General features: G+C 38.6%; 52 protein-coding genes (1 of these 52 running past the window's edge). 30 read left to right on the top strand and 22 right to left on the bottom strand.

Features of this window, described 5'->3' with window-relative positions; all coding sequences use genetic code 11:
- The 4 genes from IQ31_RS19465 to IQ31_RS19450 form a co-directional block, all read right to left on the bottom strand.
- On the bottom strand, nt 1-35 hold the start of the coding sequence (locus IQ31_RS19465) for an aspartate carbamoyltransferase catalytic subunit (RefSeq protein WP_075994218.1). The gene continues 904 nt to the left of window position 1, outside the view; 35 of the gene's 939 nt are visible here — the first part of the coding sequence; its start codon is at nt 33-35; the stop codon falls past the left edge of the window.
- Between the two features lie 182 nt (nt 36-217).
- The gene (pyrR, locus tag IQ31_RS19460) at nt 218-781 is read right to left on the bottom strand and encodes a bifunctional pyr operon transcriptional regulator/uracil phosphoribosyltransferase PyrR (protein ID WP_070561239.1); all 564 of its coding nucleotides are present in this window, start codon (nt 779-781) and stop codon (nt 218-220) included.
- Between the two features lie 246 nt (nt 782-1,027).
- Complete coding sequence (locus tag IQ31_RS19455) at nt 1,028-2,428, bottom strand: APC family permease (protein ID WP_232475619.1); 1,401 nt, start codon at nt 2,426-2,428, stop codon at nt 1,028-1,030.
- Between the two features lie 148 nt (nt 2,429-2,576).
- A complete protein-coding gene (locus IQ31_RS19450; RefSeq protein ID WP_145329406.1) occupies nt 2,577-5,591 on the bottom strand; it encodes a glycosyltransferase family 117 protein in 3,015 nt (1,004 codons plus the stop codon).
- Between the two features lie 802 nt (nt 5,592-6,393).
- Between IQ31_RS19450 and IQ31_RS19430 the strand changes: the two genes are divergently transcribed.
- From IQ31_RS19430 to pth, 3 genes are all read left to right on the top strand, one after another.
- Nucleotides 6,394-7,350 carry a ribose-phosphate pyrophosphokinase gene (locus tag IQ31_RS19430; RefSeq protein WP_046672755.1) on the top strand — a complete coding sequence of 319 codons (957 nt, stop codon included), beginning with the start codon at nt 6,394-6,396 and terminating at the stop codon, nt 7,348-7,350.
- Nucleotides 7,351-7,843: 493 nt separating this feature from the next.
- Complete coding sequence (locus tag IQ31_RS19425; RefSeq protein ID WP_075994221.1) at nt 7,844-8,440, top strand: 50S ribosomal protein L25/general stress protein Ctc; 597 nt, start codon at nt 7,844-7,846, stop codon at nt 8,438-8,440.
- A gap of 81 nt (nt 8,441-8,521) precedes the next feature.
- Nucleotides 8,522-9,085 carry an aminoacyl-tRNA hydrolase gene (gene pth, locus IQ31_RS19420; RefSeq protein WP_075994222.1) on the top strand — a complete coding sequence of 188 codons (564 nt, stop codon included), beginning with the start codon at nt 8,522-8,524 and terminating at the stop codon, nt 9,083-9,085.
- 1 nt (nt 9,086) lies between these two features.
- Here the strand turns inward: pth and IQ31_RS19415 are convergent, their stop codons facing one another.
- The 4 genes from IQ31_RS19415 to IQ31_RS19400 all read right to left on the bottom strand — a co-directional run bounded on the left by IQ31_RS19415 (nt 9,087) and on the right by IQ31_RS19400 (nt 11,890).
- Nucleotides 9,087-9,368: a Txe/YoeB family addiction module toxin gene (locus IQ31_RS19415; RefSeq protein WP_145329403.1), complete on the bottom strand. Its 282-nt coding sequence runs from the start codon at nt 9,366-9,368 to the stop codon at nt 9,087-9,089.
- A complete protein-coding gene (locus tag IQ31_RS19410; protein ID WP_088162982.1) occupies nt 9,353-9,556 on the bottom strand; it encodes a hypothetical protein in 204 nt (67 codons plus the stop codon). The genes IQ31_RS19415 and IQ31_RS19410 overlap by 16 nt, the downstream gene beginning before the upstream one ends.
- A 182-nt stretch (nt 9,557-9,738) precedes the next feature.
- On the bottom strand, nt 9,739-11,523 hold the full coding sequence (locus IQ31_RS19405) for a M56 family metallopeptidase (protein ID WP_145329401.1): 1,785 nt from the start codon (nt 11,521-11,523) through the stop codon (nt 9,739-9,741).
- 4 nt (nt 11,524-11,527) lie between these two features.
- Nucleotides 11,528-11,890 carry a BlaI/MecI/CopY family transcriptional regulator gene (locus IQ31_RS19400; protein ID WP_075994224.1) on the bottom strand — a complete coding sequence of 121 codons (363 nt, stop codon included), beginning with the start codon at nt 11,888-11,890 and terminating at the stop codon, nt 11,528-11,530.
- A gap of 338 nt (nt 11,891-12,228) precedes the next feature.
- Between IQ31_RS19400 and IQ31_RS19395 the strand changes: the two genes are divergently transcribed.
- The 14 genes from IQ31_RS19395 to IQ31_RS19330 all read left to right on the top strand — a co-directional run bounded on the left by IQ31_RS19395 (nt 12,229) and on the right by IQ31_RS19330 (nt 27,256).
- Nucleotides 12,229-13,599 carry a hypothetical protein gene (locus IQ31_RS19395; protein ID WP_145329398.1) on the top strand — a complete coding sequence of 457 codons (1,371 nt, stop codon included), beginning with the start codon at nt 12,229-12,231 and terminating at the stop codon, nt 13,597-13,599.
- A 5-nt stretch (nt 13,600-13,604) separates the two neighbouring features.
- Entirely contained in the window at nt 13,605-14,612 is a 1,008-nt protein-coding gene (locus IQ31_RS19390; protein WP_088162985.1) for an SPFH domain-containing protein, read from the top strand.
- 81 nt (nt 14,613-14,693) lie between these two features.
- A complete protein-coding gene (locus IQ31_RS19385) occupies nt 14,694-14,939 on the top strand; it encodes a hypothetical protein (RefSeq protein WP_088162986.1) in 246 nt (81 codons plus the stop codon).
- Between the two features lie 191 nt (nt 14,940-15,130).
- Nucleotides 15,131-16,417, top strand: coding sequence for a citrate synthase (locus IQ31_RS19380; protein WP_075994228.1), 1,287 nt, complete (start codon nt 15,131-15,133; stop codon nt 16,415-16,417).
- Nucleotides 16,418-16,667: 250 nt separating this feature from the next.
- A complete protein-coding gene (gene nuoH, locus IQ31_RS19375; RefSeq protein ID WP_088162987.1) occupies nt 16,668-17,741 on the top strand; it encodes an NADH-quinone oxidoreductase subunit NuoH in 1,074 nt (357 codons plus the stop codon).
- A gap of 3 nt (nt 17,742-17,744) precedes the next feature.
- On the top strand, nt 17,745-18,308 hold the full coding sequence (locus IQ31_RS19370) for a NuoI/complex I 23 kDa subunit family protein (RefSeq protein WP_046672765.1): 564 nt from the start codon (nt 17,745-17,747) through the stop codon (nt 18,306-18,308).
- 3 nt (nt 18,309-18,311) lie between these two features.
- Nucleotides 18,312-18,854, top strand: a complete 543-nt coding sequence (locus tag IQ31_RS19365; RefSeq protein WP_145329395.1) for an NADH-quinone oxidoreductase subunit J family protein — start codon at nt 18,312-18,314, stop codon at nt 18,852-18,854.
- On the top strand, nt 18,851-19,159 hold the full coding sequence (gene nuoK / locus IQ31_RS19360) for an NADH-quinone oxidoreductase subunit NuoK (protein WP_075994232.1): 309 nt from the start codon (nt 18,851-18,853) through the stop codon (nt 19,157-19,159). The genes IQ31_RS19365 and nuoK overlap by 4 nt, the downstream gene beginning before the upstream one ends.
- Nucleotides 19,160-19,162: 3 nt before the next feature.
- Nucleotides 19,163-21,217 carry an NADH-quinone oxidoreductase subunit 5 family protein gene (locus tag IQ31_RS19355; protein WP_145329392.1) on the top strand — a complete coding sequence of 685 codons (2,055 nt, stop codon included), beginning with the start codon at nt 19,163-19,165 and terminating at the stop codon, nt 21,215-21,217.
- Nucleotides 21,218-21,220: 3 nt separating this feature from the next.
- The gene (locus IQ31_RS19350) at nt 21,221-22,822 is read left to right on the top strand and encodes a complex I subunit 4 family protein (protein ID WP_145329389.1); all 1,602 of its coding nucleotides are present in this window, start codon (nt 21,221-21,223) and stop codon (nt 22,820-22,822) included.
- Nucleotides 22,823-22,828: 6 nt separating this feature from the next.
- Nucleotides 22,829-24,307, top strand: coding sequence for an NADH-quinone oxidoreductase subunit N (locus IQ31_RS19345; RefSeq protein WP_145329386.1), 1,479 nt, complete (start codon nt 22,829-22,831; stop codon nt 24,305-24,307).
- 208 nt (nt 24,308-24,515) lie between these two features.
- The gene (locus IQ31_RS19340; protein WP_075994236.1) at nt 24,516-25,121 is read left to right on the top strand and encodes a DUF4254 domain-containing protein; all 606 of its coding nucleotides are present in this window, start codon (nt 24,516-24,518) and stop codon (nt 25,119-25,121) included.
- A gap of 3 nt (nt 25,122-25,124) precedes the next feature.
- Nucleotides 25,125-26,150 carry a glycosyltransferase family 9 protein gene (locus IQ31_RS19335; RefSeq protein WP_145329384.1) on the top strand — a complete coding sequence of 342 codons (1,026 nt, stop codon included), beginning with the start codon at nt 25,125-25,127 and terminating at the stop codon, nt 26,148-26,150.
- A complete protein-coding gene (locus tag IQ31_RS19330; protein WP_145329381.1) occupies nt 26,147-27,256 on the top strand; it encodes a glycosyltransferase family 4 protein in 1,110 nt (369 codons plus the stop codon). The genes IQ31_RS19335 and IQ31_RS19330 overlap by 4 nt, the downstream gene beginning before the upstream one ends.
- Here the strand turns inward: IQ31_RS19330 and IQ31_RS19325 are convergent.
- Complete coding sequence (locus tag IQ31_RS19325) at nt 27,251-28,093, bottom strand: glycosyltransferase family 90 protein (RefSeq protein ID WP_244294540.1); 843 nt, start codon at nt 28,091-28,093, stop codon at nt 27,251-27,253. The genes IQ31_RS19330 and IQ31_RS19325 overlap by 6 nt on opposite strands.
- Before the next feature lie 148 nt (nt 28,094-28,241).
- Complete coding sequence (locus tag IQ31_RS19320) at nt 28,242-28,907, bottom strand: glycosyltransferase family 32 protein (protein ID WP_088162996.1); 666 nt, start codon at nt 28,905-28,907, stop codon at nt 28,242-28,244.
- Between the two features lie 356 nt (nt 28,908-29,263).
- Between IQ31_RS19320 and IQ31_RS19315 the strand changes: the two genes are divergently transcribed.
- From IQ31_RS19315 to IQ31_RS19305, 3 genes are read left to right on the top strand one after another with little or no spacing between them, the layout of a single operon-like run.
- The gene (locus IQ31_RS19315; protein ID WP_208734321.1) at nt 29,264-30,019 is read left to right on the top strand and encodes a glycosyltransferase family 2 protein; all 756 of its coding nucleotides are present in this window, start codon (nt 29,264-29,266) and stop codon (nt 30,017-30,019) included.
- Nucleotides 30,016-31,005, top strand: coding sequence for a WaaS/CpsH family glycosyltransferase (locus tag IQ31_RS19310; protein ID WP_145329372.1), 990 nt, complete (start codon nt 30,016-30,018; stop codon nt 31,003-31,005). Before IQ31_RS19315 ends, IQ31_RS19310 begins: the two co-directional genes overlap by 4 nt.
- A gap of 55 nt (nt 31,006-31,060) precedes the next feature.
- Nucleotides 31,061-31,864 carry a glycosyltransferase family A protein gene (locus tag IQ31_RS19305; RefSeq protein WP_145329369.1) on the top strand — a complete coding sequence of 268 codons (804 nt, stop codon included), beginning with the start codon at nt 31,061-31,063 and terminating at the stop codon, nt 31,862-31,864.
- Here the strand turns inward: IQ31_RS19305 and IQ31_RS19300 are convergent, their stop codons facing one another.
- The 6 genes from IQ31_RS19300 to IQ31_RS19275 form a co-directional block, all read right to left on the bottom strand.
- Nucleotides 31,865-32,863: a WaaS/CpsH family glycosyltransferase gene (locus tag IQ31_RS19300; RefSeq protein WP_145329366.1), complete on the bottom strand. Its 999-nt coding sequence runs from the start codon at nt 32,861-32,863 to the stop codon at nt 31,865-31,867.
- A gap of 216 nt (nt 32,864-33,079) precedes the next feature.
- On the bottom strand, nt 33,080-33,910 hold the full coding sequence (locus IQ31_RS19295; protein WP_145329363.1) for a glycosyltransferase family 2 protein: 831 nt from the start codon (nt 33,908-33,910) through the stop codon (nt 33,080-33,082).
- Nucleotides 33,911-34,296: 386 nt separating this feature from the next.
- A complete protein-coding gene (locus IQ31_RS19290) occupies nt 34,297-35,385 on the bottom strand; it encodes a DegT/DnrJ/EryC1/StrS family aminotransferase (protein ID WP_145329360.1) in 1,089 nt (362 codons plus the stop codon).
- Nucleotides 35,351-35,752, bottom strand: coding sequence for a sugar 3,4-ketoisomerase (locus IQ31_RS19285; protein WP_075994249.1), 402 nt, complete (start codon nt 35,750-35,752; stop codon nt 35,351-35,353). Before IQ31_RS19285 ends, IQ31_RS19290 begins: the two co-directional genes overlap by 35 nt.
- The gene (locus IQ31_RS19280; RefSeq protein WP_244294538.1) at nt 35,731-36,711 is read right to left on the bottom strand and encodes a glycosyl transferase; all 981 of its coding nucleotides are present in this window, start codon (nt 36,709-36,711) and stop codon (nt 35,731-35,733) included. The genes IQ31_RS19285 and IQ31_RS19280 overlap by 22 nt, the downstream gene beginning before the upstream one ends.
- A gap of 35 nt (nt 36,712-36,746) precedes the next feature.
- Nucleotides 36,747-37,550, bottom strand: a complete 804-nt coding sequence (locus tag IQ31_RS19275) for a methyltransferase, TIGR04325 family (RefSeq protein ID WP_145329357.1) — start codon at nt 37,548-37,550, stop codon at nt 36,747-36,749.
- A 133-nt stretch (nt 37,551-37,683) separates the two neighbouring features.
- Here IQ31_RS19275 and IQ31_RS19270 point away from each other — a divergent pair, with 133 nt between their 5' ends.
- Nucleotides 37,684-38,175, top strand: a complete 492-nt coding sequence (locus IQ31_RS19270; RefSeq protein ID WP_075994251.1) for a SixA phosphatase family protein — start codon at nt 37,684-37,686, stop codon at nt 38,173-38,175.
- A 189-nt stretch (nt 38,176-38,364) separates the two neighbouring features.
- On the opposite strand, the gene IQ31_RS19265 is transcribed toward IQ31_RS19270, so the two are convergent.
- The 4 genes from IQ31_RS19265 to IQ31_RS19250 form a co-directional block, all read right to left on the bottom strand.
- Complete coding sequence (locus tag IQ31_RS19265) at nt 38,365-39,201, bottom strand: DUF4249 family protein (RefSeq protein WP_075994252.1); 837 nt, start codon at nt 39,199-39,201, stop codon at nt 38,365-38,367.
- An 85-nt stretch (nt 39,202-39,286) separates the two neighbouring features.
- Nucleotides 39,287-41,854 (bottom strand): TonB-dependent receptor, encoded by a 2,568-nt coding sequence (locus IQ31_RS19260; RefSeq protein WP_145329354.1) that lies wholly within the window; start codon nt 41,852-41,854, stop codon nt 39,287-39,289.
- A gap of 18 nt (nt 41,855-41,872) precedes the next feature.
- Entirely contained in the window at nt 41,873-42,883 is a 1,011-nt protein-coding gene (locus IQ31_RS19255; RefSeq protein WP_145329352.1) for a FecR family protein, read from the bottom strand.
- Between the two features lie 2 nt (nt 42,884-42,885).
- On the bottom strand, nt 42,886-43,500 hold the full coding sequence (locus IQ31_RS19250; protein WP_145329349.1) for an RNA polymerase sigma-70 factor: 615 nt from the start codon (nt 43,498-43,500) through the stop codon (nt 42,886-42,888).
- Nucleotides 43,501-43,700: 200 nt separating this feature from the next.
- Between IQ31_RS19250 and IQ31_RS19245 the strand changes: the two genes are divergently transcribed.
- The 4 genes from IQ31_RS19245 (at nt 43,701) to IQ31_RS19230 (ending at nt 48,081) form a co-directional block, all read left to right on the top strand.
- On the top strand, nt 43,701-45,701 hold the full coding sequence (locus IQ31_RS19245; protein ID WP_145329346.1) for a thioredoxin domain-containing protein: 2,001 nt from the start codon (nt 43,701-43,703) through the stop codon (nt 45,699-45,701).
- Between the two features lie 37 nt (nt 45,702-45,738).
- Nucleotides 45,739-46,236, top strand: a complete 498-nt coding sequence (locus tag IQ31_RS19240; RefSeq protein WP_075994257.1) for an FKBP-type peptidyl-prolyl cis-trans isomerase — start codon at nt 45,739-45,741, stop codon at nt 46,234-46,236.
- Between the two features lie 102 nt (nt 46,237-46,338).
- Nucleotides 46,339-47,028: an SMUG2 DNA glycosylase family protein gene (locus IQ31_RS19235; RefSeq protein ID WP_145329343.1), complete on the top strand. Its 690-nt coding sequence runs from the start codon at nt 46,339-46,341 to the stop codon at nt 47,026-47,028.
- 315 nt (nt 47,029-47,343) lie between these two features.
- Nucleotides 47,344-48,081, top strand: coding sequence for a hypothetical protein (locus IQ31_RS19230; RefSeq protein ID WP_145329341.1), 738 nt, complete (start codon nt 47,344-47,346; stop codon nt 48,079-48,081).
- 191 nt (nt 48,082-48,272) lie between these two features.
- On the opposite strand, the gene mnmC2 is transcribed toward IQ31_RS19230, so the two are convergent.
- Nucleotides 48,273-48,938: a tRNA (5-methylaminomethyl-2-thiouridine)(34)-methyltransferase MnmC2 gene (mnmC2, locus tag IQ31_RS19225; RefSeq protein ID WP_145329338.1), complete on the bottom strand. Its 666-nt coding sequence runs from the start codon at nt 48,936-48,938 to the stop codon at nt 48,273-48,275.
- Nucleotides 48,939-49,511: 573 nt separating this feature from the next.
- On the opposite strand from mnmC2, the gene IQ31_RS19220 reads away from it, so the two are divergent.
- Nucleotides 49,512-50,762, top strand: a complete 1,251-nt coding sequence (locus IQ31_RS19220; RefSeq protein WP_145329335.1) for a dicarboxylate/amino acid:cation symporter — start codon at nt 49,512-49,514, stop codon at nt 50,760-50,762.
- 88 nt (nt 50,763-50,850) lie between these two features.
- Here IQ31_RS19220 and IQ31_RS19215 read toward each other — a convergent pair whose 3' ends face one another.
- Nucleotides 50,851-51,810: a lipid A deacylase LpxR family protein gene (locus tag IQ31_RS19215; RefSeq protein WP_145329333.1), complete on the bottom strand. Its 960-nt coding sequence runs from the start codon at nt 51,808-51,810 to the stop codon at nt 50,851-50,853.
- Between the two features lie 384 nt (nt 51,811-52,194).
- Here IQ31_RS19215 and IQ31_RS19210 point away from each other — a divergent pair, with 384 nt between their 5' ends.
- The 4 genes from IQ31_RS19210 (at nt 52,195) to IQ31_RS19195 (ending at nt 57,585) form a co-directional block, all read left to right on the top strand.
- Complete coding sequence (locus IQ31_RS19210) at nt 52,195-52,602, top strand: cytochrome c maturation protein CcmE domain-containing protein (RefSeq protein WP_046672794.1); 408 nt, start codon at nt 52,195-52,197, stop codon at nt 52,600-52,602.
- A 19-nt stretch (nt 52,603-52,621) separates the two neighbouring features.
- A complete protein-coding gene (locus tag IQ31_RS19205; protein WP_120333660.1) occupies nt 52,622-55,081 on the top strand; it encodes a heme lyase CcmF/NrfE family subunit in 2,460 nt (819 codons plus the stop codon).
- On the top strand, nt 55,081-55,842 hold the full coding sequence (locus IQ31_RS19200) for a Rossmann-like and DUF2520 domain-containing protein (RefSeq protein WP_145329330.1): 762 nt from the start codon (nt 55,081-55,083) through the stop codon (nt 55,840-55,842). Before IQ31_RS19205 ends, IQ31_RS19200 begins: the two co-directional genes overlap by 1 nt.
- Before the next feature lie 186 nt (nt 55,843-56,028).
- Nucleotides 56,029-57,585 carry an FMN-binding glutamate synthase family protein gene (locus IQ31_RS19195; protein ID WP_120333658.1) on the top strand — a complete coding sequence of 519 codons (1,557 nt, stop codon included), beginning with the start codon at nt 56,029-56,031 and terminating at the stop codon, nt 57,583-57,585.
- The last annotated feature ends 86 nt before the right edge of the window (nt 57,586-57,671 follow it).

Raw genomic sequence — 57,671 nt, 5'->3', positions numbered from 1 at the left:
TGGCGGGTACTTAATTGTTCTGCTACAGATGACATTTTATAGTATATTCAAATATTTACTAATCATTTTTTTTCTGAAAGTGTCTGATCTTATTGGCCAGAAAGAACCTTCAGTTTGCTTTCATTGCTGTTGGCGTCTGCGAAGTCATGAAGGTTTTATTGAAAGTGCCTGTTTCCAAAGGTCAACAATAACCTTCAGTATCGTCATGACACCGCTATTAATCGCTAGCTGACGCCTTCTTTTCTGTAATCAAGATAATACTATCCTGATCCTCTGATTCTTTCCAGTTAACAATTACTTTTTGTGAATCAATAGAATCTACCTGTATTCCGATATAATCGGGCTGAATAGGGATCTGTCTAGAAAACCGGCGATCGACCAAAACAAGCAATTCTATTCTTCTTGCACGGCCAAATGCCTGCACAGCATCCATTGCCGCACGAATAGTACGTCCTGTCCATAAGACATCATCTATAAAGATCACCTCTTTACCTTCTACAATAAAATTGATATTTGTGCTATTTGCTAAGATTGGACCAGTATTCCCTTTCGTACGGAAGTCATCGCGATAAAAGGTAATATCCAAATCGCCAACTAAAATCTCTTTTCCGATCATTTGTTCAAGCTCTTTGACGATGCGTCTCGCTAAGAAAGTTCCTCGGGGTTGAATACCTATGACGACAGCATTTGAAAAATCACCGTGATTCTCAATCAATTGACGACATAGTCTTTGAATTGTGATTTGAAATTTTGGTCCGTCTAATAAAATCGACTGTTTCATTATGGGAATGTTTGAGCAAAGCTACACTTTTTTTAACAAAAACGAAGCCATGAAGGGCAATTAATTTCAATATTTGCATCCAACTGGCACAATAACAAAAAGTGATTTAAACAAAGATTATCTTCCTTTCCGGGAAATTTACAAAGCCATTATTCCAGCACATTAACAGATTTTGAAGTTATATACAATACGCATTGCCAACCATTTACAGCAAATTCCATAACATCGAAATGCTATAGGTAGCGACTATTCATCTAGCTCGGCACTTTTATTATTCCGTGCAAAAAAATACACCGGTACACCGATTAATACAAGTATAAAGCCTGGCCAGGTATATTGTGGCTTATAGATAATTAATAATACACAAAATACGGCACCTATCAACAGGTACAAGATTGGTGTAATCGGAAAGAGGAAGGTTTTGTAGGAACGTTCCAAATCCGGTCTCCGGATACGTTGAATAATAACACCCAGTACTGTAATCATATAAAATATGACAATAACAAAAGATATCATATCCAGTAAATTGCCATATTGCCCACTTAGGCAAAGTAAGGAAGCCCAGATTCCCTGAAGCCATAACGATCGTGCGGGCACATCATATTTGTTATTGGGAATCGCCTGCTTCAGAAACAATCCATCTTTTGCCATAGTCTGAAAAACACGCGCTCCGGACAGTGCAAGTCCATTAACACAACCAAAGGTCGAGATCATAACCAAAATCGCCATCGCTATTGTACCATTATGGCCTAATATTTTTTCAGCCGCCGCTATGGCAACACGATCATTTGCCGCAAAAGCAATTTCCTCTCGATTTAATGCCGCCAGGTAAATGTAATTACAACTTATATAGAGCAACATCACCAAGCTTGTTCCGATAACCAATGCCCGAACAACATTACGCTGCGGATTAACAATCTCTCCGGAAACAAACGTTACATTTTCCCAGGCCACACTACTAAATACCGAACCTACCATCGCAGCAGCTAAAGCCCCCATCAGTACGCCCCCAGAGATCTGCGACCAGCCAGCACCTTTCAAATTTTGAAAAGAGTCCCAGCCATAAGCCATATTTTCTGAAAAATGATTTTCCTTAATCAAGAACAGACCACCTAAAATCAGTAAAACCAGCGCAATAATTTTTGCTGAAGTAAAGAAAGATTGAACAGCTTTTCCACTCTTGATCCCTCTTGTATTGATAAAGGTCAGGAGAATAATAACACCCATAGCGACAATCTGTATCCAGGTAATCTTAAACTCTCCACGCTGAAATAGCGGTGCTGCATCATTTAGCTGCGGAATAAGGTAGGCTGTAAACTTACCAAAGGCAACAGCTACAGCTGCTATCGTTCCCGTTTGAATGACTGTAAATAAACTCCAGCCATATAAAAAGCCAATTGGCTTCCCAAATATTTCTGTCAGATAGGTATATTGTCCCCCAGCCTTCGGGTACATAGACGACAATTCGCCATAGCAGATTGCCGCCGCAACAGTTGCTAATGCGGTCAATAACCAAACTATCGCCAACCAATATCCGGATCCCAGCTGCCGCATCATATCACTCGATACAATAAAAATACCGCTTCCGATCATCGACCCCATGACCAGCATCACTGCATCCCACAATTTTAATTGACGTTTCATCATAACTTAAGGTTGGTTTTATATGGCGTTAAGCTAAGAAAAAATAATCAAAAAAAAGCCGCCCTTTCCTACATCGCATCAAAAAGTGTTTTTCCTTTCGAATACCTGTAGTAAAGGGCAGCTCCTTCGGTTAAAATGATGTCTCTAATTGTTACTCAACACCATACTGTTGTTTATACGATTTTTCTAAATCGGTCACTTGCTGTAGCAATTGTTTTTCCGAGGTAGAGGCCAAGATACTCTTATAGGCACCCAAAGCACGTAATGCTGTACCGATATTTGAATATTCCAGCTCAGGTTTTGTTTGTGCAATATCCTGATACCAACGCATATTTTGCGTCATAAACTTCAGGTTACGGTTTACGATTTCATTTGCACGCTTCGTTTCACCAGTTTCATACAACACATTGACAATTGGAATATAGCCTAAAATATCACGCATCAAATAAACACGTTTTGGCATTTTCTCAAAGGTTTCAACAGCGACTTTACGCGCCTCATCCTTATGACCTTCCATCATCAACTGTGTCGCTGTACCGCCCATTACCGTATTTGTAATCATGGTAATCATGCGGTAAGATTCAGGATCCAGGTAAGAAGCATGTGCCATATTACCCCATTGGTATTTCGTAGTAATGTCTTTATAAGCAGACTGTGTATCAACCAATGTACCTTCCGCCCCGGCAGGAGTTGCAATCGGCATTAAACGCAGTGCAAAGCCCTCTTGGACCAGATATTTATCTAAACCAAGGTAGTTATCATTTGGAACTGTTGCCGCAAAATAAATTGGACGTTTCCAATCGTTATTCAACAATACGTTTAAGATTGATAATTCTGCCCTAGAGATATAATTTCTATTGTAGGTCCAGCTCATGGTATCGACAATAGATTCTTGCCAAGCTTTAGGAACGACATTATTTTTCAGAACAGATTCTTTATTCACCGGAAGGCTGAAGTTTTTGGTTGGCAAGAAGTTTTCAAACTTACCACCTCTCAATTCCAATTTGTTCTTCTGGTCGTCAGACAATAAAATCTGCATGATCAAATCCAGATCAACATGTCCTGGAACTTTCATATCCTGATAATAAAGCACTTCGCGAACACCTTTCTTGAACTTTTCATCATCGATATTGATCGGTAAACCATCTGCCTGATTTACTTTTTGTTTCATTTGGCGCATATACCAGTCCGAACTCAACAAACTTAAGTTTACGACCCGAACATCCGGACGATAATTTTCAACTTCTTGCACATACCACAATGGGTAGGTATCGTTATCACCATAGGTAAATAAAATTGCATTTGGTGCACAGGAAGCCAGGTAGTTTTTCGCTAAATCACGTGCGGTCGTTTTTTCCGAACGATCGTGATCATCCCAGTTTTGGAAACCCAGCAATACAGGAGCCCCCAATAAACAAGCTACTGTAGCAGCACCGGCCGCTATTTTACCATCCACTTTTTTGCTTAAATAATCCGCGATAGCGAAAACCCCAAGCCCGATCCAGATGGCGAAGGCATAAAAAGAACCGGCATACGCATAGTCACGTTCACGTGGTTGGAGTGGACTTTGATTTAGATATAATACAATTGCTAATCCTGTAAAGAAAAACAACAGACCCACAATTCCCGCATCACGTTGTCTTTTTCCAAAATGCCAGAATGCACCAATTAAACCAATGATCAAAGGCAGAAAATAATATTTATTGTTTGAAGGATCAGTTTTCAATGAATCTGGAATGGCATTTTGTCCACCCACATGCATCTGGTCTACAGGTTTAGCCCCTGAGATCCAGTTCCCCTCAGTGAAGGAACCCTGTCCTTGTTGGTCATTTTGACGACCAGCAAAGTTCCAAAGAAAATAACGACCGTACATGTGTCCGATCTGATAGCTAAAGAAGAACTTTAAGTTATCCCCAAATGTTGGCGATTGTCCTTCAGAAATCTTTAGGTAATCGCGGTAATAATCTATATGATTTTGGTCTCTTGAGCTATAAACACGCGGAAAAAACATCGTTTTATCGTATTTATAGTCCATGCCGTTCTCCACCTTGGTATACTTGTCTTTATCTTTTCTGTACGTATACGTAGGCTCGGCATCAACCACTTGCGCATCAAATGTAGGTCCATTCAAAAGCGGCTCACTGGCATATTGCTCACGTCCAAGATAACTCACAAAAGAAAATGCATTATCCGGATCACTGTTATTTAACGTAGGATTTGCCTTGGCGCGCACCATAATCATGGCAAAGGAACTATAACCAAAAATGATAAATGCTGCACTGATTAAGATCAGATTTAACATCGGTTTTACCTTTTTGATTGAATACCAGATACCATATACGAAAAGAGCTACCGCTAAAATCATGAATAAGTTAAATCCAGTACCAAAGCCCATGCCCAAACTATTCACAAAGAACAGATCAAAATATGCGGCGGCTTTAACAGTGTATTGAATAATACCCCATAAAATCAGCGCCAAAACAACAACACCGATTAAGAAAGCTTTGATCGCCCCCGATGATGTCACTGTTTTTGAACGTTTAAAATAAATGACCAAAGCAATTGCCGGAATCACTAGAAGGTTTAATAAGTGTACCCCGATAGAAAGTCCCATCACATAAGCGATAAAGATCAACCAGCGGTCCGAACCAGCTTCATCGGCATGATTTTCCCATTTTAGAATACCCCAAAATACGACGGCTGTACATAAAGAAGACATGGCATATACTTCGGACTCCACTGCTGAGAACCAAAAAGTATCCGTAAAAGCATAAGCCAGTGCACCAACAGCGCCCGAACCGAATATTTTGATTAAATCGGTGGATGTATATGATCCATCAACACCTTTTACAACGATTTTCTTTGCTAAAGCTGTAATTGTCCAAAATAAAAACAAAATGGTCAGACCACTACATACTGCCGATCCTACGTTCATCCAGAAAGCAATTCGTGTAACATCTCCACCAGCAAGGTTTGAGAATATATTTTGAATCATTAAGAATAAAGGTGCTCCTGGCTGGTGCACAATTTGAAGTTTAAAGGCTGAAGCGATAAACTCGCCACAGTCCCACCAACTCGTCGATCGTTCGGCAGTCATGACATACGCTACAGTTGCTATTAGCGCACATATCCATCCTAAAAGATTGTTGATTTTAGTATAGTTCATAAAATGATAACTGTAAAAAGTATTATTAATACGGCTCGAAAATAAGGATAAGTTAATAAGAAATGAACTTTATTCTGATTTTTTAACACATATTAATTGAAAAAATTTCATTACGCGATCCAATATTGGCTGAAAGGAAAGCATTCCCAAAAGCACGCATGTACTTTTGTGGGCCAACATCTCGATAAAAAAGCTTAGCGTGCATATCTTTTCAAATCAAAACAAAAATTATTTCTTTGAAAATCAGCCCTAATACACTTTTAAGTTCATTTTTATTTGCAGAAATGAGAATAGTCCGTATATTTGCATCATCAAATGTGAACGACATCATCACGATAGCAATCACTTTTGAATTGTTTGTCCGATAGTATAAGGGTAGTACAACAGTTTTTGGTTCTGTTTGTCTTGGTTCGAATCCAGGTCGGACAACAAACAATAGAAAAGGCTTGCATCTGCAAGCCTTTTCTGCGTTATATGCAAGGCTTATTATTTATAAAAGGGTTTAGATTTTTTTAAATTTACATTTTGATTTTTAAAACAAATCTCTATCTTTGCGTCGTCAAAAAGAGAAAAGCGGAAACGTTGACTTTTTAGAGACATTGTCCGATAGTATAAGGGTAGTACAACAGTTTTTGGTTCTGTTTGTCTTGGTTCGAATCCAGGTCGGACAACTTTTAAAGTTAAGCGTATATGGATTGTGAAAACAATCCATTTTTTTTAATGTTTAACTTTAAAAAACAGTAAGGGAATAAAAATATTGAATAAACGACAATACAATAACCCAACATAAATATACAAAACCATGCCTTTGCAATTCAACACGGTTAAACTATTTGCAGGTTCTGGCACTACAGAACTAGCCGAAAAAATCGCACAATCTTACGGGAAACCACTAGGAGACAAAACATTGTCACGTTTTAGCGACGGTGAGATTCAACCTTTCTACAATGAGTCAGTTCGCGGAAGCGATGTATTCATTATCCAATCTACCAACCAACCTACCGACAATCTTTTTGAATTATTATTGATGACAGATGCAGCGAAGAGAGCTTCAGCGCATTATATCACAGCGGTAGTCCCTTACTTTGGTTTCGCAAGACAAGATCGAAAAGACAAACCAAGAGTTGCTATTGGCGCAAAAATGATCGCCAATCTGTTGACTGCAGCTGGTATCCACCGTATCATGACAATGGACCTGCACGCAGCGCAAATCCAAGGTTTTTTCGATATCCCTGTTGACCATTTGGATGGTTCTATCATTTTTGTTCCTTATATCAAATCGTTAAAACTTCCAAATCTAACGATTGCTTCACCAGATATGGGTGGTTCATACAGAGCACGTACCTTTGCTAAATTTTTCAATGCAGAAGTTATTATCTGTGACAAACGTCGTAAACGTGCAAACGAAATCGAATCAATGTCAATTATCGGCGATGTAACTGGTCAAGATGTGGTTTTGATCGATGATATCTGTGATACGGCTGGTACACTTTCAAAAGCAGCGGCATTGATCATGGAAAATGGTGCAAAATCTGTAAGAGCCGTTTGTACACATGCTGTGTTGTCCGGAAAGGCATATGAAACAATTGAAAACTCGGTCTTGTCAGAGATGATCGTAACCGATACCATTCAATTGGATCCAGAAAAAGCAAAACAATCGACCAAAATCAAAGTATTATCAACGGCTGATTTATTTGCAAAAGCAATCACAAGTGTAAATCAACACTCTTCAATCTCCGATTTATTTGAAGTAGAGTAATCTTTGAGTTTTAGATTCTAGATATTGGACCCTGGTACAGAAAGCATTCAGCTTAACGACCAGGGTCTTTTTTTTGTATTGCGCCACCACCCCACCTTCTCCCTTCCGCTTGGTTCTTATCTTTTAACCACAGGCGAATAGCCCTTTTTATCGCGTATATAGGTTAGCAATTGACTGTTGTCAACTTCCGCAATAACAGGGGATTTACAGGGGGTTAACAGGGGGTTAGCAGGGGTATAACAGGGGTAAAGCCCTGCTAACTCCCTGTTATACCCCTGCTAAAAGAGTCCTACTCCAGTTTTAATATAGGAAATGGTATCAATTTGGTCATACTTTAGGGTAAATAAGTGGCCTTGAATAGGCATAATCATGAACATGGAAAAATCGAAAACTTGGAATAAGTATCTGTTTCCGAACTAATAGCGGTCGTATTTTTTTGATAATATCAGAAATTAGATTATCTTTGCACCTCAAATTTATAAAAAATTAAAAGATGAAATCAATTGCTATTAGCGGTTCTGTAAGACAGAACGTAGGGAAAAGAGATGCAAAAGAATTGCGTTACCAAGGTTTAGTACCAGCAGTACTTTACGGTGGTACAGAGCAAACAGCTCTTTCTGTATCCGCAGCTGATTTGAAACCAGTTCTTTACACTGCAGACGTAATCATTGTTGAATTAAACATTGAAGGTCAAACTAAAAGAGCTATCGTTCAAGACGCACAATTCCACCCATTAACTGACTTAGTTACGCACGTTGACTTTTTAGAATTATTTGATGATAAAGAAGTATCATTGAATATTCCTATCAAATTAACAGGAACTTCTCCAGGTGTTAAAATGGGGGGTAAATTAGTTCAAAAATTACGTAATTTACGCGTAAAAGCATTACCTGCAAACTTACCACAAGAAATTGCTGTACCAATGGAATCTTTAGAAGTTGGTAAATCAGTTCGTGTAGGTCAAATTCAATTGGAAAACGCAAAAGTATTAAACAATGCTGATGATACAATCGTATCAGTAATCATGTCTCGTGCATTGCGTCAAGCTGAACAAGAAGCAGCGAAAGCATCTAAAGGTGGTAAAAAATAATCTGAACAAGATTCTTAAAATACTACAGAAAGCACCGAAATTCGGTGCTTTTTTGTTTATTAAAATTTTTATTTTTGCATCATGAATTATCTTATCGTTGGATTGGGCAACATTGGCAGTGAATATGCCGATACACGGCATAATATAGGTTTTATGGTTGCCGACGAGCTTGTCAAACAGGCTGGCGCCAGTTTCTCCTTGCTCAAGTTAGCCTATTATAGCGAATTTAAGCAAAGAGGCCACAACGTCACAGTAATTAAACCCACGACCTACATGAACTTAAGTGGTAAGGCTGTTAACTACTATATGCAACAATGTAAAGTCCCAATTCAGAATGTATTGGTGATTGTGGATGATCTGGCTATTCCATTTGGTTCGCTACGAATGAAACCCAAAGGAAGCAGCGCCGGTCATAACGGACTTAAATCCATTGAACAGCTTTGTGGCGGACAGGTTTATCCGCGCTTACGTTTCGGTATTGGAGACAATTACCCAAAAGGTAGACAAGTGGATTATGTACTTGGCCCTTTTGACAAAGAGGAACAAGCTGAACTACCGGCTTTAATTGACCATTCCGTTAAAATGATCCAGAGTTTTGTCAATATCGGCATCGAGCTGACGATGACAAATTTGAATACAAAATAAGTTATTTGTCGTTGTAATGCCCCAGTGCTTGGATCACAACGACAGCAATCTCTTCTTCAAAAATTTCATAAATAAGGCGATCTTTCTTATTGATCGCCCTACTCCAAATTTCACCGTCAAAATATTTTAATTGTTCGGGAGAGCCTGACCCCATTCTCGGACTCTCCTCCATTTCCAAGAGAAATAGGTCAATTTTTGTCCTATCAGATTTACGTCCTGATTTTTTAATCATTTGCAAATCTCTAATCGCTTTTTTCGAATATTGGATTAAATACTTTCCCATATATTCTTGCTATCCAATTGGACTAATTCGCCTTTTTTCTTCTCAGCCCTAGCTTCTTTCACGCGGTCATTTAATTTCGACGATCTATCTTCAGACTCAATTTTTATTTTTGTCCCACCGAGTGCCTTTAGTACTGCTTTAATCTTTTCTACTTCAGAAGAATCTATTTGAAATGATAATATTGCCATAACCCTTTCGTTTTTACAAAGTTAATAAAACAACTCCACAAACGGAAAAGCCGAATAAATCGGCTTTTCTTGTGTAACTCTTGTGCTTTTATTGTGTCGACCTTGTGTTAAGCAAGGGCTTAGGTATAGTCATCCTTGTGTCGATCTTGTATGTTTCTTGTGTCAAGCTTTAGTTGAACGGATTAATGTACCTGTTTTTCCTTAACCGCTTCAACTTTTTCTTTATCCAGCTCGGTCTTAATTACTTTTTTCACTTTTCCTGACAAACGGTCCTCGAGATCGGAAGACAATGCTTCAGGATGTTCCTTTGCATAGACTTTGGTGACAATGATAATAACGCCATCCTTTCCCTGATCACCATAGAGTGCAGTAGCACTTTGATCTTTCAAGATCGACAAGGTATGGATTGTATTCGGGTCCAACTCACTTAACTTCTTATCTTCGACAATTTTTCCGTCCACAACAAATAGTGGATCTCCCTTAATCCCACCAATACTACGGGCACCAAACTTGCCCGGTTCACGATCTGTAGGTCGTCCCTTCATATAGACCGCAACTCCTTCTGCCCGGCCCTTGAGTTCGCCTCCGCTCGCATCTTCTTTTTTATACCCTGTCACAACAACTTCCGAAAGCTCTCCTTTCACCTTCATCTTGGGAGCGTTAGCTGCATTGTCCTTTTTATCATAATTAAAAGTAAGCGTCTGATTCGTAACCGTAGGTGAACCGTTTTTCTTCAATGCAACAAGAATAACACCATTCTTACCCTTTTCGCCATATATTGCTGCGGCCTTATCTTTAATCACATCAATCGATTGGATTTCCGTACCTGGTATAGCGGCCATAATAGTGGAGTTTACCTCCTTACCTTCCAAAATATAGAGAGGCTCCTTTTCAAATCTCATATTTGCCCGAAAATGAAGCGTATCCGCCGGAGATTTCGCGATAAGAGTATCTACGCTCATTTGATTGACCGACAAATTTTCCACCAAAGGCTTACTTACCTTACTCACCTTCTTTTCTGGCAAAGAAACATCAACCTGTAAGTCCTTGTTCAACTGAATAAAGGTAGTCTCATTTGCCTTCTCAACTACCCCCTCTATACTTCCCTCCGCTTTACTTACCGTAAATGCCGCTCCCGTCAATAAAAATACGGGTAAAAGAAAGGCGTATTTACTCAGCTCTATTTTCGATGATCGCTTCTTGTTCATCATCATAATTCGACGTTTTAAAAGTTTAAAATTAAATTGATTGCTCAATCCTACTGAAGTGCCCTTTTTGGACACATTCAATAGGCTGTATTGGTACGTCTGCTTGTCAATTCCTTTATCGAGAACCTGTTGATCAGTCAGGAACTCCAAATTTTGGCGAATGGCCCTGCGCATGAGCCAGACGAAAGGATTGTACCAACAACACACCAATATCATTTCAAACAGTAAAATATCCAGACTGTGAAGGCCTTTCACATGAATATCCTCATGCTTAAAAATATCTTTTAGTTCAGCATCAACATGCTGCCCTTTATTGACATAGATTTTATTCAAAAACGAAAATGGAACAATAGGAATAAGCACATTCCGGAATAGATAAGTCCGCCATTGATCGGACCTCGAATTCAGATGAATTCGCAATAAACTCAATAATTGAAATACAAATTTTAATAACAATAAAACAGCACCGGCCATAAATACGATTTCCACCAACCTCCCTAATGTCAGCTGCTGTTGAACCTCCGGCTCCATAATATAAAGCGAAATTTGCTCGCCTACGACCCCCATATTCAATCCGCGCTGTACAAACAAAGACTTTAAATCCAAAAATGGATACAGAAAAGCAAATAGCCCCCCTACTAAAAAGTAGGCTCTATTTAAAAAATAGAACGTCAAGCCTTTCAACAGTCCGATATATCCCAGATAGATAATACCCAACAACAGGTTGACTTGTATAATATAGGTTAGTAGACTTTCCATGCCATTAAGATTTATTATGCTTAATCATATCCATGATCTCCTTTAACTCATCAGCAGTCAGTTTTTCTTCCTGTACAAAAAAGGAAACCATCTCTTTATAGGAATTTTTGAAATAATCGCCCACAAAGGAGTTCATAAACTTGGCCTTATAATCTTCCTCACTCACCATCGGCTCATAGCGCTTGGCATTGGCATAGCGTACTGCTTTCACAAAATCCTTGCGCTCCAGATTCTTTACTGTCGAAGCTAATGTCGTATAAGGCATCTTCTCGCCTTTTACATTATCCAAGATCTCTTTTATAAAACCTCCATTGAGGCTCCAAATAGATTGCATTGCCTGCTCTTCCTGTGCTGTTAATTTTTCCATGTCTTTATCTTCCTGTTTCTAATCTATCACTAATCTACGAATAATTCGTAAATACAAAAAATATTTTTTCTTTCCTTTACGGATCTCTCCCAAAATAAGACCTTCCTCACCCCTCTAAAAAAAGAAGTGGCTCATTTCTTGCGTATTTAAACTCAAATCCGACGAATATAAGTTAGCTGGCAGAAAATTTGCAATACGTTTATTTTAATTCTAAATTCATTCATAAATCGCTTCATCAATTGAAAAAACAGGAATTTCCACTGTGTAAAATTGATAGCAATCAGTCACACCGTTCACTCCAAAAGGAGATGGTTTAAAAACAAATACAAGAAAGATCAATGGCTAAAAATATCAAAGCGATCAAATGTCCGCATTGTGGCAGTATAAAAATCACCACTTTACGCCCCGATTATTACAAATGTGATAGCTGTGGAACAGAATTTTTTCTGGATAGTGATGACATCAATATCAACCACAACTATAACTACCCACGCAACAACCAAGATCAATATAAAGCTATACGGATTGTATTATTTGCCGTTGTGGGCTCTATTGCGCTTATGTTTATCATTGGAGCCCTGAGTGCTATTTTTTCCAAAAAGCCAGCGCCCGATTATTCAACTTACAGCACTTCCAATACAGCAGAGAAAAAAGAAGAGGCAGAACCTCTCGAATGGAACTACGCAAGCAACACGCTATTTTTGGATAAAGATAATACACCACATGTTGTTGTCGTCGGTAATGTCGGAACCTTCAGAAAACGAATGGACGAAAACAAGGACAATAAGGTTTATATTGGGCTCTTCGATCCCAAAACGGGTAAAAAAGAATGGGTAAAAGCTCTGATGGAAACTCCCGTCGAACTATCAAGCAGCGACGTCAAACTTCAGGTATTTGAAGACCAGAACCTATATATCATCGTCAAATCCAAATACATTTATCAGCTGGACAGAAATACACTCACGTATAAAAGTGTCCTAGAGAACTATGTAAAAGATGCGCCATCTTTAAGCACAGGAATCGCCAAAGTTGAATTTAAATACGAAGACTATGGCTCAGCCTATCAAATTGTCAACAATGAAGGCCAAAACCTAGCTTATTATCCCTTGGTTAACAAATCTATTCCCGACAAACAGCTGTACGACGAAAGAAGGAAAAAGCTTCCCAACCCAACAACAAAAACGGAATTTACCTTTTCAAGTAAATCCAGTTATTATCCAGAAGAAAAAATCCAGTTAATCCAGTACAGTTATCAATATCAATATGGATTCCCCAAAGATAGCCCGCGATTTTCCTGGGATAAAGACTACGGCGGATCGGGCATATTCACCGACCGCGATCCTTATAAAAAGGTATTGATTAATCCATGGCAATTTAAGGGCGCCCGTCTGATCAGCTTCAAGGACTTTACGCCAGGAAGACTTTACTTTCAGCCTGTAATCATTGCGCAGAATGACAAAACGCTACTCATTGCGTATAAACCAACGCCTGCCGAAGACGATCCTTTCCAGATCCAACTATTGGATGTAACAACTGGCGCTATACAAAAAACAGTGACCACAGATCTTAAATCCATGTATGGAAATGGGAGCCTACTCAAAGATGGTTTTATCATAAAGGGAGCCAGCGACTATTATTATTTTGATAATAACGGCAAACAAATCAACAAGTTTGAAGGGTATAACCCCAAATTCGACACACTAAATTAAACACTATGGGACTATTTAATCTTTTTAACAACCAGCTTTCTGAAGTCATCGAGTGGAAAAACCAAGACCCTCAATTATTGTGGTATAAATTCCCATCCGAAAGGAACGAGATCAAAAATTCCAGCAAGCTGATCCTCGCTCCAGGGCAGGGCTGCATCCTTGTCTATGAAGGAAAAGGTGAAAACCTGCTGACCGAACCGGGAACATACAACCTCAAAACGGACAACCATCCATTCTTTACCACTTTAGCGCGTTTACGGCAGAACTTTGAATCCGAACATAAACTTTACATCTACTTTTTTCGTACGGCCGCTATCGTCAATCAATCCTGGGGAACGGGGACACCTATTAAATATATCGACCCCCATTACAATTTACCAATAGAAATCGGCTTGAATGGTACATTCTCTTACCTGATCAAGGAACCAGTGCATTTCTATAAAAACATTGTAGCTAATCAAAATACGGTCAACACAGCTGTCATTCAAGACATCATCAATAATCGGATCCCACAACAAATTATTGCGCAGATTGCACAAAAGAAACTAGGTTATAATGAGATTGACAGCCAACTGGGGCTGCTATCCAGCGATATCAAAACTGCAGTTGAACAAGACTTTAAGGATCTTGGGCTCGATGTTACGGATTTCAAAATCTTAGGAACTCAATTTGACGCCAATACTCAACGAAGAATCGGAGAAATCGCAGATTTGACCACACAAAATCAAGCGGCGCAACAGGCAGGTCTGAGCTATGTTGAATTAGAAAAACTACGTGCGCTCCGTGATGCCGCTAAAAATGAAGGGGGAATCGCGGGTGTAGGGGCACAGCTGGGCGTCGGTATGGAACTCGGAAAACAGTTTGACCTCCAAAAAGAGGAGATCAAAGATCATATTCAGCAAGAGGGCGACTTTGTCGAGAAACTTCAAAAGCTGCAGCTGCTGCTCCGTGAAAACATCATTACCCAAGAAGAATTCGATACGCTCAAAAAACAGATCCTCAATAAAATATAATGCATGCGGGGATATTCATATCACGATTCAGCTCAATTATACCGAGGTGAATCAATTCATAACACATAAATTAATTCAGCTATGAAATACATATTCGGTATATTACTCACCTTGGTGATACTTTTCGTTGCCACCTATTTCCTACTGGGGCTTTGGGGCATTAAGCTATTGGATGCAGAGAACTTCAGCAAAATATTGTGGACTACGGGAATTCTGACACTAACCTCTATTATTCTGGTATGTTTTGTCATACTCCCCTTTTTTGGATCGGGTAAACAGGGCAACTACGAAGACAAAGGAAAGGTTGCGCAAAGAAAAATAGATTGATATTTTTTGCAAAATAAGATAATGTTAAATTTGAATAAATTATTTGCTTATTTAAGTAAATAATTAGTGAATATTATCCAAAATGACGCAATCATGTCATTTTAATTCCAAAAGAACTTTCAATTTTAAATATCAAATAGTTAAATTTGTGAGATTAGCATAACAAATCAGATATAAGATAATATATAAACATGTCAGATAAAGCATCTATAAATTTAGACGGCACTTCGTATGACCTTCCGGTCATTGTCGGTACTGAAAATGAAAAAGCAGTTGATATTTCGAAATTAAGAGATCTAAGCGGATTTATTACGTTAGACCCAGGATACAAAAATACAGGTGCAACGAAAAGTGCGATTACTTTCCTTGACGGTGAAAAAGGCATATTGAGATATAGAGGATATCCAATTGAACAATTGGCAGAGAAATCGACTTTCTTGGAAGTTGCTTATTTGTTGATTTATGGAGAACTTCCCAAAAAAGAGGTATTGGAAAAATTCAGAGCTGACATCAAAAAGCAAATGATGATTCACGAAGACATGAAAAACTTCTTCGCTGGATTCCCATCCAAATCTCACCCAATGGGCCAACTTTCGTGTTTAGTAGGCGCATTATCGGCATTTTACCCAGAATCTTTAAATCCTAACTTAACTGACGAAGAAGAAGATCAAACGATCATCAATCTTTTGGCAAAAATGCCAACAATCGTTTCTTGGATTCAAAAGAAATCATTAGGTCATCCTGTTGTTTATCCAAAAAATAACCTTGGTTACATTGACAACTTCCTAAACATGTTATTCGGAGAAGTTAACGATGAAAAAACATTCGATCCAGTCGTAATTGATGCCATGCACAAATTGTTGATTTTACATGCTGATCACGAGCAAAACTGTTCAACATCTACTGTTCGCATCGTTGGTTCATCCAATGCAAACCTTTATGCATCTGTTGCATCGGGTATCAATGCATTGTGGGGACCATTACATGGTGGTGCAAACCAAGCCGTAATCGAGATGTTGGAGGCCATTAAAAATGATGGTGGTGATGCTGAAAAATATCTTGCTAAAGCAAAAGACAAAAACGACCCTTTCCGTCTAATGGGATTCGGTCACCGCGTTTATAAAAACTTCGACCCTCGTGCTAAGATCATCAAAAAAGCATGTGATGATATCTTGGAGAAATTAGGCGTTCAAGATCCGGTATTGGATATCGCTAAAAAGCTTGAAGAAGCAGCATTGAATGACCAATATTTCATCGACAGAAAACTTTATCCAAATGTTGACTTCTATTCAGGTATCATCTACCGTGCATTAGGTTTCAAAGCAGATATGTTTACGGTATTATTTGCTTTAGGCCGTCTACCGGGATGGATTGCACAATGGAAAGAAATGCGCGAAAACAAAGAGCCTATCGGTCGTCCTAGACAAGTATACGTTGGCCACACAGAACGCGACTACGTTGAATTTTCAAATCGTTAATCCGATTTCGATTTATATCCTAAAAAAGCATCCCTCGGGGTGCTTTTTTATTTTCATCCGAGCTAACATGGATGGCATTACAGCTGTCCGAAACCACCTACTCGAACAAGATATGATTACTTGTCGTTACGCTATTGTCACGATAATCTACTTGTTAAGTATATTTTAATTTTTCCTTATCTAAATTCCCTGTTTTTCGTTAAGTTTGCGTATTCATTGGTCTCTTATTAAAAATCATTATAAATAAGACTTGTTAGAAACAATACTACATATCTTGGTTCCCATTGCTATTTTCACCTTTATAGCAGCTTTCACCTTGTTTGCAGTATATGCCGAGCGAAAGATCGCGGGATTTGTACAGGATCGTCTAGGACCGATGGAAACAGGAAAGTATGGCAGTCTCCAAACGATCGCCGACATTCTCAAATTATTACAAAAAGAATTAATTACCCCCTCATCAGCCGATAAGATTCTCTTTAGAGTTGCTCCTATCGTTATTTTCGTTGCTGTATTTACAGGTTTTGCCGTTATTCCCTGGGCCAAAGATTTTATTCCAGCGGATACGCATACGGGTCTGTTCTTCATAATGGCCATCATCTCCATTGATGCTTTGGGCATTTTAATGGCTGGCTGGGGATCTAACAACAAATATTCTTTATTAGGATCCATGCGTGCCATAGCACAGATGGTGTCTTATGAAATTCCGGTAGGCCTCTCCCTAATTACGGTCGTTATGCTAACCCAAACCCTAAATTTGAATGAAATCGCTATTGGACAGGGCATCCTAACCAATGGAAGCATTAAACTCTTGGGTCTTTGGGAAGTCAATGAGATTGGGGGGCTCTTCGCCTGGAATATTTTTCAGGCTCCACATTTGATTATCACCTACATCATATTCTTTATCGCAACCCTTGCCGAGTGTAATCGTGCTCCCTTTGATATCCCGGAAGCCGAATCTGAATTGGTCGGTGGCTTCCATACAGAATATGGCGGGATACAATTTGCCTTTATCTTTTTGGCGGAGTATGCCATGATGTTTTTGGTATCGATGTTGGGGGTTGTTCTCTTCTTAGGAGCTTGGAATACACCGTTACCAAACATAGGTGCAATACGTTTGGCCGATTGGACCACAGGCTTAGTGTGGGGAATATTTTGGACCTTAGCCAAATCATTATTTATTGTTGGTATCCAAATGTGGATTCGATGGACATTACCACGGTTGCGTGCAGATCAACTGATGAGTTTATGTTGGAAAGTATTGACGCCGCTGGCTTTTCTTTGTATGGCCATTTCTGCAATTTGGCGAATTTTAGTTATAGCATAGGATATGATATTTAAAACGGCTTCGCATGCATTTCGTACGGCAATCAAGGGTTTATCTTTGACTGTTAAACACTTGTTTGGTGCCCGACGTTCGCGAACGGAATTAAATATCAAAAAGGATAACTACTTTGATCAGCAGGAAGGTATTGTCACGGTACAATACCCGCGTGAAAAAATGCCTATCCCCGAGGTTGCCCGCTATCAGCTGCAAGTCGATATCGAAGACTGCATTGTATGTGATTTATGCGCAAAGGCTTGTCCTGTCGACTGCATCGAAATCGAAGCCATCAAATCACCGGAAGCGATTGGAAAAACTTCCGATGGTAGCGTTAAAAGACTATACCCGGCCAAATTCAACATTGACATGGCCAAATGTATGTATTGCGGGCTATGTACTGTCGTATGTCCGACAGAATGTATTACCATGACCAACGAATATGACCGCAGCTCACAAAAACTGACTGATCTTATCTATGGTTTCTCAGATATGACCGATAGCGAGGTCGCACAACGTAAAGCAGAATGGACCAAATTTCAAGCTGAAAAGGAGGCAGCAAAGCAAAAATAAAAGATGGAAAGTATTTTATTCTATGCCTTTGCTACCCTAGCAATCGGTTCAGCACTTTTGCTCGTCAATCTCAAAAATATTGCACGTGCTTTATTCCTGTTTTTTATTGTCTTATTTGCAATGGCAGGCCTTTACCTATTTGCTTTAGCCGATTTTGTGGCCATTACACAAATTATGGTGTATGTTGGCGGCGTGCTCATATTGATGTTATTTGCCTTTATGCTTTCTAATAAAGAGCTTTTAAAAGATCTCCAAGATAGCAGCGGTTCATTCTTAAGCATACCCAAATGGCAGACTATTCCTGTAGTGCTTGGCTTCCTATTACTCATGCTATACGGCATTATTGAATGGCAACAAACCCCTTCGACGTGGATTTTACAAGCTAGGGAAAATAACACCGAGATTGTCGCAACAGACAATAATATTCATCAGATCGGATTACGTTTTATGACTTTTTATGTATTGCCATTTGAAATCATATCCGTGTTTTTGATGATGGCCTTGATAGGTGCCTCACATTTATCCAGAAAGGAGCGTACAATATGATTACGCTGACGCATTTTTTAGTTGTCAGTGCCTGCATCTTTTGCATTGGTCTTTATACCGTTCTTTCCAAGAAAAATGCAATTATGATTTTGGTCGGTATTGAGTTGATGATCAATGCCGCTATCCTGAACTTTGTTGCTTTTGGAAAATATGATAAATTGAGTTATGGTGGGCAAATTTTTGCATTATTTGCCATCGTTCTTGCTGCGGCCGCAGTCGCTGTTGGATTGGCTATCGTATTAAATGTTTATAGACATTACAAAACCATTAATCCGGATGAGATAAACCAATTAAAAGACAAGTAAGCATTGGATCAATTTGTTCACATATCGCCCCTTCTGACCGCGTTGCTTACCTTGATAGCACCATTAGCGGCATTCGTATATCAAGCAATAGTAGGTAAACGCGACCAGTCCGGCCTTGTTTCTCTCACGGCCATCATCCTCAGCTTTATCGCTGGCGGCTTAACCTGGTTCTCCATATGGAATAATCCGGCGGTATCAATTCAGGTAAATTGGTTCACCATCGGTGAAACGTCATTTAAAGTTGGTATCCTGCTGAACAATCTGAGCACTTTGATGCTTTTTTTGGTACCGACTGTTGCCTTACCCGTACATATATACTCCAGAGCCTATATGCATGGCGATACAGGTATTCATCGCTATTGGATGTATCTCAGCTTATTCTGTTTTGCGATGTTGGGATTGGTCATTATGGATAGCCTCCTGTTGATGTATGTTTTTTGGGAATTGGTCGGTTTTGCATCGTATCTCCTCATCGGCTTCTGGTTCACACGTGAGACAGCTGTACAAGCCAATAAAAAGGCATTTTTGGTCAATCGCATCGGCGACCTCGGTTTTCTAATTGGTCTTGCGATCCTATTTACACAGTTCAAAACCCTCAATTTAATCGATCTATTTGGGGACAATGGCTTAATTTATCAATCCACAATCGCCCAAGGATTATGGATATCTCCAGTCAATAGCTTACCTCAGATTTGGCTTACCATTGCTGGATTAGCCTTCTTCTTGGCAGCTATGGCTAAATCCGCACAATTTCCATTACATGTATGGCTTCCTGATGCCATGGAAGGCCCTACATCCGTATCCTCGCTGATTCACGCCGCGACAATGGTTGCTGCTGGTGTATTCCTGCTGGCTACTGTATTTCCATTATTTAATGAATCTGCCTTATTATTTATTGCCATCATTGGTACAATAACCGCTGCTTTGGCCGCATACTTCGCGCTTGGCCAATACGACATCAAACGTATTCTTGCCTTTTCGACCATATCGCAGTTAGGTTTTATGATGGTTGGCATTGGCATTGGAACATGGGATGCTGCACTATTTCACCTAACGACCCATGCCTTCTTTAAGTGTCTGTTGTTTCTTTCTGCCGGAGCTGTCATTCATGAAATGGCGCATCTTAAAGAACATAGCCACCTGGACTTTGACCCGCAGGATTTACGGAATATGGGCGGGCTACGTCAATATATGCCAAAGACCTTCGTGCTGATGAGCATAGCTTCGCTAGCACTTGCAGGATTCCCGTTGACTTCAGGTTATCTATCCAAAGATAGTATTGTTATCTCTTCCTTTGAATGGGCTATTTCAAAAGGTAACTTATACCTTATCATCCCCATAAGTTTGATTCTGGTGAGTATTTTAACGGCTTTCTACATCGGTCGTTTGCTATTCAAAGCCTTTTTTGGGGAGTTCAGACTGTTGAAACAGCTTCAGGGCAAACTACATGATCAACCGCTGCATGAAGCGCCAAAAACCATGTTGATCCCCATGTTTGTTTTGGGACTGTTCTGCTTATTCCCACTATTTTCTTTCAATCCGTTTTCGTATCACGATTCCTGGTTGATGGACGGCCTTTTATTGGATGAATATGCTTTTTCACCAAGCCACAGTGCGCACCTTATCATTCCTGTCATATTGCTACTAGGTTCGGGTATTGGCTGGATCATCGGCTGGAAATGGTATGTACAAAATAAATACCCGTTGAACGCCGCTAGCCAGGGATTAAAAGCCGCTTTCAACCAGGGGTATATCAATGAGTTTTACCAAGCAGTCTTTGTTAATGGCACATTAAAATTAGCACAGTTCTGTTATTGGTTTGACCTTCATATCGTTGACGCTTTAATTTCTTTGATTCAGTTTATCGTCTTATCCCTTTCTCAGCTAAGTGTTTGGATAGACAAATATATTGTAGATGGTTTTGTTAATACGGTTGCTACTGTAGCCTATTGGACAGGCAATCAGGTTCGCCTGGTCCAAAATGGAAAGATACAGACAACATTGTATTCCGTCTTTTTATTAGTTTTACTTGGTTTAATTTATCTTATATTCTTTTAGGAAATGCCTATTTTATCCTTATTGATATTTTTACCGCTATTGGCTACGGCGCTCATTCTCGCCCTACCAACACGATATAAATCGAGTTACAAATATATTGCTTTAGCATTCACAGCAATACAATTTGTACTGGCCGGAATATGTTATGCACAATTTGATGCAAGCAAAACAGGAGTCCAAGATCTGGGGGGCTATCAATTTATTGAACAGCTTTCCTGGATCCGATTAGATTTAGGATCAATAGGTAAATTGGAGATCGATTATCTTATTGGTATTGATGGGATCTCCATGCCCTTGTTATTGCTGAGCGCTTTCGTTATGCTGATGGCTATAGGCGCCTCTTGGAATATCCAGAAAAGTCCGAAGGGATACTTTGCCTTACTCATGGTACTTAATATGGCCGTTATGGGGATTTTCTGTGCATTGGATTTCTTCCTATTCTATTTGTTTTATGAAGTCATGTTACTGCCACTCTACTTCTTGATCGGTATCTGGGGTGGTGCAAGACGCGAATACGCGGCTATAAAATTCTTTCTATATACCCTATTCGGGTCTGTATTTATGTTGTTGATTATCGTAGGATTGTATTTTTCAGTAATCAATCCTTTGACTGGAGCACATACTTTCAACATGATCTATATGATGAATCCACAGAATTATCTTGAGGGTTCTATTTTCGGCTGGGAGGGTTACCAGGAAATTTTGGGTGTTTCGGCTCGACTGATTGGTTTCATTGTGCTTTTCTTTGCCTTTGCCATTAAAGTACCCATTGTTCCCCTACATACTTGGCTGCCGGATGCGCACGTTGAAGCGCCGACACCAGTATCTATTATTCTTGCCGGTATCCTCCTGAAAATTGGTGGTTACGGTATCATCCGTATCTGTTATAGCATCTTTCCCGATATGGCAGCCTTATCCAATTGGTGGCTTGGATTAATCGGCGTTGTATCCATTATTTATGGAGCCTTGAATGCCTTATCACAAAAAGACCTGAAACGAATGATTGCTTATTCATCGGTCTCTCATATGGGTTTTGTGCTGCTTGGTATTGCATCACTGACTGCCGAAGGTATTTCTGGCGCCATGTTTCAGATGATTTCCCATGGATTCTTATCAGCGGCACTCTTTTTCCTTGTTGGCGTGGTCTATGACCGAGTACATGACAGAAATATCTATAGTTTCCGTGGCCTAGCTCAAATTATGCCTAAATACACAGGTTACGTCGCTGTCGCATTTTTTGCATCCCTGGGCCTGCCCGGCTTTTCAGCCTTTATTGGTGAAGCCTTTGTCATTATCGGTTCCTTCAATGCAGCGAGCATAGGAACCGGGTTACCGCGCTGGATGGCACTTGGGGGTTCCATAGGTATCCTATTAAGTGCAGCCTATCTACTTTGGACACTGCAACGTATGTTCTTTGGACAAATTCGCTTAAAAGGTGGTGAATCTTGGAGTAATGCACTTACAGACCTAAATTCACGCGAGCAGATCATCTTATTTCCTACCCTAGCGCTCGCCTTATTACTTGGAGTTATGCCGGCATTGGTATTTAACAACCTAAACGCCAGTGTTCTGAATCTCGTGAGTTTTATCCAACAATTTATCTAATTCAGCATGCTCGCATTCAGTCCATATATCAGTTCTTTCATCGATCAGATTATCGTAAGCGTTCCTTATTTTAAGCCTGAACTGACATTGATCGTCACTTTTATTGGCACTATACTCGCTAGTCTTTTTATTGATAAGTATTGGAAGCATGCATCTTTCGTTATTACCATCATCGGGTTACTGCTGAGCGGTTGTTATCTATTGGGACAGGGAATTAGTCGGGTAGAAATAGCTGGCTTCTTTGATATGATCTCTATTGATGCATTTGCTATAGCTGCTCGAATGATTATACTGCTGGCAACAATTCTTATCGCTGTTTTTATTCAGCAACGTCATCAGGAACGCCCATTGGGAGATCTATATGCTGTATTGCTGACTGCAACCTTGGGCTTAAATCTGCTGACCATGTCGAGCAATTGGCTGATGATCTTTATTGCCGTTGAAACCGTTTCAATCAGTTCCTACATCATGGTAGGTTATTTTTCGACCACTAAGGTTCAATCGGAAGCTGCTTTAAAATATGTACTGTTCGGATCCATCTGTGCTGCGGTTATGCTCTATGGTTTGTCTTTACTATACGGTTTCACGGGAAACCTGAATTTTGACGCTCCAAGTCACATTGCTGGCTTGATGGAAGCACCCCAGATCATGATCAGCATTGCTTTACTATTTTTACTGACAGGTATTGGTTTCAAACTGAGTTTTTTCCCGTTTCATGTCTGGAGTCCGGATGTTTACCAAGGCGCCCCAACAGTTATTACAACCTATCTCGCTACAGTACCCAAAATTGCTGTTGTTGTGCTATTATCCAAGATACTTTCAGCCTGGCTTAACGTGTCCTTTTATTTTAGTGATTTCTTGACTTATGTGATTATTGCGATCGCCATTGCAACTATGCTAATTGGTAATTTAGCCGCTTTGCGCCAACAGGATGCCAAAAGGATGATGGCCTATTCTTCTATAGGGCATACGGGGATACTTCTTATGGCTGTATTGGTTTATCAAAATAATGAGTCAAATGTGCTCTTATTTTACCTTTCCATATACGCCCTGATGAATATCGCTGTGTTTATCTTCATTGATGCCTTGGAAGCTAGTTTAGGAAATACTACAATTGAATCGTATCGCGGCTTAGGAAAGCAGTACCCACTGCTGTTCACCTCCTTTTCAATTGTTTTAATCGCTTTGGTGGGGCTACCCCCTACTGCAGGTTTTGTTGGAAAACTTTTGGTCTTTTCCAAAGTGTTCGAACAATATCAAAACTTCCAATCCTTTGGTTTATTGGCATTGCTCCTAGTTGGTGCATTGACATCTGTCATTTCTCTATTTTATTATTTTAAAATACCACTGAATGCATTTTTAAGAGAAAATACGGGATCTCCAGCAGTGAAGTTCAATATGGTACTCTTGTGTATTGGAATCTTATGTACCGTAGCCGTATTGATCTTAGGTATCTTTCCCGATGTATTACTTTCGGCATTCTAGAAAACAGGAAACTTCTTTCATTTTAAATAAGTCTATCGTCCAATTCATTCCCTTAATGTCTGCGTTGAATAGTAAGAATAACTCCATAATATATTTTATATTTCCTCAATAAAAGTATTATCAATGGTTGAGGAGAGACCGATAAATTGTTTTTTATGTAAAGCGCAATTAAATTGCATATAAAAAGCAATTTATCTAAGTTTGTACCATGATTAGTGCAATAGCAAATCCAATTTTTCAGCGTGCTATCCAGGATTACCACGTCTACGATCAGATTGATCATCCAATCCAAAATCCGTATGACAAACAATCCCTGGAACATCTCCTCTATTTAAAATGCTGGATTGACACCGTGCAATGGCATATGGAAGATGTGGTACGTAATCCCTCGATTGAACCCCAAGAAGGCTTATACTGGAAAAGACGTATTGATGAATCCAATCAGTACCGCACAGATACCGTAGAGTATATTGATAGTTATTTTCTACAAAAATTTCAAGATATACAGGCGAGTCCTACCGCAACAATCAATACTGAAAGTCCGGCATGGGCTATTGATAGGCTTTCCATTCTGGCTTTAAAAATCTACCATATGGAGCAGGAAACATTGCGCACGGATGCTTCCGAAGCACATATCATTTCCTGCCAAGAAAAACTGAACGTTTTATTGGAACAAAGGAAAGATTTGTCCCAAAGTATTGATGAATTGATGACCGCAATCGCATCTGGCGATAAATACATGAAGGTTTATAAACAGATGAAAATGTATAACGACCCTTCATTGAACCCTGTCCTATATTCTTCAGGAAAATAAAACATGTCCTTACCGCAACGGATCATAGTAACCCGATTTTCAGCTATGGGCGATGTTGCCATGGTTGCCTCAGTGTTGAAAGAATTCTGTATTCATTATCCTGATGTGGAAATCATTATGGTCAGCAGGCAATTCTTTGCCCCATTTTTTGATGGAATAAAAAACATACGGTTTCACGCCATTGAGCCCAAAACAATTCATAAAGGTTTCTTTGGATTAGTCAAGCTAAAAACGGAACTGGCTCGATACGGCGCAGATGCTATAGCCGACTTACATTTCAATTTGCGTTCTCGTGTAATTGATCTATTATTTTCCCTATCGGGCGTAGAAGTAAAGCAGCTTGACAAAGGGCGGGAAGAAAAAAAAGCTTTAACCCGGGAAAACAACAAGATTAAAGTTCCACTGAAACTAACCGTAGAACGCTATGCAGACGTATTTCGTGCATTAGGCTTCAAATTTGAGCTCAGTAATAAATTGGTTCTTAATTTGCAGGATGTACCCAAAGCTGCATTTAGTATGTTCGCGAATTTCGACCGAAAGAAAATTGGCATTGCCCCATTTGCACAACATCGTTATAAGATTTTCCCTCAAACCAAGATGGAAAATGTGATAGACGAACTCACGCACAATGGCTATGATGTTTTGTTGTTCGGCGGTGGCGAACAAGAGTTCCAGATTGCCCAAAACTGGACCGAGCGATTTCCCAACACCTATAATACCATAGGAAAATTTTCGCTGCGGGAGGAACTGGATTTGATATCCAATCTGGATCTTATGATCAGTATGGACTCTTCCGGACTTCATATGGCATCGTTAATAGGCGTAAGGTGTCTTTCTTTGTGGGGAGCAACGCATCCTTATGCTGGATTCACAGGTTATGGGCAGCAGCTAACAGACTGCATCCAAGTTGAGCACCCCAATAGACCGAGTTCGGTGTACGGCAATAAGCCTTGTAACTGTGATGGTATAGAGGCGATCGATTTAATTACACCAGAAATGGTGATTGAAAAAATAAGAGCAATAGGATGAAAATAGGATTCGATGCAAAACGCTATTTCCTAAACAAAACAGGTCTGGGAAATTATAGTCGGGACTTAATTCGTATGCTCGAAAAGTATGCTCCCGAAAATGAGTATCTAAAATATACACCAAAAACCGGTGATCAATATATCAATCAACCAGCATCTCAAAAAAATATCCGGTTGCCACAGGGTTTTATCAACACTACTTGGCCTAATATCTGGCGTAATCAACGTATTGTTCATGATTTGAAAAAGGATAAAGTTGATATTTACCATGGACTGTCTGGAGAAATTCCATTAGGTTTAGCAAAGGCACATATTAAATCTATCGTTACCATTCATGATTTAATTTTTTTGAGACACCCTGAACTTTATCATCCAATTGATCGTTGGATTTATAAGAAGAAATTCAGCCATGCCTGCGAGGCATCTGATCGTATCGTTGCCATAAGCGAATGTACTAAAAACGATATTGTCGACCTCTTTCATATACCCGAAGAAAAAATCGATGTTGTTTACCAAGGCTGCCATGAAGCATTTAAAACTATCAAAACTGAAGAGCAGAAAGCAAATCTTCGAGAGAAGTTAAAATTACCACAGGATTTCTTATTGAATGTTGGAACTATTGAACCGCGTAAAAATATTTTACCAGTAGTGAAGGCCATAAAAGACCTTGATATCCCCCTTGTTATCGTAGGTAAACCAACACGTTACTATCAGGAGATCATGGCCTATATGCAACAAAACAACATGGAAAACAGGATATTCTTTTTCCAAGGATTAGCAATGGAAGAATTGGCCGTTCTTTATGCATCGGCAACGATTTTCATTTATCCCTCAATTTATGAAGGCTTTGGCATTCCCATTATAGAGGCGCTTTACTCAGGCACTCCTGTTATCACCAGCAATATGGGCGTCTTCCCAGAAGCGGGGGGACCGGCATCTTGCTATATTGACCCTACAAATATTTCAGAGATAAAGCATGCTATAGCGACGCTGCTTGTCGATTCATCCAAGCGCCATGAAATGATCGAGAAAGGATTGGAATTTGCGCAGAAGTTTAATGATGACCGTGTTGCCAAACAGATGGCTTCTATTTATGCCAGCTTATAAATCGACCGACTGACCCGTTGAAACAAAATACTTCTTCAATACATGAAGAGAAACGAACTCTTCTTGTGCCCGATCCATAAATAATTTCACATAGGCATTGGCCTGTTTAACAATTGTTTCAGCCTCGTCCGGATGATCTATATAAAACTGTAATTTTTCTTCCAGGTCGGAATAATCGTTTTTAATACAGATAAAATGATAGTCCGGTAATAAGGTTCCTTCCATAAACCAGGTTTCATACGTTGGCATCGGCATGACAGCGATGGAATTTGAAGACATGATCCATTTTAAGTTGGTAGCGACGTCATTTCCTTCCAGGGCAAGAATAAATTTATAAGCTAAATGTCCAGTGATAGAAAGGTAATCGTGATCAGAAGACCTAAATGCTCTTTTTAAATCACATAAGGGATGACTATGGTATTGTTGAAAAAATAGTTCCCGATGTGCCTGTGCAAACTCACTCCTCCCAACAAGTCTATTTTTCTTCTTCCGAAAAGCAACATGGTCGGTAATAAAGTTAAAGTGTCGGCTCTTATCCAGGTTCAACAATACCGAGTTGGCATTGTCACCTGCGATTGGCCTACTTTTCACTAAGGCAGGTTTATCCGGAATAGCAATAATATCACCTGGAAGAATCTGAAATTTCAGTTGCTGATTAAAATAATCAAGAAATTGTTTACTATCAAAATAATAAACACGAATCTTCTCGGGCATCTTATAATCTTTGATCGGAATTGCATCGATTGACAAAGACCGCTGCGGAGATAGTTTATTATAATAGTTTATCCGAAACTGAACCCATTCAGACTGCTGGCTCAAATCTCTGTTCAGCAACACCGAGGCCTTTTTCCGTAGCAGAAACTTTGGTCTCAATTGTCGTCCAAATACACTTAAATAATAAAAAAATTTAACATTCTTATTTTTTAAAAAAATCTTCTTGAAATTCAACTTCATAGCATATATAAGACATAAGAGCTGTCGTTATCTAATCGTCCTTAGGTTTGACGACAGGTACACGAAGCTGCATTTTCTTCCAATGTAACGAGCGATCGCCGTAAATCAGAATTTTACTTAGTTTATACTTGAATTTCAAAAGTCCCTGATAATCGTCGGTTATCCGTCGGTAGGCAACCTGAGAATCCTCTTCTAAAACCTGATTTATAGCTTCGGTATATACCGTTGGTCCCGTCATCTGATGGACATCATGTGGATATCTATTTTCCTCGATATTACGGACGATCAATTCAATTGTCTTTTTCAGGAATGGGTGTCCTTTATCGTAGATCAATGCCCATTGTGCATAAAGACTTCTATTCTTCTCATGCGTAATAACCGCCGTATCCTCAGGTTTAATCACTTCATCCAAAACGCCAATAATATCGCTATCTAAATCTAAATAGATACCGCCATACACATATAAAACCGCATACCTAAAAAAATCCGCTTTGGCAGCTCCGATCTGTAAACGGGCAAAGGCCTTATATGTACGTTGGTCAAAATTTTCCCTGATGAGCGTATCGATTTGCGCATCATCAAAAAACCTTCTACTATAGCCCTTATTTCGTTTTAGAAATCGCCAAATATAAAACTTCGTCAACAAGGGTATCTTATTGGTTTTAAAAGTCTGATAAATAACTTTTGGAATCGCCACTTGGATTAAAAATTAAATTATGGTAATAAATAGCTTATACAGTATTGTAAAAATAGATTCAAAACTATAAAACATACAAAAATAACGATATATCCCTTACAAACACGTATTTTCTTATATTTAGTTAATCAAATATTCGCTAACTGAGAATAAACTTGTACTTCACAAACATTTCATTTTTTTTATATTTTATTACAAAAAATATGTAATATATTTGTCACAATGCAATAAAGTCCACTGTGGTGATCTACATTGTGAAAACATTAAATGTCATTTTTTCAATTTGATTGTAACGAATTAGCGAACTTTCACGTTACAATAAAGTATGGTCCAATTTTTCAATTATATCGTATACCTTGAGTCAAAAAATAAGCGCTTTAATCATTACATACAATGAAGAGGAGAATATAGCGGAAGTCCTCAAAAGCATGGAGTTTGCAGATGAGATCATTGTTTTGGATTCATTCAGTACTGATCGCACGGTTGAGTTAGCCGGTCTGCACCCCAAAGTGAAAATTTATCAGAACAAATTTGAGGATTTCACCAAGCAGCGCAATTTGGCCCTGGCATATGCGAATAACGATTGGATACTTTTTTTGGATGCCGACGAGCGTTTGACTTCAGCATGCCAAACGGAGATAGTATCAACAATAAACGATCCGCAAGCAAAAGACGCTTATTACATGTATCGATTATTTTTCTTTTGTGGTGAACGCATTAATTTTTCGGGAACGCAAAACGATAAGAATTTCCGTTTGTTCAAAAAAAGTAAAGCAACATACGACACGAAAAAAAAGGTGCATGAGACATTGCTTGTCAATGGTACAATTGGTAGCTTAAAAAACAAGATATGGCACTATTCCTTTGCAGACTATGCCAGTTATAAGGAAAAAATGGTCCATTATGGTCAGCTTAAAGGTAAAGAGTTATACGCCAAAAATAAGCGGTACTCGCTCTTAAGTCACCTGGCGAAAGTGTCTTTTAAATTTTTTAAGGCATACTTTTTGAAACTAGGAATATTAGATGGGCGACGAGGATACCAACTTTGCTACTTACAGAGTCTCAGTGTGCATGAAACTTTTAAGTCATTGAAAAGAGAAGAAAAAAAATGAAGATTTGCATTATAAGCTTTGATTACTGGAATTACGACCACCACATTGTAAAGAAATTACAAGAAAAGGGTATTGATGCATCACATATCAATATGGGTACCTATAAATACAAAAATTTTAGTGAAAGGGCTTCCAATGCAGTCAGCAAAATTTTTCTGAATAGAAATATCAAACATATAAAACGACAAGAGTACGTATTAAATACCTTGGAAAAACTAGGTCCTCAAGATCAGATATTGGTACTTAATCCACATACTTTAGATTACAAGACTATCAAACAGATCAAATCTTATACAACATATTTAATTTCCTATCTGTATGATAATCTCGAGCGTTTTCCAGTGGAAGAAAAGTTAGAGTTGTTTGATAAGATCTATTCTTTTGAAGATAAGGATGTAAAAAAATATGGTTTTGAAAAGATAACAAACTACAATTATCTTTCAGAACAACCCATTCAGGCCGAAGAAATTGAAAACGACTTATTCTATATCACTTCCTATGACAAACGGCGTATCAAGCTTTTGCGTAAACTCGCGGCTCGTCTTTCTACCCTCCAAGTACGAAGTAAGATTATTGTGGTCGGAAAACAGGTATGGAAAGAGAAATTACGGAACTTTATATTAAGGCCGAAAGGCGCATCACTGATAGAATACCGAAAAAAACCTATCGACAATGAAGCCGTATTAAAAGAATACAAAAAGTCAAAAGCGATAATAGATTTGATGCGTGAAGGACAAGAAGGTTTAAGTTTTCGAGTTTTTGAAGCGATGGCTTTTGAAAAGAAGATTATTACAGATAATAACACCATCGAGACATATGATTTTTACAATATTAATAATATTCTTATTTTGAATTGTGAACTCTCGAACCTTGATCGTTGCTTTTTTGATACCCCCTATAATCCTCTGCTGCATTATGTCTATAGAAATTATTCTTTGGATTCCTGGATTACAAAAATATTTAAAACAGAAGAAATTTCTGTTTAAATGCTATCACAATAATTTAATATCACTAATTTTGATTTTAAATTGAATCCAGTAAATGAAAAAACATCTTAAGCGTCTAAGTCATTTCCTTTTGTATAAATATCTTATTATTTTTAATACGGAAGTAAAAAAACAAAGAAAAAATAGTAAAAGTATTCCAATCCTTATCATAAATTACAATCAGTTAGAAAATTTAAAATATCTAGTCTCATTTTTGATAGAAAGGGGATTCGAAAATATAATAATCATCGACAATAAGTCGACCTATGCTCCTCTCCTAGAATATTATAACGAAATACGTGACACAGTAACGATCGAAATGATGTCCGACAATCTCGGTCATATGGTATTTTTTGAAAACAAACAACTTCAAGAGAAATATGGGCAAGGATACTATTGTATTACTGATGCTGATATACGCCCCAATGACAATCTTCCAGATAATTTCCTAGACACTTTAATCCGCACACTGGATAAATACCAATTTAACGTACTAAAAGCCGGCTTTGCACTCGATTTAGAATCAATACCTGAATACTATCCATTTAGAGAAAAAGTCATAAAATGGGAACAACAATTTTGGGAACATCAGTTAGACACCAATATTTACAAAGCAGGAATAGACACAACATTTGCACTATATAAACCTAAGTATCCCATTAATTTTAAGGTAAAACCGATAAGGTTTTATGAAGGCATCCGTATTGCAGGAAACTTCACAAGTCAACATATGGGCTGGTATCTAGATCCTAAAAATCTCACTGAAGAACAATTATTTTATATGAGAACATCCTCTAGCTCCAGCTCGTGGAAATTTGATGAGGATGGAAATTTGGCTGCTACTGAAACAAACTATTAATTACATTGCTATCATCTGATTAAACCAAGAAGTAAAGCTATATTGTTGACGTATGTTATCTGCAATCTTTACATATGGAAGATCAAGAAAATCAAGCAATTGCTTTTCATCTAAGGAAGATTCATTCAATACATAAAAATTATTAGGATGATAAAAATCATATTTGACAACATTTGGATTGGTCGTTATCACTTTTTTAGAATATTTTAAGCCCTCAAATATTCTAAACGATAGACCATTATGATCTCCGATTAAAAAGTCCACAATAATATTTGACCTTTCGACCCGGTCCAAATAATCACCGAATGGAACAACTCTTTTGAGGCATTCCACTCCATATTCTGTGTATTTTTTTACATGTTTTAATTGTTCTGGAGGAAAAACAATTTGAAATTTCACTCTACTATAAATTCTATTTAAAATATGAAATAGACTTAACAAAAAATACTCTCTACTTTCGCTATAGTAACCTAGAAAATAAGCATCATGTATAGCCTCTTTATGTCCCTGATCAAAGTCAAAATAAAAATTATGGGAAAGATAAGTTCTCACCACATCAGTTTTCATGACATCCTCTTTATCAAAAACATAAAACTTATCAAATATGGAAATTCTTTCAAAGATTGACGGATTGCGCTTCAAACCATCATAATGATAAGACGTTATCCATTTTGATTTCCGCTTAGCAGCATTTAAAACATCTATATGAAAAAAATCGGCCCGAAATACCAAACAATAATCAAACATATCAAATGCCTCTATCCTATTGATAAGTTGCTCTGAACTATATTTTATTATCAATTCCTGCTTGTAACTATTATTCCCATCGGACAACTTTCTAAAAAGCTTATAAAGTCTTTGAAAAATGCTTTTATACTTAAATTTAACTGAATTATGGAGAATAACAGTAACATCAAACCCTATGTCTTCTATATTTTTTTGAACTAATTTATAAAGCTGATAATCATTGGGTACTAGCAAAAGAATTTTTTTATTCATGAATTTAAATGGATCTATTCGACTAACTGCGCTATACTCCAGTAAAGAGTTAAACTTATTAATCAAAGATATCAAATAATTGTAACAACTATACAGTATAACGATGAAGGCTTCTATATAGTTACATCCAGCATGAATTATTATTTTGGCGACTCTAAATTAGTTATTGTTTCTTTCCAGATATTACTCGCCAATAAAAATTTACACATGCTTAATTTAATCCCGAGTAAATAATGCTAAAAAGTCAATCCAAATTTTAAAAACTCTACTAGTCAATCTATTCTGTTTAATACGATAAATCTTCCTTTCTCTTTTGGTCATATACTTATAAAATCTAACTTGCCGCATGAACAAATATTCTTTCCAAAACTGAGGCAGTTCAAGTTGAATAAAATTATCTCTCTCCTGCTGCTGCAATATGGAAAATGATGGATCAGATGAAATTCCATTTAGGTCTATTTTTGCTAGAAAGGAAGATATATTTTTAAACTGGACTTGATGCAAAAGGTACATTTTTGTAAAGAACTGCCAGTCAGCAGTTATTTTTGACTGCTCATTATAGAAACCATATGTTGAGAACAATGAACGTTTAATAGCAGAAGCCTGATGGTTTATTGTATCGTATAACCATTGAGATAAGTTGAGCTCATTGGGATAAAAGATATCCTTCAATCCATTATCCTCATTAACACCAATTGCATTGCCATAGTAAATTTGATAATTGTCACAAATATTTTCTTGGTATTTCAACAATACAAATTCATCATAAAATTGATCTCCACTGTTCATAAATACAATATATTCTCCGATCGCAGCACGAATCCCTTTATTCATGGCATTATAAATACCGTCGTCCTTTTCAGAAACAGCATAGTTAATATGTCTTTCGTATTTATTGAGAAGTTCTGCGCTACCGTCATTGCTTCCGCCGTCAATAATGATAAATTCAAAGTTGTCATATTTCTGATTTATCACACTTTCAATCGTCTTTTCTAATCCTTTTCTATTATTATAGTTAATAGTAACAATGGAAAATTTAACGCCCATATATCTTTAGAGAAATTTTATTTTTTGTTATACAAATGATCAAGAAAATAAAATGCTCTTTGAGGTATCTCCGGGATCTATACAAAAAGATCTATAATCATCCTTTAACTTATCTTTTTTCTTACAACCACAGAATTTGGAACAAAGAGCATAAACAAAGAAGCATCATCAGAATACTCCCTTTCTACATTATGACAACTAGTTCTCAAAGAGGTCCCAATCAAAAATTAAAAAATATTAGACAGCAATAGTTTTTGGATAATTAAAGGGAAAGAAAAATTCCCCCTTTCACACACATAAAATAATTTTTAAAGTTGTATACACGAGTGATCTTCATCCGTTTTTTCCAGCGGCCTGACTTTCGCCTCTACCTGCGTCGTGCTTGTTTATAAAAATTTATTCATTACCTCCACAACCCTATTGATATCCTCTTCTGTATGACCATAGGAAATTGGTAGACTGATTATTGTACGATGGATTTCTTCAGAGATTGGATATCCTCCATCTGATAGGATTCCTTTCATCGCTTTTTGTTGATGTGGAGGGATTGGATAATGAATTTCCGTTCCAATTTCATTTGCCAAAAGGTGAGCGCGCAATCGGTCTCGTTCGGGATGACGGATCGCAAAAATATGATAAACATCTTCTTGTCTAGGTTGTACAACTGGAAGTATAAAATCGGACTTTAACTCACGTAGATAAACTGTTGCCAACCTCTGTTTGTGCGCTGTAATTTTATCTAGGTATTTTAATTTCACAGACAAAAAAGCAGCTTGCAGTTCGTCGAGCCGCGAATTATACCCCACCTCATCAAAGACATATTTAGCAGATGAACCGTAATTCCGTAGCGTACGAATTGAATTATTCAGTATATCAGCCTTACATGTAATAGCTCCAGCGTCTCCCAGTGCGCCAAGATTTTTGGTAGGATAGAAACTAAATGCACCAAAATCACCAAATGCTCCTGCCTTTTGACCATTGTATTTAGCACCATGCGCTTGTGCACAGTCTTCAATTATTCTTAAATGATAATGATCTGCCAGCAGAAGAATGGGATCCATATCACTCATCTTTCCATAAAGATGGACAACAAGTATGGCCCTCGTTTTTTTTGTAATGCACTCTTCTATCCGTTTTGGATCAATATTGTACGTGTTCATATCCGGTTCAACAAGTACTGGTTTCAAACCAACTTGAACAATAGCCAATATCGAAGCAATATAGGTGTTAGCAGGTACGATAATCTCATCTCCGGGTTTTAATCCAAAATAGCGCAGTGAAAGAACCAATGCATCTAGCCCGGAGGCTACTCCGATACAGTGCTCGACACCACAGAAATTCGCAAATGATTGTTCAAATTGCTGTACCTGTTTTCCCAAAATATACCAACCTCCGCGTAATACCTCCTGAAAAACATGCGTGTATTCATCCATAAATTCCTTATTGACCTGCTGTAAGTTCTCGTATGCTATCATGTTTTAAATAGGGTTCATAAATGTAATCTGTAGCGTCATAATATTCAGAAGCAAGCACCATAAGAATAGCATCCTCCGAAAAGTCGAACATCTGATGCCAATCTTTTGGCTCTAAAATCAAGCATTGGTCCGGTGAATTCAATTCAAAAATTTGTTCCTTTGCACCATCTTGATTGTAAATTGCACAACGTCCACGCAAGCAGACTGCTGCTTGAACGGTCTGATAATGTCGATGCCCTCCTCTGATAGAATCATCAACTCCATAGATATAGAATATACGCTTAACATCAAAAGGAATAACCTTTTCAATCACTGTCAAATTACCGCGATCATCAGTAAATGTTTTTAAATCAACTTGGTAAGCCATCTCATTTTAAAATAATTGATGTGATAAAACTCTCCTGTTTTTCCCTTAAAAAAGAGGTTAGCAATTCGACGAATGGATGTCCGAATCTTCGGAATTTTGATATTTTCGTGTAGTACAGCAGTAATCCCCCGTTTCTTCAATCCATTACTTACTTCTACCAAAGCGGACATATAGGGTTTATACATAAACAAGAGGCCATTATCATTTAAATCATAGTATGCTGTTGGTAACGGAATAAAACTATTAGCTTCTGCTATCTTGAGCCCATGATAGTGATAAAATATGACTGGAAAACTAAGTCTAGTCCCTATACTTTTTGCCCATATTGAACTATCCCTATCACCAAATTCATATTGTTGAATATTCCAGGGAGCAATTCCCGCTCCTCGATGTTCACAAGCATGAACACAGTTAAATCTCGTCATCCAATCATCAAGATATTTCTGATCGCCAAATTTCCCATCTTCCACGCGCGCATAACACCAATCTAAACAAGCATTGCGCCACCATTCAAGTACTTCCATTCCTTCTTTCGTATTTTTGAAACAAACGAATTGAACACAATATGTTCCACTTGTTGCTGACTGATCGTATTTTTCAGTATAATGATGTGGTGTAATTAATACCGAATTATCTCCCATCTCTTCAAACAGAACCTGTGGATTTCCAAAAAACAACAAGTCTGCATCCAGATAAGTACACGATTGCAATCCATAGGTGTTAATTGCATAACGTATAATAGATGGTGTACAAGTCCAGCAATATTCTGCAGCTGTACGCGTCGACTTAACAGCAAGTAAATCCCTATCCTCAAACTGGATTAACGGAATAATTGTCGCTTTCGGCAGATTGAGATTTTTTAAAATTGAAAAGCACGCCTCATCAAATGCGAAAATATAAAGATGAAATCCCTTAACATACTTATCGAGAGAATTATACATTGCTAATCCTCTAGTCAAATATGTTGAGTTAAATAAAGTACAGTAGTTATGCATCATATCTTTTTCTTAAAAAAAAATCCGCTATCATATCCTGCCAACTTTCCATCAATTAGCATATCTTGTTCTCCAATAACATAGGATGCAAATTGAGCTTGTAGTTCATACTCATTAAAATGGTTCAGGAATTTTGCCTCATTAAAAAACCATGCTGGGTAGGATGCATCATAAATAGATGGTGGCACACGTTGCAAGGTAAGGCGGTCAGGTCCCTCATAGACAAACGCCGTACGATCGAAAAAAAGATAAGCTATTCGCAAACCCGTCAAATAACTGAGAAATTCATGCGGTTTTTCCAAATATTGGACAACACTGGATAGAATAATTATATCTGGCAGGCCATCAGCAATACTCTCTTCTATTGTTTTATAAAATTTTAACTGCTTATTTTCAAACTCTTTTTTACCAAGCTCTACATAGGACTCTTGTTCCACAATGTGCCATTCTAACGATTCCAAAGGCTTTAAAAAGTCACGTGTTTGATAATAAGTTGTACCCAAAGAGCCTCCAAAATCAATGACTTTCAATTTCAAATCATTTTTTGTTGCTATATAAAGAAGACTTGAAATTAGTGCAAAAGGATATTCTTTTTTCTCAAATAGCACGGAATCTCTCTCATATACAGCATGCCCATCACGAATTTTAAGCATCGATTGATAGGTTCTGTTCAAAATCAAATTCGCATCATACCCATCTGTTAAGCTTTTAACATCTTCCCAATACATATATCTTCCTGACCAGCCATATCCATGATCAGTCCTTTCTTTATTACTTTTTTTTGAAAAGAACTTCTTTATCATTTATCTTTTATATTTTTTAGAATCGCAGAACTCATACCTTACTATTTTGTTATAATGAAGAAAGTAATCTCATCATTTTTACAATGAAATATTGCTATCAAGCGTTATTAGTATAGAATCAAAAATTTTAATCATGGACAACAGTAAAAAACTTTATATCATCCGACATGCCAAAGCTGAAACCATTCCGGGAATAAACGATTTTGACCGAGCTCTTACCTCCGATGGAATTCAGCATGCAAAACAGGTTGCTGCCAAGCTTGCCACAAAATTGAATCTTGACGAAAATAGTATGGTGATCAGCTCCCCAGCCAACCGCGCACTTCAAACAACGCGCACTTTTCTGGACGTCATGGGTTCTTCTTCTTTTGATATTCAGATCGAAGAAACGATCTACGAATGCACATACAAACATCTGCTATCCATTATCAATGCAATTCCTGACCATATCAATCAAGTTCTGCTCTTCGGTCATAATCCTACGTTAACTGATCTCGTGGAATACTTAACCCGGAAAGCGGCATATCTACGGACGTCATCATGCGCAGAGATAAAACTCGACACCGGTTTCACTTTTCAGATGCTCAGCGGCAATTGCGCTGATCTTGGGCAAATAATTGATTAAAATTCAAAGAACCATTTGTATTGAAGCACGTCTAGTTCTTCAATCTTTAATAATGACAATAACATTATTAAAAAGTCCTAATAGCATTTTCATTTTCTAATCAACAAAATTTAATAGAAACAAATTCACATAAAAAAAGCCATATACGATTCTTACGTATATGGCTCTTAATTTTAATGATTAAATTGGCTATTTAGCGTTTCTAATATCTTTCATCGGAACTGTTTTCTTGATTCCATCCATTACATAGAAAAATCCAAGGGCGTTTCCCGTGACATTTCCTTGTACATTCGCAGGGACAGCTGACAATAGCCCTTTCCATTTTGTTTCTTGGAACAAATTATATAAAAACTTTGCATATCTCGGCGAAATTGCAAATTTAGAAATCGCTAAACTGTCTTTCCTTCCCATTTCATAACTATAAGTAGCGGCCAGCAATGTATTTAAAACATTTGGAGCTCCCGACCTAAAACTATAACTATAGGGTGCTTTAAAAAATACCATACTTTCATCCGAAAATTCCTTTTGCGGCATGATAAGCCATTTATTGGAATTGCTCATACCAAATAAATATGTATCAACCTTGACATGCCATTTTTTATTAACATCAGATTTTTCTACCGGAATAAAAGACTTTTCTATCGGCACATTGGTGATTAGCTGATCTTGTGATTCATACACCTTCCCATTCAATTCAATTTTTAATTGGAATATATTTCCAACGGTATCTCTTAAATCAAACAATTGACCTCTATACAGACCATTTCCAACATCTTCAAAATCAATTTGATTTGGACCATTTGTCACGATAACCGTAGCAGCAGTAATTCCTTCAAGTTCACTAGTAACGCCAGAAATATGAAGTCGCTTTAATTGAATATATTGCTCTTTATACATGGTATTGATACCACCTTCCACGATCATATCATAAGATTGTCCATCTTCTAGCGCTGATTTTTCACAGGCGTAAAGCATGCTGCAGCAAAACAACAAAACAAGGACTTTCCAATAGATATTTTTATTCATCTGCCCCAACCTAATTTACTAGTTCCAAATTTACATTAACCATACGATTAAAATGAACTTTTAGATACAGGGAACATCATTTATTTTAAAATCTTATTGCATAATTTACTGACGGAACAATTCCTGAAAATGAAGTCTGTTTAACGATGGGGGAACCATTTCCACTCTCTAAAAAACTGTAATATAATGGATTACGTCGGTCAAAAACATTATATAGACCTATATTTAAAGTATTTAGCCGACCTTTTTCTCGCTGTTTTTTCGTTTCTAAATCGAAAGAACAGCTTATATCGAAGCGACTAAAAATCGGCATACGATGTGAATTTCTATCCGAATAAATAGGCATAACTATGCCTTCATACTCCGTAAACCCCATTGGATATGTTAATGGCCTTCCTGACTGTAATACATAAAATGTATTCAAATGAATAGTTGTATTGATATCGTAAGACAAACTAACTTTTGCCACATGTGGAATGTCATAGTTAGCCACGTATTCATTGCCTTTATTTATTCCTACAATTTTGCGAAAGGACCGAGAATAGCTATATAGAACAGTTCCCTCAACAGGGCCTATACGTTTATTAAAAGAAAATTCTAAACCATATACTCGACCGTTTCCCTGTTTTATCTGAGTTTCTATAAAAGGATTTAAAATAAGTTGCGCATGGTCAATAAGTTCAACTTGATTTTTCATCTTTTTCCAATACCCATCTATCGCAATGTATCCTCCATTAATCATTCTATTTATGCGAAATGAGACTGCATCTGTATATTGAGGTTTTATATTTTGCCCAGCAGGTATCCAGGCCTCCAACGATGAAAAAGCCAATTCATCATTCTGTAAAAGCTGTAGATATTGGTATACACGGTTATAAGATATTCTTGCATAATAAGCATCGGCAAACTTATACTGAAAAGAAAAACGAGGTTCGATCCCGTAATAAGTCTTTTTCTTATCCAAATCTCCCGCCAATACTTTGTATTGGTTATTCAATAAATAATATTGTCCAAACGAAGTGCTATAAAAAGCATTTAAACGTGTACCTAAAACGACCCGAAAGGAAGAGTCAATCTTCCAGTTAAAGGATACGTAGCCTGCATACTCATATGCTTGTGCCCTGAAAATATTTTCTTCCTTAGCTAGATCAACGGGAGAAATTTCCCCAGGTTTGAACCTATGCAGCGTCCCTTGGATTCCAAAATCAAGCATGCGATCTAATCCTCCAAAATAGGTAAAATCAGTTTTAAGGCTAAAATCTCTAATTTGGGTCAGCCATGTTCGGTTTTCTGGCGATTCGGGCTTACTGATATCCAACCTGTTCGAATAATTACTAAAAATCGCGGACAAATTCATAAACAGGCGTGGACTATGCACATAATTCCATCGTAATGTAGACGCCCAATTCCCCCAATGATTAGTATTTTTATTAGGCGCAACTACTTTATCTTGCCCGATATATCCAGAAACATAGACCCTATGACGGTCCCCAATTGCGTAATTCAATTTGGCATTATAGTCACTGTAATTCCCCTTCACATTGAACAAACGATATTCTTTATTGAACACATTCGATATACTTGATCTTGCCGTCACTAAAAAAGATCCCTTCCCTTTCTTTATAAGTGGACCTTCAGCTCCAATGCGAGCAACTAGTAAGCTTGCGCCTCCGAAGACATGTACTGTGTTTACATCGCCATCACGTGTGCTCATCTCCATGATGGATGAAATCCGTCCTCCGAAATTCGATGGGATAGCATCCTTATAAATTTGAGTATGTTTTAAGATATCAGGATTAAAGACAGAAGTCAAACCAAATAAATGCGATGGGTTGTAAACAACGGCTTCATCCAACAATATAAGATTCTGATCTTTACCACTGCCTCTAACAAACAAGTTACTCCCCCCCTCAGTCAATCCGTTAACACCATTTTGCATCTGTAAAACCTTGATAATATCCGCTTCTCCCTTATAGAAAGAACTTCTCCGAGCTCTATTCCAGTCTATCTTCCCATTTAACACCTGTAATTGCTTACTTCGCCCGATAGAGTCTCCATTGATCACAATTTCACTTAGATTCATATCTAGAGGAGAAAGTTTGATTAAAAATGTACCAAACTCCATATCGGGAGAAAATCTCACAATTTTTGTTTTATACCCGACATAGCTTACCACACAGACATTGGTCTCCAGTGGCAGAGTTAATGAATAAAACCCATATTTATTACTTAAACTACTTTTACTTTTCGCAGCAATCAACAAAGTAGCACCGATCAGGTTTTCACCGCTTAGACTATCTACAACACGCCCCTTAATGGTAAAAGTCTTATCCTCTTTGTAGAAGATCAGGGCCCTATTGATCATTGTGAATCCAATATTGGAATCTTTGAGCAAATAATTAAGAACCTCTTCTAAACTCGATTTATTAAATGATCGACTATAGATAATGTCCTTGTTAAAAATCTGCTCATCATAAGACATGGATATATCGTATGTTTTATGAATTTCGACAAGTATCTGAATGATCTGTTTGTTATGTGTGTCAATTGAAATTTGCGAATCCGTAGGAGAATTCTGCCCCATGGATTTCGAACACATGACTATAACCAACCAGCATAAAAAGAGCAGACGATACAGTATCCTATCTTTCATATCAGCAATGCGAAAAGTCTATTCGTAGATTCTATATCCTTTTTTACCCGATTTCCATTTCACATTGAGGGTCTTGGAGAGAATCTGAACAATCTCATTGAGCGTTTGTCCATCAAAATACATAGTCAGCTTCCGCGCTTTTAAGCTATCCCCAACCACAGTAATATTCGCCCGGAAATGCTTTTCCAAATCCGCGCAGATACTATCCAATCGAATATTCGAATAGCTCAGTTTCTGAGCAACTTCGGTATCATTTTGCTCAGAAAGATCTATTTTGGACAAGGATGCTGTTTGTTTTTTATACAGGCCCTTCTGATTTTTTTGCAGAATAAGTTCCTTTGCATGATCTCCTTTTCCACTGCTCAAGGCGACAGAGCCCTCCTTAACAAAAACCTCAACATCATTTTCAAGCAAATTCACTTCAAAAGTAGTTCCGATATCACGCACATAATTGTTTTCAAGATCTACGACAAAAGAGTTCCCCGTTTTGTGCTTTACATCAAATAGCGCTTTTCCCTTTTTAAGTTCGACAATCCGTTCTCCCAGAAATGTTCGCCTATTGAACAAAGCTTCCGCTCCTGCATGCAATATCACAATTGAACTATCAGGAAGCAAAATGGGCTGCTGCGCTGCTGATCCATATATTCGGATTTCATTGTCCATCCAGCGGTCAAAGTTCAGATAACAGGCAAAACCGACAACCAACAATACGGCTGCAGCCACAAATTTCATCCAGGGTTTCCAAATCGTGCTAATTGGTATCGCGATCTCTTGGTCCTGAACAATGGCTTCTTTATCCAGCTGCAGTTTAAATTTATCCCATTGACTATTGGTATCTACATTTTTATAGTGTTCCAATGCAATAAGGTCATCGGATATTGTTCTGATTTCATCATATAATCGATGGTTCTCCGTATCATCAGAAATCCAACGTTCAAGCAACGCCTCCTCCCTTTCGGAAATAGTCCCATCCAGCTCTTTCTGAATCAAGTCATAAGGAATAAATCTTGAAGTATTGTTTTCTTCCATATCTATAAGATAATAAACTGAACAAAAAGTCCTAATGAAAAAAATAAAAAGCCGATTAGAAGCAAGAGAAATGTTTTTTGCTTGGCCAAAGCCACCCGAATTTTATCGTAAGCAATGGTCAAATGATTTTTAACCGTTTTTATTGAAATTCCCAATTGATCCGCTATTTCCTGTTGTTTCATCTTATCGTACTTACTCATAAGAACGATTTTTCGACACTGCGGCGGCAGCCCTTCCAATATACTTTCGATCATCAATAATTTGGATTCGTAAAGTGCTGCGCTATCGGTCTGATCTTCCTCATCTGTCAGATCCAGTTCCTTGCTATAATCATTATTCCGTTCTAATAAACGTTGATTCTTTTTGAGGTAAGTAAGCGAGAGATTGATAACACTGCGGGATAGGTAGGCTCCAAGTGATTGATTAATGATCAATTTTCCTGCATTTTCCCATAACATCATAAATACATCATTGGTGAGCTCTTCAGCGATTGCCTCCTCTCGCACATACCGAAAAGACAAGATATACAATTTACGGAAATGACTCTTATAAATAGCTTCAAAAGCATTTCTATCTTTTTGGACTATCTTCTTAAGCAGATCAACGTCATTTGACATAGGACTTCGGTAAAGCTAATAATAAATGCATGTAAAACTAATCAAATTCATCGGACATTATATAACATCTAATTAATTTTCAATCCAATGAAGTTACTTTAACACGACGTAGAAATAAAAAAAAATGCTACAGCAAAGTTTATTGCCTGTATGTTTTTCACTAGGCTCGTTAATAATTACTTTTTCACTACCTTCGTCTTATGGCGAATCAATTGCAATTTGAAAACTCACCCTACCTTAAACAGCACGCACACAATCCAGTAGATTGGATGCCCTGGGGGCCGGAAGCTTTAAAAAAAGCAAAAGACGAAAATAAACTGATCATTGTAAGCATTGGCTACTCGGCTTGCCATTGGTGCCATGTGATGGAGCGTGAAAGTTTTGAAAACTCAGCCATCGCCCAAACCATGAATACGTTTTTCGTATCGATCAAAATTGACCGCGAAGAACGCCCCGATATTGATCAAGTGTATATGCTTGCGGTGCAACTGATGACCAATGCCGGGGGCTGGCCATTGAATTGTATCTGCCTGCCCGATGGGAGACCTATTTACGGTGGTACTTATTTCAAACCGCACGACTGGCAGAATATCTTATTGCAAATTGCACAAATGTGGGCGGAGAAACCCGAAGTCGCATTTGACTATGCCGAAAAGCTAAACAATGGCATTCAACGGGCCGAGAAACTTCCCATCAATCCTATTCCAGCGCAATACACAATCGACGACTTAAATGAAATTGTTACCCCTTGGATCGAGATATTCGATAAAAAGGAAGGCGGTTATCAAAGAGCACCCAAATTTCCACTGCCCAACAACTGGTTGTTCTTGCTAAAATATGCTGTGTTGGCCGACGATCGGGAAATCTTGGAACATGTTCATTTTACATTGAAAAAGATTGGATCAGGCGGTATTTATGACCAGATCGGAGGTGGCTTTGCCCGCTATTCGGTGGACCATTATTGGCATATTCCCCACTTCGAAAAAATGCTTTATGACAATGGGCAATTATTATCCCTTTATGCCGAAGCTTATCAACAAAGTCGGGATCCATTCTATAAACGGATCATCGAAGAAACGATTACTTGGGCCGAGCGTGAAATGCTTGCTCCAAACCATGGTTTCTATAGCGCTTTAGATGCCGATAGCGAAGGCATTGAAGGGAAATACTATTCCTTCTCCAAAGTTGAATTTGACGAGGTATTGGGCGATGATGCTCCCCTACTCGGGCAATATTTTAACATAACCCAAGCCGGCAACTGGGAGGAGGAGAAAACCAACATTCCTATTTGCGCCATTAATGCAGACCAGTTAGCAACAAAGGTCAATATGTCAGCTGACGAATGGGCAGATTTTTTAAAAATTTCAAAGAAAAAATTATACAACTATCGTGAACAACGGATCCGTCCGGGACTCGACCATAAGCAGCTAACCACTTGGAATGCGCTATTTCTAAAAGGACTAATAGATGCCTATCACAGTCTTGGAAACAGCCATTTCCTTGAACTCGCTTTAAACAATGCCCAGTTTATCTGTACACATCTTATTCAAGACGATCTCCAGTTATTGCACCAACCAAAAGATAACAATAGAGCGATCGCAGGCTTCTTAGATGACTATGCATTCACTATTGAAGCCTTTATAGCATTATATGAGGCGACATTTGACCTCAATTGGCTCACAAAAGCAAGACAGCTCGCTGATAAGGCCATTGCATTCTTTTACGATGGATCACAAAAAACATTCTACTATACATCGTCGCAGGCAGAGGAACTCATCGCACGGAAAAGCGAAATTATGGATAATGTAATTCCATCCTCTTCGTCGACAATGGTTCGTCAGCTGAAACGATTAGGTTTGCTTTTTGATGATGAAAATTACATCGCCATTACAGACCAATTGCTGGCGAATGTATTCCCGCAAATCAAGACTTATGGTTCGGCTTATTCAAATTGGGCAATATTATTGCTAGAAGAAATATATGGAATCAATGAAATTGCATTGACGGGGGATAAAGCAATGGCTTTCAAAAATGAACTCGGCAACTATTATATTCCAAATAAAATTGTTCTTGGCGGTACAGAAGAAAATCTTCCATTGCTCGAACATAGAGTCGGAAAGGAGACAAAAGCATATCTTTGTAAAAACAGGACCTGCAGTCTACCACAGGATTCCATACAAGCGTTAATAAATTATATTTAATAAACGGTAGCCTCGGGCTTCCAAAAATCAAAATCAGATGGCTATAAAAGCAAACGACGTCGTAGCATTGACGTACAGACTTCACACAGTAGAAAACGGTGAAAAAGTTTTCGTTGAAGAAACAACTGCAGAACAACCTTTAGATTTCTTATATGGTGTAGGTATGATGTTACCTAAATTCGAAGAAAACATCGCAGACTTAAACGTTGGTGATAAAATTTCATTTGAATTGGCACCGGATGATGCTTACGGTCAAAAAGATGACAAGGCATTCGCACAGTTGCCAGTAGATATGTTCAAAGAAACAGGTTTACCTCCAGTAGGAGAAGTATTGCCTTTACAAGACAACCAAGGAAACCAATTCCGCGCTGTAGTAGCTGAGGTTACTCCAGAAGTAGTTGTTGCTGACTTAAACCACCCAATGGCTGGCAAAACATTAAATTTCGATATCGAAATCTTAACTGTACGTCCTGCTACTGAAGAAGAATTGTCTCATGGACATTCACATGGTGTAGACGGTACACAAGGTCACTAATCCTGACCCAAGATACAAAAAAACAAAGCCGGGTGTCAAATGACACCCGGCTTTGTTTTTTTGTTCTTTAAAAATCGTATTTTGTTTTTAAACACACGAACGATGCTAACATTTGCAGAAAAAGTAGTTTTATTCAATAAACATCTTCATTATCAAGGAAGTCTTCCCCCAGAATTCAATGTTATCAACCCCTACCTTGATAACCCCGAAACATTAGTCGTAATGGAACAGTTCTACCAGAAATATTACAATGATAATCTAACCAGAAAATTCATTATCGGCATTAATCCGAGCAGACACGGTGCTGGTGTAACGGGAGTTCCTTTTACAGACACCAAAAGATTAGCTAGTGCATGTGGAATAGAGATGCAATCTGCACATACCCATGAAATATCTTCGGTTTTTATGTACGATATGATTGAAGCTTATGGTGGCCCAGAGATCTTCTACAAACAGTTTTACATCAATTCGCCATTTCCCCTCGCGATTGTCCGAGAAACAAAGCCCAACAACTGGATCAATGCAAATTATTACGACGACAAGCAACTTTTTGATATGGTCAAACCCTTTATGATCGATTCCCTAAAACAGCACATTTCCATAGGCTTAGCGACGGATGAGGTCTTTGTGCTCGGAAAGAAAAATGCAACCTTTCTTGCTAAAATCAATAATGAAGAAAAGCTCTTTGGAAAAATGACCATTTTAGACCATCCTCGCTATATCCAGCAATATAAATCCAAAGACAAACTGCATTACATCGATAATTACATCAGCTTGTTAACCGGCCTTTAAAGACATTAGCCTTCATTCCGTCTTTAACTCGGAGACAACACGGACACATATCGTACTCATGCCGCTAGCATGTCGAGCCTATCACGTCGTTGTCCCGAAGCTGTTACGAAATTATTCCGAAGCTTTCTCGAAGTGTATACAACGATCATACAATTTAGAAAGATCCCTAACTGTGGTGGCGTATTTTTTACAAATTCCACAGCGTCCTTTTGCTTCCTATTTCCAAATCTCCAATAGGAGTCGAACAGCAATTTCCATTTCCCCAAAAATTAACAACAAATTGTTTTTAAGCAACTTAACAAGTAATTTTATCCTATGGCAATATTAAAAAATGGAAATCTGAAAGGCGCCGTTGGAAATATCGTCTTTCGACAATCAAATGAACAAACAATCGTACAGACGATACCGAAACCTGTAAAGAAACCGACTCCGGCCAAAAAAGCTATTGGATCAGATTTTGGACATATCAGCACCGCCGGTGCCCGAATCAGGGAATTCATGGGGGATATACATTTGAACATGCATGATAGCGACATGCACAACAGGTTAATTACACAGCTCAAAAGAGTGGTCCGCCCAAATGGGCGTCCTACTGGAATGAAAACCATTCATGGGGGAAAAATAGATCGTTTAGTCAATTTTCAATTCAACGATAAATGCCACATCCATGATTTTATGCATTTTGACCCAGATCTTAGCTTATTGGATAAGCAGGTCCATATTCGATTTCCAAAGTTCGACCTTCGCCATGACATCGTATTACCAAAACATTGCGACGCACTGGCAATAAATTTTACCGTCGCCGTATTTAACTTCGAGCTACAGCAGCATATCCATTTTTATTGCCACGAGATTGAACTTAACCTTCATCGATCAGACAAAATAATCGAGCTTGAGGAGCTTATTTTTGATATGGATTATAAAAACGCCGAGACAATAATCGTGGGCATGAATATAGAATATTACAAATTGTTACGTCAAAAACACCTGTTACTTAACAATAAAGAATTTCATCCAGCTGCTATTGTTGCCGCATTTGCTATTGAATCCTAAATAAACCGATATTTTTAACAAGCAGGGAACAAACGGAGTATTCGCCTTTTTTTGCGGCAAATAATTCTTTTATTTACCGCATATACTTTAAAGTCACGGCAGTTTATACACATGAACGATATCGTTTTGGGCAAAGTACAAACGATACGGCGGTTATTCGACCCTTCATGCTATGATGTAAGAATTATCCGTTACAACTTCGTTGCACGCAGCATTTCTCGCTTGCCAGGCGCACCAGGCGCCTTTTCTATTGAAAATCCCAATGCTTTCATACTGCGTTTGAGGTTCCCGGTAATAGCGTAGGTCACAAAGACACCACCCGGTTTAACAAACTGCGCGATATGTCCCAAGGCAGCATCATTCCACATCTCAGGCTGATGCACTGCCGCAAAAGCATCAAAATAAACGATATCAAACAAGCGATCCGACTGGAAATTCATCAATAAGGTATGGTCAATATGAAGCTTTAAGTACTCGTTAATCCGTACGTTTTCCGTCAAAGCCTGCTCGTATGCATTCAAATAGCTTGCCCACACGGTCGGATCTACCGTCGCCTCATAGCCCGTTGCAGCAATAGTAGACAAAGGCAAAGGAAATCCTTCTATCCCGACGTATTCCACCTGAACGGATTTATCGCTAAGAAAGTCAGCTGTTTGCAAAAAATTCAAGCCTGTTCCGAACCCCACCTCCAAGATACCGACGTCGGTCGCTCCTGTCGTTTGTACATAGTGTTCGAGCCCTGTTTTTATAAAAACATGCCTGCTTTCTTGCACCGCACCATGTTTCGAATGATAACATTCACCTATTTCTGCATTAAACAACGTTTTCGAGCCATCTCCTGTCGTTACAAATTCCATTTTTATAAAAATACTTTAAGTTCTAATTTTCACACATGACGTCCAAATGAAGAAACAGACGCCAAACGAATGGCCTACTCCTTGTCCATGACACTTAGTCACTGCTACTGTCCAAAGATAAAAAAGCCGATGCGTGTATCAAAATCCTCATGATTTCCGAAGCACGACCATCTATCAGCGTAGCCTGAAGGAGATGTCAACCAATTAAGCAGTACATCGACTTCCAAATGAAAAATACATATTAATACCGAGCGTGCAGAGATGATGGATACCTCGACAAAAAAAGTTTTCAGTAAGATAACAAGGTCGGCAAAAAGCGGATTTTTTCAGCAAGGTAAAACAAAAATGAACAAACACGCATAAATTCAGCTCGTTTTAATAGACCTATTCGAGAAAAACACTATTTTAGCAATTTAAATACAAAATATTCACAAAACCTAATGAAATATCCAAACCTAACAAGCGCAAGCAATACAACAGCATTGGATATGCTCAATGTGACCAAATACAAAGACAATATAAGCAGTTCTTCCATGTGAATGAACTCCTTTTGAAATAACTAATCATACACCTATGAAATACGCTACAAAAACTTTTGTGCAGAACTACGGCAGTATCTTACTTCTACTCCTTGGGATCAGTATTGGAAGTTTGATCGGCATCTTCTTTCCGCATATCGTCAACAATCTTAAACCGATCGGTGACATTTTCCTAAACCTCCTCTTTGTCAGCGTCATACCATTGGTGTTTTTTGCCATATCCTCATCTGTTGCGAATATCAATGGCGACAGTGTACTGGGAAGGATCATCGGCATGATGTCGTTCGTATTTGTACTGGGTATTGTCGTCGCCGGACTGTCAAGCATCTGCTTCCTTTACCTCTTTCCAGTAGATGCTCCACTGCCTATTGAACAAACAAACAAGATCATGGAAACAGTTGTTCATGATTCTTGGGGTGAAAAAATGGTCCGCTTTTTAACCGTTAGCGAATTTTCAAGTTTATTATCACGACAAAATATGCTGGCCTTTGTCATCTTTTCGTTCCTCGTTGGCATTGCTACGCGCAAATCAGGGGCATCTGCAGAGACCTTCCGTAAATTTATAAACTCGGGCAATGTTGTGATGGGAAATCTGCTCGTGATGGTCATGAACCTCGCGCCCATTGGTTTGGGAGCATATTTTGCCTATCAGGTTGGAACATTAGGCCCTCAGCTTTTTGGTTTTTATGCCAAACCTATCGGTCTATATTACTTTTTTGGAATCTTCTATTTTTTCACGGTATTCAGTTTATTCGCTTTTTTTGCATTCGGGCTAAAGGGTGTCAAACGCTATTGGCAAAATAACATATTGCCTTCCCTGACCGCATTGAGCAGCTGCAGTAGCCTCGCCACCATGCCAGCGAACTTACTTGCAGCCAAGCAAATTGGAATCCCGGACAGCGTCGCTAGTGTCGTCATTCCCCTAGGCACAACATTGCACAAGCATGGATCCGCGATCGCCTGTATCTTTAAAATCTATATCGCACTTTTATTAAGTGGCAAGGAATTTTTTGATCCAGCCAATCTGATTATGGCGGTTGGCATTACTTTACTGGTGAGCATCGTAGCCGGAGGTATTCCTAATGGTGGCTACATCGGAGAAATGCTGATCATATCGGTTTATCAGATGCCAACGGAGGTGATTCCTTCCATTATGATTATCGCCACGCTGGTCGACCCATTGGCAACAATGCTCAATGCTACTGGAGATACCGTGGCCGCTATGCTCACCACCAGATTGATCGGGCAAAAACTGGCTGCCCCTATTCCCGAAAACCCAGGTTAAACAATCTCCAAACGACAAACATTTGAACGCTGGACCAAAGAAGATCTTATCAAACGGATCCATGTAGGTCCTACTTATGGCTGGCTGATCAAAAACGGTAGGCAAAAAACAACTCGCCATATTGATGCCGGTGAAACACCGATTTGAGCTCTTTCGAATTGAAAATGTAATTGATACCGTAATTGATCTTGTGGTTAGACCAATTGAAACCAATGCGGTGACTAAGCATCCAAGGCTGAATAGTGTATAATTTGCCTATGGGATCATTTTTACCTCTCCCTCCTTCTACCGTTGCGCTGTAAAAAATACGAGACACGCTTGGTTGATAGACAAAATACCATTCTTTATCATTGTTCGCTCTTCCCTGTGTCAAATGCCCATGTGTAAAGGTGGATGCCTGATAGGATTTCAGCATCCCCAACCGAAGCGGGGCCGCAATTCCCATATTGGTATTATTTAATCCAATGGTCCCCTCACCTATAATTCCGACATCGAATTGCTGATTTTGACTGCGATATAGTCCTTTTTTATAGGTTGCACTTAAATCAATACCAAAGGAATTTCCAAGCTGCGTATCCCAACCTGTCGCCTCGTACATCCCAAAGAGATGATGGATAAACTTCTGTGCCTCTTCACCGTAGGATTTAGGGCCGATCTGCGCCAATTCAGTCTTGAACTCAACAACCTGATCGTGCGGTAAAAACCGTGTTATCCCAGCACTAAAATAGAGGTAACCTGCAAATGGTCTATCGTATTTCTTTTCCTGCCGTCTATAGTCAATGATACTGATACCATTGTAAATCCGTTGGCCTATTTCAAAATCCAATACCGTATTTGAAGTCTGGCTATCTGTTTTCCCTGGCAACGCAATCCTATAGTTGATATTGATACCATTGGTATAATAGCGGTCCTGACCGGTCAGTAGATAAACGTCATTGTCATTTTGGATAGCAATTTCCTGATTACGAAATTTAACCTGTCCAAAAACAAAAAAGCAGGGGAATATAACAGCCCAAAAGAGGCCTAAAAATCGCAAAGCAACACTCATATTAACAGGCAATTGTAAAATTCATGCGATATCATTAGAACCAAAATAGCAAATTTCACTTCAAATTATCCAAAAGCATTCGAATCTAGCTTATTTTTCCAATTAATTCAAACTATTTAGAATAGATATAAATAATATGGAAAAGTTGCATTATTCCTTTCTTAGCGAATCTATTTGTAATTTTGCATTCGATTAGGTCTCAAATGTAATCAATTTGGGATTTTAGTGAGCACAACGTTGTCAGATTTGGGTAATAATCTTTCTGAAAAAACAGGAGGATATCTGGCAGATCGGAACTGCTATCCATCGTTAAGAAAAAACAAACCGGGTGAAACGAGCTCATTTTACGATGAGATCAAACACTTATAAAATAAGTAAATACAAATGAAAAAAAGTTCAATTATTCTAATCGCTATCATTGCTGTCGCAATTGCCATGATACTTGTTATCTATACCGATTCAAGTACCTATTCGACATTTACCGAAGCTAAAGAAAAGAAAACCGAACTATATGTGGTAGGTCAATTGAATAAAGACAAAGCGCTTCATTATGATCCCAAAACTGACGCCAACAAATTTTCGTTTTTCATGCGTGACAACGATGGTACAGAATGTGAAGTGATTTTTAGAGGCGCCAAACCTCAAGATATTGAACGTTCAGAGCAAATTGTATTGACAGGAAAAATGGACGGAAATGTGTTTAGGGCAAGTAAGATATTGATGAAATGTCCGTCAAAATATAACGATAAATCGGTCGTCACCGAGATCAATGCTACTGCTTTCAATAATTAATTCGTAAAATCAATTTTCAATGGACGTTAATTACGTTGGTGAGCACCTGCTACCAGGGCAGATCGGACAATTCTTTATTGTACTTTCTTTTGGTGCTGCACTTCTATCTTGTATCAGTTACTTTTTTGCAACAAAATACCCTGAAGAGAATTCATGGAAAAAAATTGCACGTATTGCCTTTTGGGCTAATGCGGTCTCCGTAGTGGCGATTGGTGCAACTTTATTTTATATTATATACAATCATCTTTTTGAATATAATTATGCCTGGGCGCACTCGTCCAAGACACTCCCTACCTACTATATCATTTCCAGTTTTTGGGAAGGTCAGGAGGGTAGTTTTTGGCTCTGGATGTTCTGGCAAACAGTATTAGGTTCTGTTTTGCTGTTTAAAGCAAAAAGCTGGGAATCGTCTGTCATGACTTTCGTCATGTTATGCCAAGCATTTTTAGCTTCCATGATTATTGGTGTGGAAATCTTCGGTCTGCGTATCGGTAGCTCTCCGTTTATCCTATTGCGTGAAGCAATGGATATTCCAATCTTTAGAGAAGCTAACTATCTTTCACTTATCACCGACGGTAATGGTTTGAACCCTTTGCTTCAAAATTACTGGATGGTAATTCACCCACCAACACTGTTCCTTGGCTTTGCGTCGATGATTGTTCCTTTTGCGTATGCAACAGGTGCTCTTTGGACCAAGCGATACAAAGAATGGATCAATGCAGCACTTCCTTGGGCTTTATTTGCCGTGATGATTTTAGGTGCAGGTATTATCATGGGTTCATTCTGGGCTTATGAAGCACTTAACTTCGGTGGCTTCTGGGCATGGGATCCGGTAGAGAATGCATCAATTATTCCTTGGTTTACCCTGATTGCTGCTGTCCACGTCATGATTGCTTATAAGAATTCAGGCCACTCCTACTTCACCGCTACATTTTTGGCGATGATCAGCTTTGTACTTGTTATCTATGCATCTTACCTGACACGTAGTGGTGTCCTTGGAGAGACTTCTGTACACTCCTTTACCGATCTGGGAATGAGCGGACAATTGATCTTATTCAATGTTGTCTTTTTGGTAATCATGGTCGTATTTCTTACCGTCAAAAAGAAAGAGATGCCCATCACAGAAAAGGATGAGGATATCTATTCAAGAGAATTCTGGATGTTTATTGGCGCCTTGGTATTGACTGTCGCATGCGCACAGATCATTGCTTCAACATCAATTCCAGTGTTCAACAAGATCTTTGGCACCAAGGTAGCTCCACCTTTGGATCCGATCCAACATTATAACAAGTGGCAATCGGGTTTTGCAGTGATCGTTATGATCTTAACCGGATTTACACAATTTTTAAAATACAAACGTACCGATAGCCGCAAGTTTTTGGCTTCTACGGTAGCATCGTTGGTTGTGTCTCTCATTCTAACGGCTGCTGTCGTCTATTTTACGAAGACGTATACCAACCTGATCTATATTTTGATCACCTTCGCAAGTATTTTCTGTATTTTGGCGAATATCCGTGTATTGGGTGACGCTGTCAAAGGTAAATGGAAGCTGGCCGGCTCTTCGGTAGCCCATATCGGCTTTGGATTACTACTTATCGGTGCCATGGTGGCTGCAGCAACCAACGAGGTCATCTCGGTCAACAACACAGGTTACATTGCTGTATCGGGATTTGACAAAGTAGAGAAACCTGGCGACAACTTATTCTTGACCGAAGGTGAACCTGTACAAATGGGGGAATACAAAATAACCTATATCGGTGATAGCATTGTGGCTCCAAATACGTTTTATAAAATAAAATACGAGCGGATCGACGAAGAAACAGGTAAAGTGAAGGAGCATTTTGTGCTGCAACCTTTTGCACAAAACAACGCGAAAATGGGCGGTTTGATTGGTACTCCAGCGACCAAACATTATGTCACGCATGACGTGTATACACTGATTACCGCAGCTGCAGCTGAAAGTCAGGCAACACATGCGAAAGTTCCGGCAGAAGACAAAACTGGTTTCGAAGACTACGAGGAGCCGGCAACGTATCAGGTAAATATCGGTGATACCCTACGCTACCGCAATGGATATTATGTCATTGAAGGCTTAAACAAAGAAGCTCACCTGGAGAAAATTCCAAAAGGTCCTAGTGATGTTATGGTTGGATTGAAAATAAAAGTATTTTCGGCCGACAACAAACAGTATGAAGTACAACCAATCTACTTAATTAAAGACGGTGGTGTTTATGACTTCAATAAAGATGTCAACGAGCAAGGGCTTAAATTCAGATTTACGGGAATTAAACCTGACAAGGATAAACTGGAAATCATGGTTTATCAAAAGCCGCTTCCAGAAAAGAAATGGGTCGTATTTAAAGCCATTAAATTCCCATACATCAACTTTTTCTGGTGTGGAACGATTGTCATGACCATTGGTTTTATCATGTCCATTGTGAGAAGAAATAAAGAGGAGAAACGAAAAGCACTTAAATAATGAACATTGTGATCTTAGGAAGCGGTAATGCCGCTACGCATTTTGGACAACAGTTTCAAAAAACAGGACATCATATCGTTCAGATCTACAGTAAAACAAAGGCCAATGCAGATGCATTGGCCTTTGCTCTTCATTGCGCAGCAATTGACCAACTATCTGAACTAGACCTACATGCTGATCTTTACCTCATTGCCGTTACCGATCAGGCCATTGTATCGCTGGTAGAAGCGCTACCAAAAGATATAAAAGGTGTTGTTATTCATTGTTCGGGAGCAACCGATCTTTCTGTACTGGCTGGATTTAAAAATGCGGGAGTCATCTATCCACCACAATCATTATCCAAAAATAAAGCAGTCGATTTTTCGACCGTCCCACTTTGTGTTGAAGGTAACACGGATGAAAATAGTGCCGAGCTACTTCAGTTAGCACAGACATGTGCACCGCGGAGCATCTATTGTAATTCCCAGCAGCGTTTAGCCATCCACCTTGCCTCGGTTATGGTCAACAATTTTACTAACATCCTTTATCAGATGGCCTACGAGCTCTTAGCAGAAAACGACTTGTCCTTTGATCTAATTAAACCAATCATCCTGGAGACGGCAGAAAAAGTGCAAAATCATATTCCAATAACAGTTCAGACAGGACCAGCGATCCGACAGGACAGCACAACAATGCAAAAACATTTGCAATTTATTAGCAATAAACCAGATTTACAGCAAATCTATCAACTTTTATCGCAGGAGATTACTAAAAGAAAATAGTTTGTTAGAAACGGTTATAAACTTATCAAAACTTACCTCCAAGGGGTAAATATATCCATTTACTTCAGGAACTTTAGTACATTTGCTTCGTCCAAAAGCGCATTTTGGAATGCTAATTGAGTAATAAAATAATCAGTTGGGCTAAACATTAAAATAGCGAATTAAAACTAAACAATCGTATTTTCTATGGAAGTTAGAAAACTCATTCTTTCAATAATGATTGTGATTAATTTAATCATTGTATCATTTGGATTTATATTTACATCAAGCTGGTTTTGGCTGCTTATCATCCCATTTCCATTGCTATTGATCGCGTTATACCATAGTTTCCAGACCAAACATGCCATCCTACGCAATTATCCCTTAGTTGGATATTTCCGTTATATCTTCGAATCTATTCGTCCTGAGTTGAGACAATATTTTTGGGAATCGGATATGGATGGACGTCCTTTCAACAGAAGACAGCGTTCGATCGTATACCAACGTGCAAAAAATCAACGTGAAACTGTCGCATTTGGTATGCAGACTGATCCACAGGCTGTCGGGAACGAATGGGCTGCGCACTCTGTTTTCCCTTGCCATATCGAAAACCACGATCTGCGTACCACTGTTGGAAATGCAGCCTGTAAAAAACCCTATAGCTTAAGTGTGTTCAATATCTCAGCAATGAGTTATGGTGCATTGAGCAAAACAGCAATAACGGCATTAAATAAAGGTGCTGCACTTCAAAACTTTGCACACAATACCGGCGAAGGAGGAATCAGTGACTACCACAACAACGGTGGTGATTTAATTTGGCAGGTGGGTACAGGTTATTTTGGCTGTCGGAATCAGGAAGGAAAATTTGACGCGGAGCTCTTCCGAGAAAAATCCAATCGTGAAAACGTGAAGATGGTCGAGTTGAAACTCTCGCAAGGCGCTAAACCTGGTCATGGAGGTATCCTTCCAGCGGCAAAAAATACACCTGAGGTTGCGGCTATTCGTCACGTCATTCCAGGAACAGATGTGATGTCGCCTCCAGCACATAGCGCTTTCTCCTCACCGACTGAAATGATGCACTTCATACAACAGCTGCGCGAGCTATCGGGTGGAAAGCCTATCGGTTTCAAAATTTGTATCGGCGATAAACATGAGTTTATCGACATCTGTCACGCCATGCAAAACACGCAGATCTTCCCGGATTTTATCTCCGTAGATGGATCAGAAGGTGGTACGGGAGCTGCTCCACTGGAGTTTACAGATAACCTAGGGATGCCATTATACGATGCATTGGCATTTGTAACGAAAACCTTGATTGCTTTTGGTTTGAAAAAACATGTTAAAGTTATCGTATCCAGCCGTATTGTAACGGGTTTCGACATCTTAAAAGTTATTGCCTTAGGCGCAGATGCATGTTATAGTGCTCGCGGTATGATGTTCGCTTTAGGTTGTATTCAAGCACTTAAGTGTAATGAAGACGTTTGTCCGGTTGGAGTTGCTACGCAACAGCCGCATTTATACAAAGGACTCGACGTAAATGATAAATATGTACGCGTAGCTCAGTTCCACCGCAACACATTACGTGCTACAGTCGAAATTATGGAAGCTTGTGGTTTCAAAACACTTTCGGATGTATCGGCAGATAAATTCTATCGTAAGGTAGATGCTATCCGGACACTAAGTTTTCAGGAAATCTATTTCGGAACTGAAGGCAAATTGGTCAATAGCCACACAGATTTCGAGAGCAAACTTTTCGAAGATTAACTGCTAGAAATTCATATAAAAAAGAGGCTGTCTCAAAAAGGCAGTCTCTTTTTTTGCATTATCTAAGGTTTATTATTTGTTTTAAC

The sequence above is a fragment of the Sphingobacterium siyangense genome (assembly GCF_007830445.1).
GTDB lineage: Bacteria > Bacteroidota > Bacteroidia > Sphingobacteriales > Sphingobacteriaceae > Sphingobacterium > Sphingobacterium siyangense.
Note: the sequence above shows the minus strand (reverse complement) of the source record. Positions and strands in the feature narration are given on the sequence as shown.

Excerpts from the sequence above, each read along its gene's own strand:
- IQ31_RS19235 (WP_145329343.1), top strand. The coding sequence starts at position 46,339 with ATGCTAACATTTGCAGAAAAAGTAGTTTTATTCAATAAACATCTTCAT.
- IQ31_RS19385 (WP_088162986.1), top strand. The coding sequence starts at position 14,694 with ATGAAATACATATTCGGTATATTACTCACCTTGGTGATACTTTTCGTT.
- IQ31_RS19265 (WP_075994252.1), bottom strand. The coding sequence starts at position 39,201 with ATGAATAAAAATATCTATTGGAAAGTCCTTGTTTTGTTGTTTTGCTGC.
- IQ31_RS19365 (WP_145329395.1), top strand. The coding sequence starts at position 18,312 with ATGGAAAGTATTTTATTCTATGCCTTTGCTACCCTAGCAATCGGTTCA.
- IQ31_RS19405 (WP_145329401.1), bottom strand. The coding sequence starts at position 11,523 with ATGGAAAGTCTACTAACCTATATTATACAAGTCAACCTGTTGTTGGGT.
- IQ31_RS19245 (WP_145329346.1), top strand. The coding sequence starts at position 43,701 with ATGGCGAATCAATTGCAATTTGAAAACTCACCCTACCTTAAACAGCAC.
- IQ31_RS19255 (WP_145329352.1), bottom strand. The coding sequence starts at position 42,883 with ATGGAAGAAAACAATACTTCAAGATTTATTCCTTATGACTTGATTCAG.
- IQ31_RS19335 (WP_145329384.1), top strand. The coding sequence starts at position 25,125 with ATGTCCTTACCGCAACGGATCATAGTAACCCGATTTTCAGCTATGGGC.
- IQ31_RS19340 (WP_075994236.1), top strand. The coding sequence starts at position 24,516 with ATGATTAGTGCAATAGCAAATCCAATTTTTCAGCGTGCTATCCAGGAT.
- IQ31_RS19350 (WP_145329389.1), top strand. The coding sequence starts at position 21,221 with ATGCCTATTTTATCCTTATTGATATTTTTACCGCTATTGGCTACGGCG.
- IQ31_RS19345 (WP_145329386.1), top strand. The coding sequence starts at position 22,829 with ATGCTCGCATTCAGTCCATATATCAGTTCTTTCATCGATCAGATTATC.
- IQ31_RS19200 (WP_145329330.1), top strand. The coding sequence starts at position 55,081 with ATGAACATTGTGATCTTAGGAAGCGGTAATGCCGCTACGCATTTTGGA.
- IQ31_RS19305 (WP_145329369.1), top strand. The coding sequence starts at position 31,061 with ATGAAAAAACATCTTAAGCGTCTAAGTCATTTCCTTTTGTATAAATAT.
- IQ31_RS19220 (WP_145329335.1), top strand. The coding sequence starts at position 49,512 with ATGAAATACGCTACAAAAACTTTTGTGCAGAACTACGGCAGTATCTTA.
- IQ31_RS19380 (WP_075994228.1), top strand. The coding sequence starts at position 15,131 with ATGTCAGATAAAGCATCTATAAATTTAGACGGCACTTCGTATGACCTT.
- IQ31_RS19210 (WP_046672794.1), top strand. The coding sequence starts at position 52,195 with ATGAAAAAAAGTTCAATTATTCTAATCGCTATCATTGCTGTCGCAATT.
- pth (WP_075994222.1), top strand. The coding sequence starts at position 8,522 with ATGAATTATCTTATCGTTGGATTGGGCAACATTGGCAGTGAATATGCC.
- IQ31_RS19275 (WP_145329357.1), bottom strand. The coding sequence starts at position 37,550 with ATGATAAAGAAGTTCTTTTCAAAAAAAAGTAATAAAGAAAGGACTGAT.
- IQ31_RS19215 (WP_145329333.1), bottom strand. The coding sequence starts at position 51,810 with ATGAGTGTTGCTTTGCGATTTTTAGGCCTCTTTTGGGCTGTTATATTC.
- IQ31_RS19285 (WP_075994249.1), bottom strand. The coding sequence starts at position 35,752 with ATGGCTTACCAAGTTGATTTAAAAACATTTACTGATGATCGCGGTAAT.
- IQ31_RS19270 (WP_075994251.1), top strand. The coding sequence starts at position 37,684 with ATGGACAACAGTAAAAAACTTTATATCATCCGACATGCCAAAGCTGAA.
- nuoK (WP_075994232.1), top strand. The coding sequence starts at position 18,851 with ATGATTACGCTGACGCATTTTTTAGTTGTCAGTGCCTGCATCTTTTGC.
- pyrR (WP_070561239.1), bottom strand. The coding sequence starts at position 781 with ATGAAACAGTCGATTTTATTAGACGGACCAAAATTTCAAATCACAATT.
- mnmC2 (WP_145329338.1), bottom strand. The coding sequence starts at position 48,938 with ATGGAATTTGTAACGACAGGAGATGGCTCGAAAACGTTGTTTAATGCA.
- IQ31_RS19450 (WP_145329406.1), bottom strand. The coding sequence starts at position 5,591 with ATGAACTATACTAAAATCAACAATCTTTTAGGATGGATATGTGCGCTA.
- IQ31_RS19240 (WP_075994257.1), top strand. The coding sequence starts at position 45,739 with ATGGCTATAAAAGCAAACGACGTCGTAGCATTGACGTACAGACTTCAC.
- IQ31_RS19395 (WP_145329398.1), top strand. The coding sequence starts at position 12,229 with ATGGCTAAAAATATCAAAGCGATCAAATGTCCGCATTGTGGCAGTATA.
- IQ31_RS19230 (WP_145329341.1), top strand. The coding sequence starts at position 47,344 with ATGGCAATATTAAAAAATGGAAATCTGAAAGGCGCCGTTGGAAATATC.
- IQ31_RS19330 (WP_145329381.1), top strand. The coding sequence starts at position 26,147 with ATGAAAATAGGATTCGATGCAAAACGCTATTTCCTAAACAAAACAGGT.
- IQ31_RS19260 (WP_145329354.1), bottom strand. The coding sequence starts at position 41,854 with ATGAAAGATAGGATACTGTATCGTCTGCTCTTTTTATGCTGGTTGGTT.
- IQ31_RS19295 (WP_145329363.1), bottom strand. The coding sequence starts at position 33,910 with ATGGGCGTTAAATTTTCCATTGTTACTATTAACTATAATAATAGAAAA.
- IQ31_RS19300 (WP_145329366.1), bottom strand. The coding sequence starts at position 32,863 with ATGAATAAAAAAATTCTTTTGCTAGTACCCAATGATTATCAGCTTTAT.
- IQ31_RS19410 (WP_088162982.1), bottom strand. The coding sequence starts at position 9,556 with ATGGCAATATTATCATTTCAAATAGATTCTTCTGAAGTAGAAAAGATT.
- IQ31_RS19400 (WP_075994224.1), bottom strand. The coding sequence starts at position 11,890 with ATGGAAAAATTAACAGCACAGGAAGAGCAGGCAATGCAATCTATTTGG.
- IQ31_RS19290 (WP_145329360.1), bottom strand. The coding sequence starts at position 35,385 with ATGATAGCATACGAGAACTTACAGCAGGTCAATAAGGAATTTATGGAT.
- IQ31_RS19195 (WP_120333658.1), top strand. The coding sequence starts at position 56,029 with ATGGAAGTTAGAAAACTCATTCTTTCAATAATGATTGTGATTAATTTA.
- IQ31_RS19425 (WP_075994221.1), top strand. The coding sequence starts at position 7,844 with ATGAAATCAATTGCTATTAGCGGTTCTGTAAGACAGAACGTAGGGAAA.
- IQ31_RS19205 (WP_120333660.1), top strand. The coding sequence starts at position 52,622 with ATGGACGTTAATTACGTTGGTGAGCACCTGCTACCAGGGCAGATCGGA.
- IQ31_RS19455 (WP_232475619.1), bottom strand. The coding sequence starts at position 2,428 with ATGATGAAACGTCAATTAAAATTGTGGGATGCAGTGATGCTGGTCATG.
- IQ31_RS19390 (WP_088162985.1), top strand. The coding sequence starts at position 13,605 with ATGGGACTATTTAATCTTTTTAACAACCAGCTTTCTGAAGTCATCGAG.
- IQ31_RS19415 (WP_145329403.1), bottom strand. The coding sequence starts at position 9,368 with ATGGGAAAGTATTTAATCCAATATTCGAAAAAAGCGATTAGAGATTTG.
- IQ31_RS19370 (WP_046672765.1), top strand. The coding sequence starts at position 17,745 with ATGATATTTAAAACGGCTTCGCATGCATTTCGTACGGCAATCAAGGGT.
- IQ31_RS19430 (WP_046672755.1), top strand. The coding sequence starts at position 6,394 with ATGCCTTTGCAATTCAACACGGTTAAACTATTTGCAGGTTCTGGCACT.
- IQ31_RS19310 (WP_145329372.1), top strand. The coding sequence starts at position 30,016 with ATGAAGATTTGCATTATAAGCTTTGATTACTGGAATTACGACCACCAC.
- IQ31_RS19250 (WP_145329349.1), bottom strand. The coding sequence starts at position 43,500 with ATGTCAAATGACGTTGATCTGCTTAAGAAGATAGTCCAAAAAGATAGA.